Here is a 43780-nt window from a genome sequence, read left to right as displayed (position 1 = left end):
GTCGGCACGACGCCCGACCGCCCCACCCCTGCGCCGCGCCGCCGCCGCGGGTCCAAGCACCGGCCCGTCTGGGAGGAGAGGCCGTCGCCCGTCGGGCTCGCGCTCAAGGGGCTCGTGCTCACGCTCGACGAGAAGGTGGCGTTCCTGCACCAGCGCGTCCCCGCCGTCCCGCGGCTCGGGCTCGCCGCGTTCCGCACCGGCACCGAGGCGCTGCACGGCGTCGCCTGGCTCGGCACCGCGACCACGTTCCCGCAGCCCGTCGGGCTCGCCGCGACGTGGGACCTCGACCTGGTCACGCAGGTGGGCGAGGTCGTCGGCACCGAGGTCCGCGCCAAGCACGCCGCCGACCCGACCGTGTCGCTCAACGTGTGGGCGCCCGTCGTCAACCCCCTGCGGCACCCGCGCTGGGGCCGCAACGAGGAGGGGTTCTCCGAGGACCCGCACCTCACCGCGACGCTCGCGACCGCCTACGCACGAGGCCTGCGCGGCGACCACCCCGTCTACTGGCGGACCGTCCCGACCCTCAAGCACCTGCTCGCGTACGGCGTCGAGACCGACCGCGCCGTGCTGAGCGCCCAGCTGCCGCCGCGCGCGCTGCACGAGTACGAGCTGCCCGCGTTCCTCGGCCCCGTCCGGGCGGGCGTCGTCGGCGCCGTCATGCCGTCGTACAACCTCGTCAACGGCCGGCCCGCGCACGTCTCGAAGGACCTGATCGACGCGCTGCGCGACGAGCGCGACGGGTTCCTGCTCGTCGTGTCCGACGCCGGCGCGCCGACCAACCTCGTGACCGGTGAGCGGTACCACGCGGACCACACGGTCGCCGCGGCCGCCGCGCTGCGCGCCGGTGTCGACTCGTTCACCGACCACGACGCGGACGCGTCGGTCACCGTCGGGCGGGTCCGGGACGCGCTGCACGCCGGGCTGATCGACGAGACCGACGTCGACCGTGCCGTCCTGCGTCAGCTCGAGCTGCGGCTCGCGACCGGCGAGCTCGACCCGGACCTCGACCCGTGGGCCGGCGTCGGCGCCGACGCGATCGACCTGCCCGCGCACCGCGCGCTCGCGCGCCGGGCCGCCGCCGCCGGTGTCGTCGTCCTCGAGAACGACGGCGTCCTGCCGCTGCGGGACGGTGTGCGCGTCGCCGTCGTCGGGCCGCACGCCGACCAGGTCTGCACCGACTGGTACTCCGGTACGCCGCCGTACACCGTCACGCTCGCGCAGGCCCTCGTCGAGCGGCTCGGCGCCGAGCGGGTGACCGTCGTCGACGGTGCCGACCGCGTCGCGCTGCGCTCGGTGTCGACCGGACGGTACGTGCGGCCGGGCGACGACGGCGTGCTCGTCGCCGACGCACCGCGCGCCGACGAGGACACGCACGTCGACGTCACGTCGTGGGGCGAGGGCCTGCACACCCTGCGATCCGCGCGCACCGGGCGCCTGTGGACCGGCGGGCAGTGGATCCTGCGCGCGGACGCCGAGCGGGTCGGCGGGTGGGTGGTCCAGGAGTCGTTCCGCGTGCACGACAACGGCGACGACACCGTCTCCGTCCAGCACGTCGGGTCCGGGCGCTGGGTGGTCGTCCAGCGCGACGGCGGCGTCCTCGTGGCCGACGCCGCCGACGCGGCGCACGCCGAGCGGTTCACCCTCCGCACCGTGCACTCCGGGCACGCGCGCGCGGCCGCCGCCGCCCGGGACGCCGACGTCGTCCTCGTCGCCGTCGGCAACGACCCGCACCTGCTGGGCCGCGAGACCGAGGACCGGCCCCACCTGCGGCTCCCCCACCCGCAGGCGGAGCTCGTCCGCACGGTGCTCGACGCCAACCCGACGACCGTGCTCACCGTCGTCGCGTCGTACCCCTACGTGCTCGGCGACCTCGGCGACGCCGCCTCGGCCGTCGTCTGGACCGCGCACGCCGGGCAGGAGCTCGGGCACGGGCTCGTCGACGTGCTCACCGGCGACGTCGAGCCGACCGGGCGCCTCGCGCAGCAGTGGCCCGCCGACGAGGCGCACGTCGGCGACCTCTTCGACCACGACCCGATCGGCGGCGGGCACACGTACTGGTACGCCCGGCACCCCGCGCGCTGGGCCTTCGGGCACGGGCTCACCTACAGCACCGTCGAGTACCTCGGCGTGACCGCCGACGCCGACGACGACCTTGACGAGCTCTCCGTCGCGACCGCACGCGTCATCGTGCAGAACACCGGCGACCGCGTCGCCGAGGAGCTCGTGCAGGTCTACGCGGCCGCCCCCGGCCACCGGCTGCCGTACCCGCGCCGCTGCCTCGTGAGCTTCGAGCGGGTGCGGCTCGAGCCCGGGGAGACCCGCGAGGTGACCCTGCCCGTCGCCGTCGCCGGGCTCGCCGTCTGGGACGTCACGACCGGGCGCCTCGTGGTCGAGCCCGGCGGGTACGAGCTGCACGCCGGGCCGTCCTCGGACGAACTGCCCCTGGTCGCCGACCTCAAGGTCACCGGGACCCCCGTGCCCCCGCGTCGGCTCCTCGACGGCTGGGTCCGGGCGGTCGACCACGACGACCGGCACGACGCCCGCCTCGTCCCGCGCGACCTGGACACGGGGACCGCCGTCGAGGTCGCGCCCGGCGCGCGCACCGGGTGGGTGCTCCTGCGGGACACCGACCTGAACGGCGTCGGCGGTCTCGAGCTGACGCTCGCGCGCACGGGTCCCGGCGTCGCGGCCGTCCACGCCGAAGTGCTCGAGGGACGGCGGTGGGCGCGCGTCGCGACCGCCCCCGTCCCGGCGGGCGGCGACCGCTGGACGTGGCACACCGTGCCGGTCACGCCGCACGTCCCGCCGTCGACCTGGGGCACGACCGACGTCCGGCTCGTCCTCGAGGGGGCGGTCCGCGTGGGCGAGCTCCGCGGGACGCCCGCGGGTTGAGCGCGGCGTGCGCTCACTCCACGCAGAACTCGTTCCCCTCCGGGTCGCGCATGACCGTCAGCCCGTCCTCCCGGACCACCACGACCGTCGCACCGAGCGTGCGCAGGCGCTCGACCTCGGCGGGCACGTCACCGTCGGGCGCCCGCAGGTCGAAGTGCATCCGGTTCTTCGCGGTCTTCGGCTCGGGCACGCGCTGGAACCACAGCGTCGGACCGCCCCAGCCCGCGGGCTCGACGAACGCCTTGTCACGCGTCGAGTCCTCGTCCACGTCGCTGCCGAGGGCCGCCGCCCAGAAGCCCGCCAGCGCGAGCGCGTCGGCCGCGTCGAACGTCACGCTCTTGATGTAGGTCGGCACGCGACCGACGCTACCGCCGGGCCGCTCAGGCCACCCAGGCGCCTGAACGCATGACCCGCAGCGGGGTCAGCGCGTCGTCGACGACGACGACGTCGGCGCGCCGCCCGGCCACGAGCGCGCCCAGGTCCCGCCGCCCGAGCACGTCCGCGGGCGTCGTCGCCGCCGCGAGCACCGCGTCCTCGAGCGGCACACCCGCCGTGACGACGTTCCGCACGACGTCGAGCAGGTGCGCGACACCGCCCGCGATCGCACCGCCCCCGGGCGGCGTCGAGCCGTCCTCCTCGACGATCCGCGCGACGCCGTCGGCCACGCGCACCGCCATCGGCCCGAGGCGGTAGTCGCCGTCCGGCATGCCCGCCGCCGCCATCGCGTCCGTCACGAACGCCACCGAACCGGGCCCGACGAGGTCGAGCACCGCGCGCACGGTGTCGTCGGCGAGGTGCGTGCCGTCCGCGACGAGCTCGACGACGAGCTCGCCCCGGGCCGCCGCCGCGAGGCACGCCGCGATCGGGCCCGGGTCGCGGTGGTGCAGCGGGCGCATGCCGTTGAACAGGTGCGTCGCGGTCAGACGACCCGACCGCGCGGCCGGGGCCGACGCGAGCAGGTCGAACGCCCGGTCCACCGCGACGTCGACCTGCGCGGCGGACGCGTCCGTGTGGCCGACCGAGGGCAGCGCACCCGCGTCGACGAGCGCCGCGAGCACGTCCGCGCGTGCGTCCGCCGTCCCCGTCCCGTCGGCGACACCGCGCACCTCCGGCGCGACCGTCATCGTCACGAGGTGACCGCGGGCGGCCGCGGCGACGTCCGCGACGAGCCCCGCGTCGCCCGGTTGCATGTCGTCGGGGTTCTGCGCGCCGCAGCGGTCCGCCGACAGGAACGGCCCCTCGAGGTGGATGCCCACGACGTCGCCCGCGTCGGCGAGGTCCGCGAGGACGGCGGTCCGTGCGAGCAGGACGTCGCGCGGCGCCGTGACGAGCGACGCGACCAGGCTCGTGGTGCCGTGACGCAGGTGCTCACGGGCCGCGACGCGGGCCGTCCCGGAGTCCGCCGCATCGGGGAAGCTCGCGCCGCCCCCGCCGTGGCAGTGCACGTCCACCAGGCCCGGCAGCAGGGTCCCGACGCTCTCGTCGGGCACCGGCCACGCCACGGGGACGCGGTCCGCGGGTCCCACCCAGGCGAGCGTGGCGCCGTCGACGACGACGACGCCGTCGTCCAGCACCCGCGCCGGTGTGACGACCCGTCCGCGCAGGACGAGCGGTGCGGAGCCGGTCGTGCCGGCCGGGTCGGGAGAGGGGTCGACGCTCACGCGAGCATCCTGCCGCACTCGTGGCGGCCGCCGCGTCGCTCGCGCATCCGTCACGACCACGCAGGCGGCGGGACGATGCCCGGGCGGTCGGCGAGCGTCCCGCGGGCGGCCCGACGGCGCAGGACGGCGCCCGCCCACCAGCGCCCGCCACCGGCCCCGCCCGCACCCGCGAGCGCCACCAGGACGCCGGCGCCGAGGGCGTCCGGCCACGGGCCGCTCGTCCACGGCCGGAGCAGCACGAGGGCCAGGACCGCGCCGACCGCGGCGAAGACGGCGACGTGCTCGACCTCGCGCGGGCGCCGCCGGAGCAGCCACGCCGTCAGGAGCCCGGCGGGCCACCCCACGAGCGCGACCGGCACGATCACCGTCAGCCAGAGGTACGGCAGGAAGACGAGAGCCGTCGACACGCTCGCGACCTCGAGACCCGTCGCTCCCGCGGCGGCTCGGAACCCGGTCGCCGCGACCGACACGAGGACGGCGACGAGGGTCAGCCCCACCACCACGACCCAGCAGAGCGCGCACAGCAGCGCGACCCGCGCAGGCCCGCGCACGAGCCCGGCGTGCCAGCCCGGGAGGCGAGCGGGCACCGTCCGCGGTCCGGCCCACGTCGGCCCGGACGCGTCCCGCGGGTGGGCACTGTGCGCCGGCACCCCGCTCGGCACCGCCCATGCGCGTGCGCCGGCGTCCGTCGGGGAGGCCCATCGCACGTCCGGTCCTGGACCCCGCTGCGGCCCCGTCGCCGTCATCGGTCCCCTCCGCCCCGCGACGGTGCGCCGGAGCGGGAGGCGGTCCGCTCGCGGTGCAGACGTCGTGCGGCTGCCGCGAGCATCCGGGCGTACGCGTGCTGCCCGACGCCGACGAGCGGCCACGCCGCCCGGGCCCACCACACGGCCGGCAGCGAGAAGGCCTCGACGACGAACCACACCGCCCCGTCCGTGTCCCGCTCGACGGCGAACAGCTCCTCGCCGCGGAACGGGTGACCCGGCAGCGTGCCGTACGCGAACGCGGTGTGGCACCCGGCCTCGTCGACGGCCACCACGACGCAGGGCGCGGCCAGACGCAGCGGCCCCACACCCGGTCGGCTCACGACGCGCACGCCCGGTCGTGCCGGGCCGTCGACCTCGACGCGGACGCCCGCCGCGGCCTGGATCCGCCACGCGAGCAGGTCGTCACCCAGCGCCGCCGCGTCCTCGGCCGTGGCGTACGCGGCGACGCGCCACCGCCTCGCCGTGCAGCGGTAACCAGCGGGCCGAACGCCCCGCAGCGTGGCGCCGACCTCGTCGTACGTGAAGCCGGCGCCGTCGCGAGCGGCGGCCGCGCGCTCAGCAGGTTGGACTCCGGCTCGCACGACGGCACCCGTCGTCGCGGCGGACCGGCGGTCGAGCACGGCGAGCCCGACGAGCGTGCAGACGACGAACCCCAGAGCGTTGGCCACGCCGTGCGTCGCGACCATCACGTCGAGCCCCGGGTGCGGCAGCCCCAGCGACTCGCCGGCGGCCCACCACAGCGCGGGCAGCATCGCGACCACGACGACCACCGCGCCCGTCCGCAGCAGCACCCGCGCCCGCCGCGCGTCGCCGCCGGCCGCACCCTCGGCGTCCGTCACGGCCGCCGGAGCGCGGAGCACCGCCGCGGCGGCGCACCAGAGCGCGGCCGTGAGCACGACGGCACCGAGCAGCTCGGCCGCGTCCGACACGAAGTAGCCGGCCAGCACCAGCAGCACCCCGACGGGGACCGCGACCGCGGCCACGTCGGCCGGTCGGCCCGGCGCGACACCGGCGACGAGACCGGCCACCAGGCACGCGCCGAACCCGGCGAACAGCATGTGCGGGACGGTCAGCGTCAGGTACGTCCCGCCGAAGCCCAGCAGCCCCCAGCCGGCGCGCTCCGCGACGAGCGCCGCCGCGCCGATCGCCGGCGTGACGAGCGCGGTGGCGACGGCTCCCCGTTGGACCCGCGCATGCGGCGTCGCCGAGGGCTGCACGGCGACGCGCACCCCGAGGACGGCGAGAACCGCGCTCGCCACCGCGAAGGGCAGCGAGAGGGCCGACGCGACGGGTCCCACCGGGAGCCACACGCTCACGGCGGCGGCCAGCCCGGCGAGCGGCCACGCGAGCGATCCCGGGCGCGCGACCACGAGGGGCCCGAGCAGGCGCAGCCCCAGCGGCAGGACGACCGTCGCGCCGAGCCCGACGAGCACGTGGACCGCAGCCTCCGCGGGCGCTCCGAGCGCGTCGCCGCTCACGCGTCCTCCCCCGCCCGGCGGCCCGACCCGTCGCCCGCCGGCCCGTCGTCGACGCGGTCACCGTCGACCCCAGGAGCCACGCCCTCTCCGCGCGCCGCACGTCCGGCGGTGCCACCGTCCCCGCCCGCGGCGGCTGCCCCCTCCCCCTCGTCGTCCGGACGCATCGCCTCGCGCACGAGGCGCAGGAGGTCGTCCGTGACGCGCCGGGCGACGGGCAGCCGCGCGAGGCTCACGAGCCGCCCGACGAGCGGCGCCGCGCCGTCGACGAGCGCCCGTGTGCGTCGCTGGCCGGGTGACCCGTCGTGCACCCAGAACAACGTGACCCCGAGCTGCGCGAGCCACAGGAGCTCGGGCAGGTCGGCGCGCAGGTGGCGCGGCACCGCGGGCGCAGCCCCCTCGACGACCTCCCGGAACACCTGCTCGCTCGTCGCGCGCGCACCGCCGGACGCCGCCGAGAACGGGCTCGCCGCCGACGTGGGTCGGATCGCGACCGTGACGAACTCCGTGCCGAAGGCGTGGTACCCGTCGAACGCGTCGAGCCCGGCGTGCAGCACGCCGCGCAGCCGCGTCGCGAGGTCGCCGCCTGCCGCGAGGACCGACGCGGACCGCCGCGCGTGGTCCTGCGTCACGTCGAGGTAGAGCTCCTGGACCAGGTGGTCCTTCGAGGCGAAGTGGTAGTACGCGTTCCCTGTCGCGACGCCGGCCTCCTGCGCCACGAGCCGCATGGTCGTCGCCGCATAGCCCCGCTCGCGGAACAGCCGCAGCGCGGTGGCCCGTACGAGCGCGCGCGTGTCGCGCACCTCGCGTCCGTCGTCACGACGCGTGTCCCTGTCCTCCACCGACCGCTCCCCGTCTTGAACATGTTCAACTGAACGTGTTCAAGAACCTAGCGCAGGATCCGCGGAGCATGGGCGGGAGCGAGTGCGACGCGCGACGCACGCCGGCCGGCGAGGGCGGGACGGGACGGCGCGGTCGACTCAGAAGAGGCGCGAGTCGACGTCGTCGACACCGCGCATGGCGTCGTAGTCGAGCACCAGGCACGCGATGCCGCGGTCGGTCGCCAGCACGCGCGCCTGCGGCTTGATCTCCTGCGCCGCGAACACGCCGCGCACGGGGGCGAGCAGAGGGTCGCGGTTCAGCAGCTCGAGGTAGCGCGTGAGCTGCTCGACGCCGTCGATGTCGCCACGGCGCTTGATCTCGACGGCCACGGTGCCGCCCAGGGGGTCCTTCGCGAGGATGTCGACCGGGCCGATCGCGGTCGGGTACTCGCGGCGCACGAGCGTGTGCCCGTCGCCGAGCAGCAGGATCTGCGCCGCGAGCAGCTCCTGCAGGTGCGCCTCGACGCCGTCCTTCACGAGCCCGGGATCGACCCCCAGGTCGTGCGCCGAGTCGTGCAGCACCTCGTACAGGTCGATCTCGAGGCGGTCGTCGGACTTCGTGTGCTGCACCGTCCACACGGCGGTGACGCCCGCGGCGCGCGACTCGTCGTCGGGCTCCCCCACGACCATGGTGCAGGGCGGGCTCATCCAGTTGAGCGGCTTGTAGGAGCCGCCGTCGGAGTGCAGCAGCACGCTGCCGTCCGCCTTGACGACGAGCAGGCGGGTCGCCCGGGGCAGGTGGGCGTTGAGCCGACCGCTGTACCGGGCGGCGCACGAGGCCACGACGAGACGCATGGACGACCTTCGGGAGAGGACGGACGGGACGGTCGCGAGGCGCGGGACCGTCAGATCACGGAACCCACATGGGACGGGGTCGCCTCGATCCAGGACGTGAGCCCCGCGTACGCGTCGGGCGCCATCATCAGGTGCACGGTGCGACCGCTCACCCGGCAGGTGACGACGACGACGTCGGCGCCGCTCGGGTGCGTGCCCGGCACGCGCTCCACGACCGCGAGACCGGACCGGTCCCAGCGCATCGACGGCCGCGGCGCGAGCGACCAGCGTCGCCACCAGTAGAGGCGCTGCGACCCGTACTGGGCGATGCCCAGCGACCAGGGCCCCGACGCCGAGCGGCCGACGGCGCACCGGAACGAGCCCACGCGCCGCTCGAGCGTGTGCACGCGCGAGACCCACAGGAGCACGACGGCCAGGAGCAGCGCGGCAGCGCCGATCAGCAGGCCGACGACCACGGGGCTCACCGTCGCAGCGACCTCAGTGCGAGTCGCCGGCGGAGGCCGGTCGGGTGCCGGACGCGGCCGTGTCGACGACGACGGTCACGGTGTCGGAGTCGACGGAGAGGAAGCCGCCGTCCACGTGCCAGCGCAGCGGCTCACCGCCACCGACCGGCTGGACCCGGACCTCGCCGGGACGGAGCACCGACAGGATCGGGGTGTGGCCGGCGAGGATGCCGATCTCACCGTCGGCGGCCGGCGCCGACACCTGACGAGCGGTGCCCGACCAGACCTTGCCGTCGGTCGCGACGAGGTCGACCTCGAGGTCAGCCACGGACCTCCTCCTTCACGTTCGATGCGGTGCGGTGCGCCCTGCGACGCACCGTCGGCGGAGAACCGCCTGCCGCCGCGCCCGGCGATGCCGGGCGCGGCGACGGGGGGTCTCAGACGCCGTACTCCTTCTGGATGCGGGCCCAGTTGCGCTCGAGGTCCTCGAGCCCGCCGATGTTGAAGAACGCCTGCTCGGCGATGTGGTCGAACTCGCCGTCCGCGATCTTCTTGAACGCCTCGACCGTCTCGGACACCGGGACCGTCGAGCCCTCGACACCGGTGAACTTCTCGGCCATGTAGGTGTTCTGCGAGAGGAACTGCTGGATGCGGCGCGCCCGCGCGACGACGGTCTTGTCCTCCTCGGACAGCTCGTCGACACCGAGGATCGCGATGATGTCCTGCAGCTCCTTGTTGCGCTGGAGGATCGACTTCACGCGCGTCGCCACGTCGTAGTGGTCCTGGCCCACGTAGCGCGGGTCGAGGATGCGCGACGTCGACGCCAGCGGGTCCACGGCCGGGTACAGACCGCGCGACGCGATCTCACGCGAGAGCTCGGTCGTCGCGTCGAGGTGCGCGAACGTCGTCGCCGGGGCCGGGTCGGTGTAGTCGTCGGCGGGGACGTAGATCGCCTGGAGCGACGTGATGGAGTGACCACGCGTCGAGGTGATGCGCTCCTGCAGCAGACCCATCTCGTCGGCGAGGTTCGGCTGGTAGCCCACCGCGGACGGCATGCGGCCGAGCAGCGTGGACACCTCGGAACCGGCCTGCGTGAACCGGAAGATGTTGTCGATGAACAGCAGCACGTCCTGCTTGGCGACGTCGCGGAAGTACTCCGCCATCGTCAGCGCCGACAGGGCGACGCGCAGACGCGTGCCCGGCGGCTCGTCCATCTGGCCGAAGACGAGGGCCGTCTTGTCGAAGACGCCCGCCTCCTCCATCTCGACGATGAGGTCGTTGCCCTCACGCGTGCGCTCGCCGACACCGGCGAACACCGACACACCACCGTGGTTCTGGGCGACGCGCTGGATCATCTCCTGGATGAGGACCGTCTTGCCGACGCCCGCACCACCGAAGAGGCCGATCTTCCCGCCCTGGACGTAGGGGGTCAGCAGGTCGATGACCTTGATGCCCGTCTCGAACATCGTGGTCTTCGACTCGAGCTGGTCGAACGCCGGCGCCTTGCGGTGGATCGGCCAGCGCTCGGTGATCTCGATCTTCTCGCCCGGCTCGGCGTTGAGCACCTCGCCGATGACGTTGAAGACCTTGCCCTTGGTGACGTCACCGACGGGCACCGAGATCGGCGCGCCGGTGTCGCGCACCTGAGCGCCACGGACGAGGCCGTCGGTCGGCTTGAGCGCGATGGCGCGGACGAGCGAGTCGCCGAGGTGCTGGGCGACCTCGAGGGTCATCGTGAACGAGCCCTCGCCCTCGCCCTGGGCGGACAGGTCGATGTCGACCTGCAGCGCGTTGTAGAGCTCGGGGATCTGGTCCGCGGGGAACTCGATGTCCACGATCGGACCGATGACGCGGGCGACCCGACCCACGCCGGGCGTGCCGGCGGTGGCGGCCGTCTCGTCGACGGTGGTGGCGGTCATGTCTGGCCTCGCTTCGCTCGTCCGGAGCGGCGCTCCGGCATGGTCTGGGGTCGTGCGGTCGGGGTCAGGAGGCCGACGCGAGCGCGTCGGCGCCCGACACGATCTCGCTGATCTCCTGGGTGATCTCGCCCTGGCGGGCCTGGTTCGCCAGGCGGGTGTACGTGCGGATGAGGTCCTCGGCGTTGTCCGTCGCGGTGTGCATCGCGCGCTGACGGGCCGCGAGCTCCGAGGCCGCCGCCTGCAGCAGGGCCGCGAAGATCCGCGACCGCACGTAGCGCGGCAGCAGCGCGTCCAGCACGACCTCGGGGTTCGGCTCGAAGTCGTACAGCGGCAGCGCGCCCTTGTCGTCGGCGGGCGCGACGCCCTCGACGACCTCGAGCGGCAGCATCCGCACGACGCGCGGACGCTGCGTCACCATGTTGACGAACTGCGTGTAGACGACGTGCACCTCGCCGATGCCACCCTCGTCGGCCGGGGCGCGGAACGCGTCGAGCAGCGTGTCCGCGATCTCCCGGGCGACCTCGGTGGACGGCGCGTCCGAGTGGCCCGACCACTGCCCCACGAGCTCGCGCCCGCGAAACGTGTAGTAGGTCACCGCACGACGACCCGAGACGTAGAGGGCGACCTGCTTGCCCTCCCCCTCGAGCCGCGCGATGAGCCGCTCCGTCTCACGGATGACGCTCGCCGAGTAGGCGCCCGCCATGCCGCGGTCCGACGCGATGAGCAGGACCGCGACGCGCTTCGTGTCCGACCGCTCCACGAGGAACGGGTGGGACACGTTCGAGTGCGTCGCGACCGCCGACACCGCGCGCGTGATCGCCCGCGAGTACGGCGACGCCATGCTCACGCGGTCCCGCGCCTTGCCGATGCGGGACGCAGCGATCAGCTCCTGCGCCCGGAACATCTTCTTGAGCGACTGGGTGGACTTGATCCGCTGCTTGTAGATGCGCTGCGAACCGGCCACGTCAGGCCCTCTTCTGCCGGACGATCTGCTCCTGCTCGACCTCGACGTCCGCCGCCTCGTCCGCCCCGCCGACGAGCGGCGTCCCGTCTCCCTTGAGGAAGCCGTTGCGGAACTCGTCGACGGCGCTCGACAGGGCCGACTCGGTCTCGTCGTCGAGCTTGCCCGTCGACGCGATGGTGGTCAGCACCTCGGTGTTGCGGCGCAGGTGGTCGAGCAGCTCGGACTCGAAGCGGCGCACGTCCTCGACCGGGACGTCGTCGAGCTTGCCCTTGGTGCCGGCCCAGATCGACGCCACCTGGTCCTCGACCGCGAACGGGGAGTACTGGCCCTGCTTGAGCAGCTCCGTCAGGCGCGCACCACGCGCGAGCTGGGCACGCGACGTCGCGTCGAGGTCGGACGCGAACATCGCGAACGCCTCGAGCGAGCGGAACTGCGCCAGGTCGAGCTTGAGCGTGCCGGAGACCGACTTCATCGCCTTGACCTGCGCGGCACCGCCGACGCGGGACACCGAGATGCCGACGTCGACCGCGGGACGCTGGTCGGCGTTGAACAGGTCGGACTGGAGGAAGATCTGGCCGTCCGTGATGGAGATGACGTTCGTCGGGATGTACGCCGAGACGTCGTTCGCCTTGGTCTCGATGATCGGCAGGCCGGTCATCGAGCCGGCGCCCAGCTCGTCCGAGAGCTTCGCGCAACGCTCGAGCAGACGGGAGTGCAGGTAGAAGACGTCACCGGGGTACGCCTCGCGGCCCGGCGGGCGGCGCAGCAGCAGCGACACGGCGCGGTACGCCTCGGCCTGCTTCGACAGGTCGTCGAACACGATGAGGACGTGCTTGCCGCCGTACATCCAGTGCTGGCCGATGGCCGAGCCGGTGTAGGGCGCGAGGTACTTGAAGCCGGCCGGGTCCGACGCGGGGGCCGCGACGATCGTCGTGTACTCCAGGGCGCCGGCCTCCTCGAGGGCGGCGCGGACCGACGCGATGGTCGAGCCCTTCTGGCCGATCGCGACGTAGATGCAGCGGACCTGCTTGGTCTCGTCGCCCGAGTCCCAGTTGGCCTTCTGGTTGATGATCGTGTCGATCGCGATCGCCGTCTTGCCCGTCTGGCGGTCGCCGATGATGAGCTGACGCTGGCCGCGCCCGATCGGGATCATCGAGTCGATGGCCTTGATGCCGGTCTGCAGCGGCTCGTGGACCGACTTGCGGGCCATGACGCCGGGAGCCTGGAGCTCGAGCGCACGGCGACCCTCGGTCGCGATCTCGCCGAGGCCGTCGATCGGCTGGCCGAGCGGGTCGACGACGCGGCCCAGGTAGCCGTCGCCGACGGGCACCGACAGCACCTCGCCGGTCCGGCGGACCTCCTGGCCCTCCTCGATGCCGGTGAACTCGCCGAGCACGACGACACCGATCTCGCGGACGTCGAGGTTGAGCGCGAGGCCCAGCGTGCCGTCCTCGAAGCGCAGCAGCTCGTTCGCCATCGCGCCCGGCAGGCCCTCGACCTGCGCGATGCCGTCGCCGGCGAGCGTGACGCGGCCGACCTCTTCGGACACCGCACCGCTCGGCTCGTACGTCTTCACGAAGCTGTCCAGCGCGGCCCGGATCTCCTCCGGCCGGATCGTCAGCTCAGCCATGGTTCCTTCTCCTCATCGGACGCACGCGGTGCGTGCGGTCTCACAGGTCTGGGGTGCACTCGCGGGGGCGGGCACCGGTCAGCTGGCAAGTCGTCGTCGGGCGTCGGCGAGACGCGCCAGCACGGTCGCGTCCACCACCTGGGGGCCGACCTGCACGCGCAGGCCACCGAGCACGTGGGGGTCGAGCACCACGTTGAGCTGCACCGTCCCCCCGTAGGCACGCTCGAGGATCTGCGCGAGCCGGTCGCGCTGCGCGGGGGTCAGCGGCGTGGCCGTCGAGACCGTCGCGACCTGCCGCTGCCGGCGAGCCGCGATGAGGTCGGACAGGTGACCGAGCGCCGGGACGTACCGACGGCCGCGCGGTGCGGCGGCGAGCCGCTTGGCGAGCGCCGTCGTCACCGGCGACGTCCGCCCGGCCAGGATGTCCTCGACGAGCTTCGCCCGGGCCGCGGCCGGCACGGTCGTGTCGAACAGCGTCCGGCGGACCTCCCGCTGCCCGGCCAGCGCGCGCGAGAAGCGGAACAGCTCCTCCTCGACGCGGGCGAGGGAGCCGTCGACCTCCGCGGTCGCGAGCACCGCGTGGAACGCGAGGTGCTCGGCCGCGTCGGTCAGGTCCTCGTCGGCCGACCAGCGCGAGCGGACGAGCCCCTGGGCCGCCTCGACGACGCGCGGGTCGGCGGACGCGAGCAGCCGCCCGACGAGCCCGGCCTTGGCGTCACCGTCGATCGACGGGTCGGCCAGCGTCCGGCGCAGCGAGCCGGAGGAGTCCAGCGCGTCGACCAGGGCGAACAGCTGCTCGCCGAGCTCCGACGACTGCGCACCGGCGGCACCGAGGACCGGCTCCCACCGCTCCTCCGCCGCCGCCAGCGACGCCCGACTCGTCCCGCGCATCAGTTCCCCTTACCTGCGTCCGCCGTGGTGGCGGTGTTGGCGGCGAGCTCGTCGAGGAACCGGTCGACGACGCGCGACTGGCGCACCTCGTCCTCCAGGGCCTCGCCGACGATCTTCGACGCGAGCTCGGTCGCGAGGGTCCCGACGTCCTGCTTGAGCTGGACGGCGGCCTGCTGACGCTCGGCCTCGATCTGGCGGTGCGCGGTCTCCGTGATGCGCGCGGCCTCCTCGGAGGCCTTGGTGCGCGCCTCGGCGACGATCTGGCTGCCCTCGCCGCGCGCCTCCTCGCGGATGCGGGCGGCCTCGGTGCGGGCCTCCTGGAGCTGCGCCTGGTACTCGTCACGAGCCGCGGCGGCCTCGGCCTGCGCGAGCTCGGCCTTCTCCAGACCGCCCTCGATCTTGGCGGTGCGCTCGTCGAGGATCCGCGTGAACGTCGGGAGCGCGTACTTGTAGAACGCGATCGCGATGATCAGCAGGACGACGGCGGACCAGAAGATGTCGTACGGAGCGGGGATGATCAGGTCGATGCCCTGAACTTCCTCGGTCCCTTCCGCGGCCGTCACGAAGGCCGCGGGGAGCGCGGCGAGGCTCACGGGAAGAGGAAGCCCGTGATGAGGCCGAGGAGGCCGAGGACCTCGACGAAGCCGATACCGATGAACATCGTCGTGCGCAGCTGGCCGGCGACCTCGGGCTGGCGGGCGATGCCCTCGATCGTCTTGCCGATGAGGATGCCCAGACCGATACCGGGGCCGATGACGGCGAGGCCGTAGCCGACGGTCGCGATGTTGCCCGAGACGGCGTCCGCCGCCGCGAGGATGGTGCTGGTGTCCGCAAGAGCCACGGTTGCTCGTTCCTTCCGTTGGGTACCCGGCCGGTCGGCCGGCTACTCGATCGTGGGGTGAGGACCGCGGGGGCCCTCGGGGGTGGGGACGACGGTCAGTGTTCCTCTTCGACCGACAGGCTGATGTAGACGGCCGTCAGGACGACGAAGATGTACGCCTGCAGGGCCGCGACGAACGCCTCGAACAGCGTCATCGCCAGGCCCGCGGTGAAGGTCAGCGCGCCGAACGCCTTCATGGCGGGCGCGGCCTCGAAGATGAAGTACTGCGTGGCCGAGAAGCAGAGCACGAGCATGAGGTGCCCGGCGACCATGTTGGCCATGAGTCGGATCGCCAGCGTGGCGGGCCGGATCACGAAGACCGTGAGGAACTCGATCGGCGTCAGCAGCACGTACATGAACGCCGGGACGCCCGGGGGGAAGAGGCTCGCCTTGAGGAACCCGCCCACGCCGTGCGCCTTGACGCCGGCGCCGAGGTACATGACGTAGACCCACAGCGCCAGCACGACGGGCAGGCCGATGAGCGCCGTCCCGGCGATGTTGATGCCGGGGATGATGCCCGTGATGTTGAACGCGAGGATCGCGAAGAACAGCGTCGTGAGCAGCGGCACGTACTTGCGCGCCCGGTCCTTGCCGAGGATCTCCTCCGCGACGTTGACCCGCACGAAGTCGAGCAGGAGCTCGATCACGTTCTGGAAGCGGCCCGGGACCAGCGTGGCGCGGCGCGCGGCGACGACCATGACGACCACCAGCGCGATCGCCACGAGGAACCGGACGAGCTCGATCCGGTTGATCTCGAAGAGCGTGCCCTCGAACAGGACCGGCGGCGGGAAGAAGTCGGTGATCGACGGCGCATGGAATCCACCGCTCTCGCCCTCGTGCGTGGCGAACGGCGCGATCATCGCGAGGCTGGACAGAGCGAGCTCCTGGTGGTCGTGATGCACCGCGGCCCGCGTCGTCGTGGGCATGCGAGCGGCACCTGGCCGTCATGGATGGCAGGAAGCCTAACCTATGAATCCGCCGCTCCTGCACCGCCGTCCGCCCTCCCGACGGGACCTTCGACCCATCCGGCGGAGCGCGCTCGGGTGGCGCCTCCGGACGGACCGGGACGGCGGGCGACGGCCGCCGTGCGCGGGGCGCGCGGGGAGGCGTGCGGGAGGTGTCAGGCGGACGGCTCGACGTACGGCACGCGGCCGCGCGAGACCGCGCGGTAGTCGAGGTACGCCGACCCGAGGACGCCCGCCGCGAGCACCGCGGCGAGGACCGGCTTGGAGTAGAAGTCCAGGTCGCGGATGAGCGCCAGGACGACGATCACGACGATCACCTTTCCGAGCCACGCGCCCATGACGACGGCCGCCATCTTCTGGGGCGACGAGTGCGACGTGGCGAGCATCGACACGACGGTCGTCCCTGAGAACACGAGCGCGAGCCCGACGCCGATGAGCGCGCCCCAGACCCCGGGCAGACCCGCGACGAGCCAGCCGATGCCGACGCCGAGCACGGTGAGCGCGCCGAGGAGCAGGAGCGTGTCGCGCAGGGCGGTGCGGAACACGGCGTCCGCAGCGGCGCTCGTCGCGCTCGGCTGCGGCGCCGGGGTGGTCGGGGCGGGCTCGGGGACGTCGGGGCGGTCGGCCGGGTCGGTCGTCACGGTGTCTCCAGGGGTGGGGCGGTGGTCCGGTCCCGCAGGGGACCGAGGGTCAGCAGGGTCGCGGCGAGCACACCGACGCCGAACGCGACGAGGACGGCGGTCGTCGACCACACGACGAGCGCCGCGACGCCGAACGCGAAGACGCCCGTCCAGACGTACATGATCGCGACGGAACGCCGGTGCGAGTGGCCGAGCGCGAGCAGGCGGTGGTGCAGGTGCATGCGGTCGGGGTGGAAGGGCGACTTCCCCTGGCCGACGCGCCGCAGCACGGCGAGCGCCATGTCGAGCAGCGGCAGCAGCAGCACCGCGAACGGCAGCAGCATCGGCAGGAACGCGGGGAACTTCTGCCGGTCCAGGACGCTCTCGAGCTCGATCTGGCCGGTGATGACGATCGCGGCGGCGGACATGACGAAGCCGAGCAGCATGGACCCCGAGTCGCCCATGAAGATGCGCGCGGGGTACAGGTTGTGCGGAAGGAAGCCCAGGCAGGCGCCGACGAGCACGGCGAGCACGAGCGTCGCGAGGCTCGCGTAGTCGTCGCGGCGGACGTCCACGACGAGCTGGTACGAGTAGAGGAAGAACGCGGCGCCGCCGATCGCGAGCACGCCCGCGGCGAGGCCGTCGAGCCCGTCGACGAAGTTCACGGCGTTCATCGCGACGACCACGGTGAGGATCGTGAGGACGACCCACGTGCGGTTCGACAGCAGCGTCGTGCCGGCGATGGGCAGCTGGTAGAGGATGACGCCCTGCCAGGTGAGGAACCCGGCGGCGAGCACCTGCCCGATCAGCTTGGTCAGCCAGTCGAGGTCCCAGATGTCGTCGGCGACGCCCAGCGCGACGACGAGCCCCGCTCCCCCGACGATGCCGACGATCGGGTGCAGGTTGTCGTACACCCCCGCGAGGAACGGCATCTGGCTCGCCACGAGCAGGGCGACGAGGATGCCCGCGAACATCGCCATGCCCCCGAGCCGGGGCGTCGGGATCGCGTGGACGTCGCGCGTGCGCACCGCGGTGATCGCCCCCCACCGCAGCGCGCACCAGCGCGCGAGCGGCGTCATGAGGAAGGTGACCGAGGCCGCGACGAAGAGCGCCAGGAGGTAGACCCTCACGGGCCGGGCTCCGCGGGGGGTGCGGGCGGCTCGGCCGCGGCCTTCTCGGCGGGCGGCGCGGGCGGCTCGACGGGTGCGACCTCGCGGAGCTGCTCGAGCGTGAGCGCACCCGCGCGCACGAGGCGCAGGGTCGGGCCGGTCGCGTCGACGATCGTCGAGGCCACCCCACCAGGCGCGTCGCCGCCGTCGAGGTAGACGGCGACCGCGTCGCCGAGCTGGTCGAACGCGTCCTGCGCGGTGACGGCGGCCGGCGAGCCGGTCCGGTTCGCGCTCGACACCGCCATCGGGCCGGTCCTGCGCAGCAGCGCGAGCGCGCTCGGGTGGTCCGGTACGCGCAGCGCGACCGTGCCGTGCGTCTCGCCCAGGTCCCACGCGAGCGACGGCTGCGCGCGGACGATGAGCGTGAGGCCGCCGGGCCAGAACGCCTCGGCGAGGGCGCGCGCCTCCGCGGGGACGCCGGCCGCGAGACCGTCGAGCGTGCGGACGTCGGGCATGAGCACGGGCGGCGGCATCTGCCGGCCGCGGCCCTTCGCGTCGAGCAGGGCCTGCACCGCGGGCGGGGTGAAGGCGTCGGCGCCGATGCCGTAGACGGTGTCCGTCGGCAGCACGACGAGGGCGCCGCGGGAGACCGCGGCGACCGCCTCGTCGATCGCGGGACCCCAGGTGGACGGATCGGACGCCGGCAGGATGCGCTCGCTCACGAGGGGGAGTCTCCCACGTCCGGCTGTCCGTCCAGGACGGGTCCGGCGGAGGTCGCGGGGACGTCCGACGCGCCCGCGTCCGGGCGCCGTCGCGCGACGAGCATGCGGGGCCGGCCGGTGAGGTCCGGACGGCTCGACACGTCGACGAACCCGCCGGTCGCGTGCGCGACGTCGCGCGCCGCGGCGTCCTGCACCTCGGCGTGCTCCATGACGAGCAGCCCGCCCGGCCGCAGCAGGCGCAGCGCCGCCGTGACGACCGCGCGAGGCACGTCGAGGCCGTCGACGCCGCCGCCGTACAGGGCGAGGTCGGGGTCGTGGTCGCGCACCTCGGGGTCGACCGGCTCGGCGTCGGGCGGGATGTAGGGCGGGTTCGAGACGAGGACGTCGACCGTCCCGGCGAGGTCGCCGAGCAGCGCGGGGTCGCGCACGTCGCCGAGCTCGACGCGCACGTCGGCGCCGGCCGCGGTCGCGTTCCGGCGGGTCAGCGCGACGGCCGCGGGCGACGCGTCGACGGCCGCGACGCGGCTGCCGGGCACCTCGGTGGCCACGGCCAGGCCCAGCCCGCCCGCGCCGCAGCACAGGTCGACGACCACGGGCGCCACGCCGGTCGCGACGAGGCGCGCGGCCTCGTCCACCGCGACCTGCGCGACGACCTCCGTCTCGGGCCGCGGCACGAACACGCCGGGCTCGACGTGCAGCGTGAGCCAGCGGAACGTCGTGCTGCCGACGATGTGCTGGAGCGGCTCGCGGCGCCGGCGCCGGTCGACGAGCTCCGCGTACCGCTCGGCGAAGCCGTCGGGCACGGGCGGCGCGAGCACCAGGTCGAGGCGGTCGAGACCGAGCGCGTGCGCGGCGAGCGCGGTCGCGTCGACGCGCGGGGACGCCACCCCGGCCTCCGCGAGCACGCGCGTTGCACCGTCGACGAGCGCGCGCAGCCCCGGAGCGGGCGGTGCGGTCGTCACGACTCCCCCGCGTCGCCGGCCGACGCGAGCCGCGCGGCCTCGTCGGCGTCGATCGCGGACTGCACGACGGCTCCGAGGTCGCCGCCGAGCACGGCGTCGAGGTTGTACGCCTTGTAGCCGGTGCGGTGGTCCGCGACCCGGTTCTCCGGGAAGTTGTAGGTGCGGATCCGCTCGGACCGGTCGACGGTCCGGACCTGCGAGCGGCGGGCCTGCGACGCAGCGGCCGCGGCCTCCTCCTGCCGGGCGGCCAGCAGCCGGGCGCGCAGCACGCGCATCGCCTGCTCGCGGTTCTGCAGCTGCGACTTCTCGTTCTGCATCGACACGACGATGCCGGTCGGCAGGTGCGTGATCCGCACCGCGGAGTCCGTCGTGTTGACCGACTGCCCGCCCGGGCCGGACGAGCGGTAGACGTCGATGCGCAGGTCGTTCGGGTCGATCTCGACCTCGCCCTCGTCCTCCGCCTCCGGCAGCACGAGCACGCCCGCCGCCGAGGTGTGGATGCGGCCCTGCGACTCGGTGACCGGCACGCGCTGTACGCGGTGCACGCCGCCCTCGTACTTCAGGTGCGCCCAGACGCCGTCCTCGGGCGCCACCGCGCCGCGCGCCTTGACGGACAGGTGCACATCCTTGAACCCGCCGAGGTCGGACTCGGTGGACTCGAGCACCTGCGTCTGCCAGCCCATGCGCTCGGCGTACCGCGTGTACATGCGCAGCAGGTCGCCGGCGAACAGCGCGGACTCCTCGCCGCCCTCGCCGGCCTTGATCTCGAGGATGACGTCGCGCGCGTCGTCGGGGTCGCGCGGCACCAGCACGTCGCGCAGGCGGGCCTCGGCGGCGCGGGCGGTCTCCTGCAGCCCGGGCAGCTCGGCGGCGAACGCGTCGTCGACCTCGGCGAGCTCGGCGGCGGCCTCGGCGTCGTCGGCCGCGGACCGCCACGCCCGGTAGGCCTGCGCGACGCGACCGAGCTCGGCGTACCGGCGGCCCAGGCGACGCGCGAGCGCGGCGTCCGCGTGCACGGCCGGGTCGGCGAGCTGCGCCTCGATGTGCGCGTGCTCGTCGAGCAGCGGCTGCGCGGCGGCGTACGCCTCGCTCATGGGTGGCTCCTCCAGCCTCGACCGGTCAGCGGGACCCGGCGGGGGACGTCGGGCGCGCAACGCAGCAGCGCCGGTACCCGGGCGGACACTGCCATGGAGGGCAGTCGTCCGCGGCCGGGCACCGGCGCTGCGGAGGTGCTAGTTGGCCGACTTCTTGCCGTAGCGCGCCTCGAACCGGGCCACGCGGCCACCGGTGTCGAGGATCTTCTGCTTGCCCGTGTAGAACGGGTGGCAGGCGCTGCAGACGTCGGCGTGGATCTTGCCGCTCGTCACGGTCGAGCGCGTGGTGAACGTGTTGCCGCAGGTGCAGGTGACCTCGGTGACCACGTACTCCGGGTGGATGTCAGACTTCACAGGGCTTCTCCTTGTTGGGGTGTCCCCGGGTCCCGGCGCGCTGCGCGCACGGGTGAACCGCAGACCAACAGACGATTGTGCCAGAACGCGGGCGGGCGTCGAAATCTTCCCGTCCGGCCCGCGTGGCCGGACGGGGCGTCGCGGCGGCCGTCAGGTCGCGCGCGCGAGCGTGCCGATCTGCTCGCCGGACTCGTCGTAGACCACCAGCTCGTCCCCCTCGACCTCGCCGGTGGACGCGCCCTTGAGCCAGTCGTCGACGCCCTCGCAGGCCATCTGCGTGACGGCCATGTCGTTGAACGTCACGTCCTGATCCTCCCCCTCGGACCAGGTGCCCGTCATGCGGTTGCACCCGTCGGTCCCCGAGACGGTGCCGTCCTCCTCGATGACGAGCTGCGGCTCGCCCTCGGCGTCCTCACCCCACGTGCCGACCGCGTCGGCGGGCTCCTCACCCGCCGCGCACGCGACGAGTGCCCCCGCCGCCACCACCAGCCCGATCACGCCCGCTGCCGGACGTCCCCACGCGTACCGGTTCATACCGGGCACGCTAGCAGCGGCATCGGCCACGTGCCCGACGGCCCGCCGGGGGCCGATGACCCGATCGGAGCAGCCGCGTCGCCGCAGGTCAACAGGGTTCCACCGGCGCGATCTCACATCGTGGATTTGACCCGGTCGGCGTTCGTGGGACGCGTGCGAAGGGCGGCGGGGCCCGAGGACGATGGGCGGCACGAGCACTCTCACGAGGAGCTGAGCACCAATGACGGTGTGCCTGCACGTCTTCCGCGGCGACCCCGACGGCAAGACCCCTGTCCCCGGTACCTCCACCGTGCGCACGGCGACCTGCGTCCGCTGCGGTCGACGCCGCACCTACCAGCAGCGCTGGCCGGGTCGCGACCGCGTCCCGAACGCCGCGCCCGACGCCTTCACACCGCGGACCTGACCCTCGGACGCCGCGGCCGACCCGTCGCCGCCGTCGCAGTGCCGGCCGGGCGCACGCAGCCTCGTCAGCCCTCCGCGCCCGGCTTGGGCGGGAGCGAGCGCGCGTGGTCGACGCCCGCGTCGACCCACGGGGCGAGGTCGTCGTCGTCCTCGACGGCGGACGGCTCGACGAGCAGCCATCCGGCGGCGTGCCGGCCGTTCATGACGAACGGCTTGGTCCCGGGCTCGGTGAGCAGGCGCGCGGTCTCCTCGGCCGGGACGCGGACCATGACCGCACCCTGGCGTCCGCTCACGCCGACGGCCATGTGGCCGCCGACGAGGAACGCGACCCCGCCGAACATCCGTCGCTCCACGACCGGCACGCGCGCTCCGACGAGCGCGCGCACGCGTCCGGCCAGCACCTCGTCGACCATCGCGCTCCCCTTCCGGCGAGGCGTCCCGTGGACGGGCGGACCGACGACCGGCGCCCTGCTGCCCCGACGGCTCAGTCTGCCGCGCCGAGCACCTCGACGTCCCGTGCCCGGAACACGTCGTGCGGGTCGCGCGGCGGCGGGGTGTCGGGGGCAGCCCCACGCGCCCGACGGTCGTCCGCGCGCTCGCGGCGAGCCCGCGGACGACGACGGCCCCGCCTCCCTCGTCGGGAGTGCGGGGCCGTCGTCAGCGGTGCGGGCGTCAGACCGTGCGGCCGACCTCGCCGTCACCGATCGGACCGCCGGGCGTCGTCTTCTGCACCTGGAGCAGGAACTCGACGTTCGACTTGGTCTCACGCAGCTTGCCGATGAGCAGCTCGATCGCCTGCTGCTGGTCGAGCGCGCCCATCACGCGGCGGAGCTTGTAGATGATCTTCAGCTCGTCCTGCGACATGAGGATCTCCTCGCGGCGCGTGCCCGACGCGTTGACGTCGACCGCCGGGAAGATGCGCTTGTCCGCGAGCGAACGCGAGAGCCGAAGCTCCATGTTCCCGGTGCCCTTGAACTCCTCGAAGATGACCTCGTCCATCTTGGAGCCGGTCTCGACGAGCGCGGACGCGAGGATGGTGAGCGAACCGCCGTTCTCGATGTTGCGGGCGGCGCCGAAGAAGCGCTTCGGCGGGTAGAGCGCGGAGGCGTCCACACCACCGGACAGGATGCGGCCCGACGCCGGCGCGGCCAGGTTGTACGCGCGCGACAGACGGGTCAGCGAGTCGAGCAGCACCACGACGTCCTGGCCGAGCTCGACCAGACGCTTGGCGCGCTCGATCGCGAGCTCCGCGACGATCGTGTGGTCCGAGGCGGGGCGGTCGAAGGTCGAGGCGATGACCTCGCCCTTGACCGTCCGCTCCATGTCCGTGACCTCCTCGGGGCGCTCGTCGACGAGCACGACCATGAGGTGGACCTCGGGGTTGTTCGCGGTGATCGCGTTCGCGATCTGCTGCATGACGATCGTCTTGCCCGCCTTGGGCGGCGCGACGATGAGGCCGCGCTGACCCTTGCCGATGGGCGCGACGATGTCGATCACGCGGGGCGTCAGGCGCGTCGGCTCCGTCTCGAGCCGCAGGCGCTCCTGCGGGTAGAGCGGCGTGAGCTTGGTGAACTCGGCCCGGTTGCGCGCCTCCTCGGGCGCCATGCCGTTGACCGTGTCGAGCCGCACGAGCGCGTTGAACTTGCTCGGCCGGTTGCCCTGCGGCGGCTGCTCGCCCTCGCGGGGCTGGCGGACGGCACCCGTGATGGCGTCACCGCGGCGCAGGCCGGACTTCTTCACCTGGTTGAGCGACACGTACACGTCGTTCGCGCCGGGGAGGTAGCCCGACGTGCGGACGAACGCGTACGAGTCGAGCACGTCGAGGATGCCCGCGACGGGCAGCAGGACGTCGTCCTCGGTGACCTCGATGTCGTCGAGGCCCGACACGTCCGGCTGGCCGCCACGACCGCGGCGGCCCTTGCGGTCCCGGTCGCGGTACCGGTCGCGCGAGCGACGGCGGCGACCGCCGCGCTCGTCGTCGTCCGGCCCGAACTGGTCCCGGTTCTGGTTCTGGTTGCCCTGGCGGTTGCCGCCCTGCTGGCCCTGACCCTGCTGGCCCTGGCCCTGCGGCGCCTGCTGCTGGCCGCCCTGCTGACGGTTCTCGTCCTCGCGGCGCTGGTCCTCCGGCGCACCCTGGCCCCGGCCGGAGCGGCGCGAGCGGCGCTCGCCCTGCACGGCGTCCGACGCACGCGCGGCGCGGTCGTCCCGGGACTCGGCGGGCGCGAGCCGTGCGTCGAGCGCGGCCTCGAGCCCGGCGAGCGCGTCCTGGCGCGGGCGCTCCTGCTGCTCGCGGTCGCCGCGCGGCTCGCGCTCGGTGCGGGGCTCCCGCTCGGCGCGCGGTGCACGCTCGGTGCGCGGCTGCTCGCCGCCCTGCTCGCGGGGCTGCTCACGCTCGGCAGCGGGTGCCGCGGCGGACTCGTCCTGCGCGGCGGCCTGCGGCGCGCGGCGGCGGCGCTCGCGGGCGGGCGGGGCGTCGGCCACGGCGACCGACTCGCTGCGACGCGGCTCGTCGAGCGCGCGGGACCGGTTGCCCCCGCGGGCGGCGTTGATCGCGTCGACCAGGTCGCCCTTGCGCATCTTCGAGGTGCCCTTGACGCCCAGCTCGGACGCGAGCGCCTGCAGCTCGGGCAGGCGCATCGCGGTGATCGAGCCGGCGCGGGCGGACCCGCCGGAAGTCGTCACGGCGGGATCGATGGTGTCTGTCACGAAGGACCCTTCCCCTCGTCGGTGGTCCACCCCACGGGGACGGGGTGCGACCGGGCCCCGGTCAGACGACCGGGACGGTGATGGAGCGGCACGGCGCGTACGACGACGTCTGCGACATCTGCGCGCGTGGGCTGGAGCGCTCCCGGGGGGTCGACTCGAGGGAATCGCCCGGGCGATGAACGGCGCGGGCGGCCCGGAGGACGAGGTCCGGGGAACGCGTCGATGTTATCACTGTCGGTCCGGCCCGGAGTGCGCCTCAGCGCTGGTGTCGCGGTTCACCCGATCGGGCGGCTCGACGGCACACGCTCGGCGCGGGCGCCCTCGGTGTCGACCGCGAGCGGGAGGATCCGCCACCCGCCCATGACACCGCCGAACGCGGCGGCAAGGGCGTCGTCGGCGTCCGTGCTCACCCTCTCAACACCGTCGGGGCCCGTCGTCTTCCCCGTGCGGCGCGCGAGTGCCAGGACCGTGGGCCCGGCACCGGAGACGACCGCGGCGACGCCGGCGGCCCGCAGGACGTCGACCAGCGCGAGCGAGTCGCGCATGACGGCACGCCGCTGCTGCTGGTGCAGACGGTCCTCGGTCGCCGGGAGCAGCAGGTCGGGTCGGCGTCCGAGCGCCTCGACCAGCAGCGCCGCGCGGCCGGCCTGGAACGCGGCGTCGGCGTGCGGCACCGTCGCGGGCAGGACGCCGCGGGCGGCCTTGGTCGACAGGTGGGTGCCGGGGACGACGGCCACCGGCACGACGTCGTCGTGCACCGCGATCCGCGCCGCCTGCACGGCCCCCGTCCCGGTGTCGCTCCACGCGACGGTCGCGCCGCCGAGCAGCGCGGGCGCCGCGTTGTCCGGGTGGCCCTCCATCGCCGAGGCGAGCGCGAGCGCCGTGCCGTCGTCGAGTGCGTCGGGGTCCGCGACGAGCGCGCGCGCCGCGACGATCCCGGCGACGACGGCCGCGGCGGACGACCCGAGACCCCGTCCGTGCGGGATCGCGTTCCGGCACGTCAGGTGGAGGCCGGTCTGCGGGGCGCCGACGTGGTCGAGCGCGGTGCGCAGCGCCTGCACGACGAGGTGCCGCTCGTCGTCGGGGACCTGCCCCGCCCCCTCGCCGGTCACCTCCACCGTGACGCCGGACGTGCCGAGCGCCCGGACCTCGAGCTCGTCGTGCAGCGTGAGCGCGACGCCCAGGGCGTCGAAACCCGGGCCGAGGTTGGCGCTCGTCGCGGGCACGCGGACGCGGACGTGGTCCGCCCCCAGGCGCATCGCGGCCTCAGTCCAGGCCGAGCGCGGCGGCGATCGACACCACGTCCGCGGAGACGCGCACGGGCTCGACGTCGTGGCCCTCGGGGGTCTTGAGCGCCCACTGCGGGTCCTTGAGCCCGTGGCCCGTCACCGTGATCGCGATGCGGGCGCCCGCGGGGACGCGGCCCTGCTCGGCGAGCATGAGCAGCCCCGCGACGCCGGCGGCCGACGCGGGCTCGACGAACACGCCGACCTCGGCCGACAGGACGCGGTGCGCCGCGAGGATCTGCTGGTCCGTGACGGACTCGATGAGCCCGCCCGACACGTCGCGCGCCTCCTCCGCATGCTGCCACGACGCGGGGTTGCCGATCCGGATCGCGGTCGCGATGGTCTCGGGCTGGTCGATCGGGAAGCCCTTGACGATCGGCGCGGCGCCGGCGGCCTGGAAGCCCCACATGACGGGCGTGCGCGTCGCGACCGCGCCGTGCTTCTCCCCCGCGTCGAGGCCCGCGTACTCGCGGTAGCCCTTCCAGTACGCGGTGATGTTGCCCGCGTTGCCGACGGGCAGCACGTGGATGTCGGGGGCGTCGCCGAGCGCGTCGACGATCTCGAACGCGCCCGTCTTCTGGCCCTCGATGCGGTCCGGGTTGACGGAGTTCACCAGGTCGACCGGGTACGCCTCGGCGAGCTTGCGGGCCGCGACGAGGCAGTCGTCGAAGTTGCCGTCGACCTGCAGCAGCCGCGCGCCGTGCGCGATCGCCTGCGACAGCTTGCCCATCGCGATCTTGCCGTCCGGCACGAGCACCGCGCAGACCATGCCCGCGCGCGTCGCGTACGCCGCGGCCGACGCGGACGTGTTGCCCGTCGACGCGCACACGACCGCCTTGGCCCCGCGGGCCGCCGACGCCGAGATCGCGGTCGTCATACCGCGGTCCTTGAACGAGCCCGTCGGGTTCATGCCCTCGAACTTCACGTACACGTCCGCGCCCGAGCGCTCCGACAGCGCCGGCGCCGGGATCAGCGGCGTGCCGCCCTCCCCCAGCGTGACGACCTTCTCCTGGACGTGCGCGGGCAGGCGGTCGGCGTACTCGGCGATCACGCCGCGCCACTGGTGGGCCATCAGGCTCCTTCGACTCGCAGGACGGACACGATGCTGCGGACCACGTCGAGGCCGGCGACGGCGTCGACGGTGGCCTGCAGGGCAGCGTCGGGGGCGGTGTGCGTCGTGATGACGAGGTGCGCGACCGCGCTGGTCGGGTCGCCGTCGCGCGCGGGCGTCTGGCGGACCGCCTCGATCGACACGTCGTGGGCCGCGAGCACCGCGGCGACCGTCGCCAGCACGCCGGGCCGGTCGGCGACCTCGAGCCGCACCTGGTAGCGCGTGCGCGCCACGGCCGCGGGCAGCACCGGGAACGCCGCGTACGACGACTCCACCGGGCCCTTGCCGCCGAGCACGCGGTGCCGCGCGACCGAGACGACGTCGCCCAGGACCGCCGACGCGGTGGGCACACCGCCCGCGCCGCGGCCGTAGAACATGAGCTCGCCCGCGGCCTCGGCCTCGACGAACACCGCGTTGAACGCGCCCCGCACGCCCGCGAGCGGGTGGTCCGCCGGGAGCAGCGCCGGGTGGACGCGGACCTGGACGCCCGCCGTGCCGTCGGCGGTCTCGCCGCGCTCGGCGATCGCGAGCAGCTTGATGACGTGGCCGGTGCGCGTCGCCCACTCGACGTCCTGCGCCGTGACCGCGGTGATGCCCTCGCGGTGCACGTCGTCGAGCGCGACCCGCGTGTGGAACGCGAGCGACGCGAGGATCGCGGCCTTGGCGGCGGCGTCGTAGCCCTCGACGTCGGCCGTCGGGTCGGCCTCCGCGTAGCCGAGCGCCTGCGCCTCCTTGACCGCCTGGTCGAGGTCGAGACCCTCGGTCGTCATGCGGTCGAGCACGTAGTTGGTCGTGCCGTTGACGATGCCGAGCACGCGGCGCACGTGGTCGCCCGCGAGCGACTCGCGCACCGGGCGCACGATCGGGATCGCGCCAGCGACGGCGGCCTCGAAGTACAGGTCGGTGCCCGCGGCGTCGACGGCCGCGTAGAGCGTCGGGCCGTCCTGCGCGAGCAGCGCCTTGTTGGCGGTGACCACGGACGCGCCGTGCTCGATCGCGTGCAGCAGCAGGCTCCGCGCGGGCTCGATGCCGCCCATGACCTCGACGACGACGTCGGCCTTCTCGACGAGCGACGTGCCGTCCGCGGTGAGCAGCGTGCGGTCGACCACCGGGTCGCGCTCCGCGTCGACGTCCCGCACCGCGACGCCGACGAGCTCGAGCCGGGCGCCGACGCGCGCGGCCAGGTCGTCGGCCTGCGTCGTGAGGAGCCGGACGACCTCCGTGCCGACGACGCCGCAGCCGAGGACGGCGACGCGCAGGGACGGGCGGGGGTCGGGCGGCAGGACCACGGGGACGGCCTCTCGGTCGGTGGGTGTCACCCCGCGCCGCGTCCGCGGGCCGTGACCGGCACCGGGGTCGGGCGGTGACGCGGCCCAGGATAGAGCCGGGCGCGCACCCGACGGGACGCCGTCCAGCGGCCGACCTGCGGGCTGTCGGCGGAGCGCGGGTCAGGCGTCGGTGTCGAGGGCCAGGAGGTCGGCGACCGTCTCGCGGCGGACGAGGACGCGCGACGCGCCGTCCGACACCGCGACCACCGGCGGGCGGGTCAGCAGGTTGTAGTTCGACGCCATCGAGCGCCCGTAGGCCCCCGTCGCCGCGACCGCGAGCAGGTCGCCTGCGCGCACGTCGCCCGGCAGCAGCACCTCGTGCACGACGATGTCGCCGCTCTCGCAGTGCTTCCCGACGACCCGCGCCAGCACGCGGTCCGCCGTCGAGAGCCGCCCGACGACCTCCGCGTGGTACCGCGCGCCGTAGAGCGCGGGCCGGATGTTGTCGCTCATGCCGCCGTCGACGGACACGTACAGCCGGTTCAGCGCGTCGTCGACACGGACGGGCTTGACCGTCCCGACCGTGTAGAGCGTCAGGCCGGCCGGCCCGACGATCGCGCGGCCCGGCTCGATCGAGAAGCGCGGCACGTCCGTGCCGACCTCGGCCGCGCTGTCGGCGACCGACGCGGCGATCTCCTTGGCGATGCGGTCGGGGTCGAGCGCGACCTCGCCCGGCAGGTACGCGATGCCGTACCCGCCCCCGAGGTCGACCTCCTCGACGAGCACGCCCGTGCGCCGTGCGAGCCGCGCGCGCAGCGCGAGGACCGACCGCGCGGCGACCGCGAACCCCGACGGGTCGAGGATCTGCGAGCCGATGTGCGAGTGGATGCCGAGCAGCCGCAGCTCCGGGCGGGCCAGCACCGCGAGCAGCGCGGACATCGCCGGGCTGTCGTCGTCCTCGTCGGCGACGGTGTCCGCGGTCCCCTGCGTCGGGGCGAGCGACAGGCCGAACTTCTGGTCCTCGTGCGCGGTCGAGATGTACTCGTGGCCGCCCGCGTGCACGCCCGTCGTGACGCGCACCATCACCGGCGCCGGTGCACCACCACGGGACGCGACCAGGTCCGCGAGCCGCTCGATCTCGACGAGCGAGTCGACGATGATCCGGCCCACGCCCGCGTCGAGCGCCATCGCGAGCTCGCCGTCCGACTTGTTGTTGCCGTGCAGCCCGATGTCCGCGCCCGGGACGCCCGCGCGCAGCGCGACCGCGATCTCGCCGCCCGACGCGGTGTCGACCCGCAGCCCCTCCTCGTGCACCCACCGGGCCACCGCGACGGACAGGAACGCCTTGCCGGCGTAGTACACGTCGACCTCGGCGCCGACCTGCGCGAACGCCTCGGCGAACGCCCGCCGGTACGTCCGAGCACGCGTGCGCAGGTCCTGCTCGTCGACGACGTAGGCCGGGGTCCCGTGCTGCACCGCGAGATCCCGCACGTCGACGCCCGCCACGCGCACCGCACCGTCGTCGCCGCGCGCGACACCCGTCGACCAGGGCTCTCCCGGGACGACCGTCGCGGCGTCGTGCAGGTGCGCGGACGGCTGCGGTGCCTCGCCGGTCACATGCGCTCCGGCGCGCTCACGCCGAGGAGGCCCAGCCCGTTGGCGAGGACCTGACGCGTCGCGTCGTTGAGCCACAGGCGCGTGCGGTGGACGTCCGAGACCTCCTCGTCGCCCCAGGGCGTGACCCGGCGCTGGTCGTACCACTTGTGGTACGCCCCGGCGAGCTCCTCGAGGTACCGCGCGACGCGGTGCGGCTCACGCAGGTCCGCAGCCTGGTTGACCACGCGCGGCAGCTCCGCGAGCTGGCCCAGCAGCACGGCCTCCGACTCGTGGTCGAGCAGCGACGCGTCGAAGCCGTCCTCCTTGCGCACGCCCGCGTCGGCGGCGTTGCGGCCGACGTTCACCGTGCGCGCGTGCGCGTACTGCACGTAGTAGACGGGGTTCTCGTTCTTCGCCGACGCGAGCAGGTCGAGGTCGAGATCGATCGTCGAGTCCGCCGACGAGCGCGCGAGCGAGTACCGCGCCGCGTCCACGCCGACCACGTCGACGAGGTCCTCGATCGTCAGGACGGTGCCCGCGCGCTTCGCCATGCGGACCGGCTTGCCGTCCTTCACCAGGTTGACGAGCTGCCCGATGAGGATCTCGAGGTTGACGTGCGGCGTGTCGCCGAACGCCGCGCACACCGCCATCATGCGGCCGATGTACCCGTGGTGGTCGGCGCCGAGCATGATGATGACGCGGTCGAACCCGCGCTCGCGCTTGTCGAGGTAGTACGCGATGTCGCCCGAGATGTAGGCGCCCTCGCCGTCGGACTTGATGACGACGCGGTCCTTGTCGTCGCCGAAGTCGGTCGTGCGCAGCCAGACGGCGCCGTCCTGCTCGAAGACGTGCCCGCCCTGGCGGAGCCGCTCGACGGCCCGCTCGACGGCACCCGACTCGTGCAGCGTGTCCTCGTGGAAGTACACGTCGAAGTCGACGCCGAAGTCGTGCAGCGACTGCTTGATCTCGGCGAACATCAGGTCGACGCCCCGTGCCCGGAACGCCTCGGTCGCGTCCTCGCGCGGCAGCGTGCGGGGGTCGGGCTCGCCCGCGGCGAGCGCGTCCGCGACGACCTGCTCGGCGATGTCGGTGATGTACGAGCCGCCGTAGCCGTCCTCGGGGGCAGGCTCACCCAGGGCGCGGGCGACGAGCGAGCGCGCGAACCGGTCGATCTGCGCGCCGTGGTCGTTGAAGTAGTACTCGCGGGTCACGTCCGCACCCGCGGCCTCGAGCACGCGCGCGAGGCTGTCGCCGACGGCCGCCCACCGCACGCCGCCGATGTGGAGCGGACCCGTCGGGTTCGCCGACACGAACTCGAGGTTGAGGCGAACGCCCGCGAGCGCCTCGCCGCGCCCGTACTCGACGCCCTGCTCGACGATCGACCGTGCGAGCTCGCCCGCGGCGGCCGCGTCGAGACGGATGTTGAGGAAGCCCGGACCGGCGACCTCGACCGACGCGACGCCGGGCGTCTCGCCGAGGCGGCGCGCCAGCTCCTCGGCGAACGCGCGCGGGTTCGTGCCGGCCTTCTTCGCGAGCTGCATCGCGACGTTCGTCGCCCAGTCGCCGTGCTCGCGCTGCCGCGGTCGCTCCAGGTGCACGGTCGCGGGGATCGCGGCCGGGTCGAGGGCGAACGTGCCGTCGTCGACGGCGTGCACGAGAGCGGCCCGGAGGGCCTCGGAGAGCTGGGCGGGAGTCACCCGTCAAGGGTAGGGGAACGCCGCCCGGAGCCGGACGCGCGTCCGCCGCTCGCACCGGCCCGGAGGCTGCTCCGCGCGGGCCGGACGACGCGGCGCGCCGACCAGCCGAAACGGTGGCGTGGGGGCATCCGGCGGTGTTGACTTCGCCCATGCACGGACAGGCGACCTGACGCATGGCGCGACGTCCCGGACTCATCGACACCGCCGTCGACGCGCTCCGCAGCCGCATCACCTCGGGCGAGTGGCCCGTCGGCTCGCGCATCCCCCCCGAACCCGCCCTCGTCGACCTGCTGGGCGTCGGCCGCAACACCGTCCGCGAGGCCGTGCAGTCGCTCGTGCACGCCGGGCTGCTCGAGCGTCGGCAGGGGTCGGGCACGTACGTGCTGTCCAGCTCGGAGCTCGCGGTCACGATGGGCCGGCACATCGCCGACGCCCGGCAGCGCGACGTCGTCGAGGTGCGCCGTGCGCTCGAGGTCGAGGCCGCCCGGCTCGCCGCCCGTCGCCGGACCGCGACCGACGCGTCCGCGCTGCTGGACGCGCGCGACGCCCGGGCAGCCGCCTACCAGGCCGGCGACCTCGACAAGATGGTCGTGACCGACCTGGACCTGCACCGCACGATCGTGCGCACCGCCGCGAACCCCGTCCTCGTGTCGCTGTACGAGAACCTGCTCGACGCGATCGGCGAGAACATCCGGTTCAACTTCGTGAGCGACACCCACGGGGGCGACGCGCACGACGGCCTGGTCGAGGCGATCGTCGCCGGGGACGACGGTCGCGCCGTCGCGGAGACGTCGGGGTACCTGTCCGCGTTTCTCGGCGAGGCCTGACGGGCTGATACGCTGACGCTCGCTTCCGGCCCGCACACCCGTGTGCGCGCCATGCGCCCGTAGCTCAGTGGATAGAGCGTCTGCCTCCGGAGCAGAAGGTCGTAGGTTCGAATCCTATCGGGCGCACCCCTGAAGGCCGTGTCTCCGCGCAGCGGGACACGGCCTTCGTCGTCTCTCCGCCCGTCAGCTCCGCCAGCGCGTCCAGCTCGGGTCGTCGACGACGCTCCTCCACGTCTCGTCGACCTCGGCCCACGTCCACGGGGTGTCCCCGAGCACGGGTCCGGATGCGCCGACGACGACGGTCTCCCGGTTGTCGTCGTACCGCGCGCTCGGCCCGTGGTGACCGATGAGTCGTCGCCCCTGCGTCGGCCGGCCCGCGATGTGCAGGATCCACAGCCACATGACCCAGCCACCGCCGGCGTGCTCGTCGTCGTGCTGGGAGAACTCGATCGTGAGGCACGGCGCCGTCGTGCCGAGGCCGGAGAGCCGGACGGGCGGACCGACGTACGTCCCGGGCTCGCCGATGAGCATGCGGGTCCAGTCACCCAGGTAGGTGGCCACGACCGGGTGCAGCGTCGCCAGGTCGTCCCGGGCGGGCGGCCGGTCGCATGCCACGGCGTCGAGCACGCGGAGGGTCGCGGGCTCCAGGTCAGGGCGCAGCGGCACGCGGAAGGACCAGGTGGGGTACGAGCTCACGCCGGGCACCCCAGGCGCTCGGCGGGACGGCGCCGACCGCCGCCGGACGCCGTCCCGTCAGGGGCCTCGTCAGATCATGCGCGGCGCCTTGGCGAGGTTCTCGACCAGCTCGGCCCGGTTCTGGCGGACGACGTAGGCCGGGCGGTCGCGCTCGACGCGCCACGACTCGCTCAGCGGCGAGACGTCGACCGTGTCGAACCCGAGAGCGTCGTACAGGGCCGTGACGTGCTCGACGGCCTCGGGGTGGTCGCTCGACGTGGCGAGGGCGCGGCGCTCGGCGCTGCCCGCGGGGTGCCCGTCCGTCGTGATGTCGGGGGCGCCGATGTGGTTGAACGCCTTGACGACCTTGGACGTCGGCAGGTGCTCCTGCAGCAGCCCGGACGTGGTCTTCTCACCACGGTCCAGGGCCTCGATGTGGCCGTCGCGCTCCCAGTAGTAGTTGTTGGTGTCGAGCACGACCTTGCCGGCCAGCGGCTCGACGGGGATGTCGGCGATCGCGCGCAGCGGCACGGTCACGACGGCGATCTCCGCGGCGGCGGCCGCCTCCGCGGCGGTGGCGGCGCGCGCCTGCGGGCCGAGGTCCGCGACGAGCGCGTCGAGCGTCTGGGGTCCGCGGGAGTTGGCGATGACGACGTCGTGGCCCAGCCCGATGACGGCGCGGGCGACCTGGCTGCCGATGTGACCGGCGCCGATGATTCCGTAGGTGGTCATGTCCGGTGCAATAGGACCGCGCGGGTCGCCATTCCCCTGGACGGGAGGCGTCCACCTGTCGGTCACCGGTCGGCGCAGTGCCCGGACTCACAGTCGTCCGGGCGGTCGCGTCGTTGACGCGGTCCCGCCCCGACCGCACGATGGAGCCGGCGACCGTCCCGGTCGCTCGGCGAGCCGTGACCGGCGCTCGCACCCCCGACGTCCCCACGCACGCGGCCTTCGACGCGTCCGTCCGGACGCCCCCGATCCTCGAGCCCGCCGCGGCCACCCTGGAGCACGCATGCCTTCGACCACCCTCCGCCGTCGGCGCCGCGCGCGCCTCGGGACGCTCGTCGCCGCCGCCCTGGTCGGCCTCGCGGCCACCCCTGCCCTCGCGACGCCCGCCGCAGCCGCCATCGGCGACTCGTTCGACGACGACCTCAGCTGGTACGACACCGGGCGCTGGCACAAGGCCGACGGGTGGACGAACGGCGGGATGTTCGACGTCGGCTGGCGAGCCGACCACGCGTGGCACAGCGGCGGCGTGCTCGGGCTGAACCTCGACACGACGCCGTGCCCGTCGGGCTGCTCGGGTCGTCCGTACGCGGGCGCGGAGGTCCGGTCGAACGACCTCTACTCCTACGGGCGGTTCGAGGTGCGCATGAAGGCCGCGGCCGGCTCGGGCACGGTGACGTCGTTCTTCACGTACACCGGACCGAGCGACGGGCAGCCCTGGGACGAGATCGACGTCGAGATCCTCGGCAGGAACACGCGGCAGCTGCAGACGAACTACTTCACCGACGGCGTCGGCGGCCACGAGACCGTGATCGACCTGGGCTTCGACGCCGCCGCGGCCTACCACCAGTACGCGATCGAGTGGTGGGACGGCGGGACGATCAACTGGTTCGTCGACGGGCGCCTCGTGCACCAGGAGGACGGGTCCCGCGGCCCGCTCCCGACGCGTCCGCAGCGCATCATGATGAACTTCTGGCCCGGCGTCGGGGTCGACGACTGGCTCGGCCCGTTCCGGTACGAGGGTCAGCGCACGGCGACGTACGACTGGGTGCGGTACACGCGCTACTGACGAGCGTCGCGGGCGAGGGGTCGGGCGACGGGTGCCCCCGTCACCCGACCCCTGCTCCCCTCGGGCGCCGGCACGCGCCCGTCGGACTCCGCACCGGTCCGCGTCCACGACGGACGAGGCCGAGGAGCAGCACGGAGGGCTCGGTGCAGGACCGGTCGTGCCAGCCCGGCTGGAAGCGGTTCCAGTCCCGCGGCCCTCATCGTGGTGCGAGCACGTCGGACCCGTCAAGCCCTCAGGACGCAGGAGCGGATCCCCGCACGACGAGCGTCGTCGGGAGCAGGACGGGCTCCACCGGGCGCCCCTCGATCGCCTGCACGAGCGCCGCCGCGAGCTCGGCCCCGAAGCGTCGGATCGGCTGGCGGACCGTCGTCAGGGGCGGGTCGGTCTGCTGCGCGACGGGCAGGTCGTCGTACCCGACGACGGCCACGTCGTCCGGCACCGACCGGCCGTGCGCCCGCAGCGTCCGCAGCGCGCCCGCCGCCATGTTGTCCGAGCCCGCGACCACGCCGTCGAGGTCGGGGTGCCGCTCGAGGAGCCGCTCCGTCGCCCGCTCGCCGGAGTCGGCGCTGAAGTCGCCGTCCTCGACCCAGACGTCGGCGCCCGCCGCCCGGAGCGCGGCCTCCGCACCGCGGCGGCGGTCGACGGGCGCACGCAGCTGCTCGCCGCCCGTGATGATGCCGACCCGCCGGCGACCCGTCGCCAGCAGGTGCTCGGCCGCGCGGCGGCCGCCGTCCTCGTTGTCGACGTCGACCCACAGGCCCGGGTCCCCGTGCAGCGGCCGACCACCGAGCACCACGGGGCTGTCGCTGGCCCGCGCGACCGCGAGCAGCGGGTCGTCGCCGCGCGTCGCCATGAGCATGAGGCCGTCGGTGCGCCGCGACTGCAGCGCACGCTCGAGACGGGCCCGCCCCCGGTCGGACGCCGCGAGCAGGAGCGTGAGGTCGAGGTCGGCCTCCTCCAGCACACCCGCGACGCCCACGATGACCTCGACGTAGAACGGGTCGGCGACGAGCGCCGGGTCGTCCCCCGACACCGCGAGGACGACGGCGCCGGCGCGGTTCGTCGCGAGCGCGCGAGCCGTCGCGTTCGGCACGAACCCGAGCTCCTCGACCGCGCGCGCCACGGCGGCGCGCTTGGCGGGCGAGACGTTCGGCTCGCCGTTGACCGCCCGCGAGGCGACCGTGCGCGAGACACCGGCGTGCCGCGCCAGGTCGTCGAGCGTCGGACGGCGGCCCACGACCCCTCCTCGTCGACGGCGCCCGGCACGCCCGGGCGGGATACGTCCACGCTAGCGGGCGGCACGGTGCCGTCGGGCGACACGGGCGCCGCGCGTCGCGCCGTCGGTCCCTGGGTCCGAGGTCCCGGTGGTCGGCGTCGGCCCGGTCCGCGCGTGCGGCCTTCATGGGATCTTGACCGGCCCTGAACGGGACGTGCGGAGGCCGCCGGGACGGTGGTGCCGACGCCGGAGGGACCGGCGCCCGCACGGGAGGAGACCCCGATGGTCGCCACTGCACCCACCTCCGCCGGCACACGCCCGGCGCCCGACGTCGCGCGCGGCCGCGCCCTCCGCATCGGCGTCGTCGCGGCCGTCAGCGTGGCCGTCGCCGCGCTCGCGCTCGCGCTGCCGGTGTGGCCGGCGGGCGAGGACATGGGGTCGACGCACTACATGGGGCTGCTCGCGGCGAACCAGCCGTGGAACCTGCTGCTGTTCATGGCGGTCCCGGTGATCCTCGCCGAGACCATCGCGGTCTCGGAGCTCGCCATCCTCTTCCGGCGTCCGGTCCCGCCCGTCGTCGCGGCGCTCAACCGGTACGCCGGCCTGGTCGCCGGGTTCTTCTTCCTCGGCGTCGTCGTCTACCTGACCAAGCACGCCGTCGTCCCGCTCACGACGTCCGGTGGCTGGCGGGGACCCGCCGACGTGATCGCCGTCGGCTTCTACCTGCTCGGGATCGTGCCGCTGTACGGCATGACGCTGCTCGAGACACGGGTCGTCGGCGCCGGCTGGGACGCCGAGCACCGCCTCAAGGTCCACGCGACGCTGGTCGGGCTGTTCCTCGTCGTCGCCCACGTCGCGATGATCGCCGGGATGCTCGACCCCGCCGTGCTCGGCTGGCAGCCCACCCACGTCATGGACGACGGGTCGAGCATGGCCGGGATGACGCACTGAGCCCCCGGGCGCAACCGACGTCAGGCCGGCGGCAGGGTCACCGTGAACGTGGCGCCCGCACCGGGCCCGTCGCTCGCCGCCGTCAACGTCCCGCCGTGCGCCTGGACCAGCGCCCTGCTGATCGCCAGGCCGATCCCGGACCCGCCGTGGCCGCGGTCGCGTGCGGTGTCGACGCGGTAGAAGCGCTCGAGCACGTGCGGCAGGTGCTCGGGCGCGATGCCCTCGCCCGTGTCGGCGACGCGCAGCGACACCAGCCCGTCGGGTTCGCGCGCGGCGGCGAGCACGACCCGGCCGCCCGCCGGGGTGTGCCGGACGGCGTTCGCGAGCAGGTTGTCGAGGACCTGCGCCACGCGCGTCCGGTCGACGGCGACCGGCGGCAGGCCGTCGGGCACGTCGAGTGCGAGGGCGACGTCCGCCGCGGCCGCGCGCTCGCGCACCGCTCCGGCCGCCGCGTGCAGCAGGTCGGCGGGGGCGACGGGCTCGCGGTGCAGCGGGAGGTCGCCCGACTCCGCACGCGTCACGGCCGCGAGGTCGTCGGCGAGGCGCGTCAGCCGGATGCTCTGCTCGCGCAGGACTGCGAGCGTGTCCTCGTCGAGCGGCTGCATGCCGTCCTCGATCGCCTCCAGGTAGCCCGCGATCGTCGCGACGGGCGTGCGGACCTCGTGCGCGACGTCCGCGAGCAGCCGGGCACGCAGCCGGTCGGACTCGTGCAGGCGGGCCGCCATCGCGTTGAACGACCGGGCGAGGTCGTCGAACTCCGTACCGAGCCCCGGTTCGGGGACCCGCGAGTCGTAGGCGCCCGCCCCGACCCGCGCAGCCGCGGTCGACACGGTGGCGAGCGACCGGCCGATGCGGCGGTTGAGGACCACGCCGACGACCGCGGAGACCAGCGCAGCAGCGCCGAGCGCGAGCGCGAGCGAGACGGTGCCCGCGTCCTGGAAGGCCTGCTCGGCGTGCAGGACGGCGGCGTCGTGGTCCGCCATGCCCGCGCGCACCATGTGCTGGTGGAACAGGCCCGGCCCGACGGCCGCCGCCACGAGCCACGCCGTCACGGCGGCTGTCGCGAGCACGACGACGAGCGCGCCCACGAGCAGCGCGCCGAGCCCCCAGGCCGCCGCTCCGTGCCGCGCCTCGCCTCTCACGCGCCCGTCCCGATCCGGTACCCCACACCGCGGACCGTCCGGACGTAGCGCTGCGCCTCCGCGGTGTCGCCGAGCTTCTGGCGCACGTGCAGGACGTGGACGTCCACCAGGTGCTCGTCGCCGACCCAGCCCGGACCCCACACGAGGTCGATGAGCGCCCGGCGGCTGAGGACCCGTCCCGGGCGGTCCGCGAGCGCCGCGAGCACGTCGAACTCGGTGCGGGTCAGCGGCACCGCCTCACCGTCGCGGTCGACCTCGCGCGCGTCCACGTCGATCCGCAGGTCTCCGACCACGAGCACGCGCCCGGCAGCCCCGGCCGCGGCCGCCGGTGCCGCACGTCGCGGGCGGCGCATGAGCGCGGCGACGCGCGCCATGAGCTCGCGCGGGCTGAACGGCTTCGTCACGTAGTCGTCGGCGCCGACGGACAGGCCCACGACCGTGTCGAGCTCGTCGGCACGGGCGGTCAGCATGACGACGTAGCAGTCGGAGAACGTGCGCAGCCGACGGCACACCTCGACGCCGTCGAGGCCGGGCAGGCCGAGGTCCAGCACGACGAGGTCGGGGTCCACCTCCCGCAGGACGTCGACCGCCAGGGCACCGTCGTGGCAGAGGGTGGTCGCGTAGCCGTCGCGCTCGAGGTACCCCGCGACCAGGCGCGCGAGCGGTTCCTCGTCGTCGACGACGACGGCCCGGCGCGCGGGGGCGGACGGCGTTGTGCTCACGTCACCATCTTGTCCGGCACGACACGTCGGACCCGGGACCTTCATCGAACCTTGATCGGACGACGAGCCGCCGTGCGGTGCCGGCGAGCGACAGTGGCCGTCTCCGAGCGGCCCACCGCGGCCACCGGGGAGCACGCACCGCACCTGGAAGGACCCGTCCCGTGAGCACCACCCTCCGTCGCGCCGTCGGCGCGACCGCCGCCCTGACCCTCGTCACCACCCTCGTCGCGTGCGCCGGCGACCCCGCGGGGACCGCCGCGGGAGCTGACCGCCCGACGACGAGCACCGCGCAGCCCGTCGACGCCCGTCACGACGAGACCGACACCTGGTTCGCGCAGATGATGGTCGTCCACCACGAGGGGGCGGTCGAGATGGCCGAGCTGGCCGTCGACCGCGCCGCCACGCCGGAGGTGCGCGACCTCGCGCAGCGCATCGCCGACGCGCAGGGACCCGAGATCGCGCTGATGAGCGGCTGGCTCGCGGCGTGGGGCGAGGACGCACCGGGCGCGATGGACCACGGCGGGATGGACCACGGCGGGATGGACATGCACGGCATGGGCCAGGACGAGGCGATGGGGTCGCTCGACGGGCTCGACGGCGTCGCGTTCGACCGCGCGTTCCTCGACCTCATGATCGCGCACCACCGCGGTGCCGTGGAGATGGCGGAGACCGAGCTCGCCGACGGCACGCATCCCGACGCGCTGCGGCTCGCACGCACGATCGTCGACGACCAGACGGCGGAGATCACCGAGATGCAGAACCTGCTGAACGCGCTGTGAGCAGCGGTCACGAGGGGGCGACCCGCGCGATCACGTACCGTCGTCCGGTGCCGCACGACGACTCCCCCGCCGACCTCTCCCGCGCGGACGGCAGCCTGCCCGGGCTGACCGCGTGCGCGCTGTGCGCGGGCGAGACGCTCGAGGGCGTCGACGTCCTGCCCGGCGGCCAGGCGGAGCGGCTGCGACGGCTCGCGGAGACGGGCGTCGCACGGCTGACGTTCGTGGACTGCCTCGACGAGTGCGAGCGCGGCGACGTGGTCGTCGCCCGGCCGACCGCGCACTGCCGCCGCGCCGGCGTGGCACCCGTGTGGTTCGAGCGTCTCGCGGGTGACGAGCCGACCGAGGCGCTCGCCGCCTGGCTGCGGCGGGGCGGACCCGGTGGCGGCCCGCCGCCCGCGGTGCTGCGCGACCTGGTGATCGACCGGGGACTGGCGGACGGCGAGGCACCGACGCTCGACGGTGACGCCCCGACGCACGTGCACATCGCCTAGCCCGGCAGTCAGGCGCGCGTCGCGCCGCTTCGTTAGCGTCGGGCGCAACGGTCGGTCCGTCGTCAGGGAGGGCAGCGGATGCACCACGTCGAGGTGTTCCTGCTGGTCGCGGGGGCGGTCCTCGTCGCGGCGGCGTGCCGGCGGCGCGGCCTGCCGTCGCCGCTCGTCATCGTCGCGATCTCGCTCGTCGTGTCGCTGATCCCCGGGGTCCCGCGGTACGAGCTCAACTCGGAGATCCTGCTCGAGTTCGTGCTGCCGCCGCTGCTCTACTCCGCCGCCCTCGCGAGCTCGTACCGCGACTTCCGCGCGCAGCTCAACTCGATCACCCGCCTCGGCGTCGGTCTCGTGCTCGTCAGCGCGCTCGCCGTGGCGCTCGTCTTCTGGGCGCTCGAACCCGCGGTCTCGTTCGCGGTCGCGCTCGTCCTCGGCGCGGTCGTCGCACCGCCCGACGCGGTCGCCGCCGCCGCGGTCGGTCGCCGGCTCGGCCTCCCGCGGCGCGTCATGACGGTGCTGTCCGGCGAGAGCCTCATCAACGACGCCACGTCGCTCACGCTCTACAAGGTCGCGCTCATCGGCGCGACGACGGGCGCGTGGGCGTTCGGCGGGGCGCTCGGGACCTTCGTGGTGGCCGTCGTGGCGGGTGTGGCCGTCGGGCTCGCGATCGGGTGGGTCGTGCACGCGATCCGCGTGCGGCTCGACGACCCCGTCGTCGCGTCGGCCATCGGGCTGCTCACCCCGTTCGGGGCGTACTGGGCGGCCGAGGCGGTGCACGGGTCGGGCGTGCTGGCCGTCGTCGCCGCGGGTCTGTACCTCGGGCACACCTCGCCCCGGGCCGGCTACGCGACGCGGCTGTTCGAGGAGCCGATCTGGTCGACGCTGGACATCCTGCTCGAGTCGTTCACGTTCGCCCTCATCGGCATCCAGCTCCCGTGGATCATCCGTGACCTCGTCGCCTCCGACCAGGGCCTGGGGCACGCGGTCACCGTCTCGCTGGCCGTGCTCGTCGTCGCGGTCCTCGTCCGGCCGCTCTACGTCTTCGGCACGGCGTGGTTCGACAACCTGCGCCTGCGCGGCAGCCATCGACCGGAACGGGACGCGCTCACCGTCCGCGAGTCCGCCGTCGTGTCCTGGGCCGGGATGCGGGGCGTCGTCACGCTCGCCGCCGCCGCCGGCATCCCCGCGACGATCGACGGCGGGCCGTTCCCCGACCGCGCGACCATCCAGCTCGCCGCCTACACGGTCGCGATCGGCACGCTGCTCGGGCAGAGCCTCACGCTGCCCTGGGTCATCCGCCGGCTGGGCGTCGGGTCGGACGACGAGGCGGCGTCCGACGCGTCGCAGGAGGCCGCGACGCGCATCGCGACCGCCGACGCCGTGCAGCAGGTGCTGGAGTCGAAGCGCGGCGAGCTCGCGAAGGCCGTCGGGCAGCCGGCGGCGGACGAGGCGATCGACGCGCTGTCCGCGCGCTGGCGGGGGCGGGCTGCGGCCGCGGCCGTCATGCTCGACCCCGAGAACGCGCCCGACCTGCTGCCCGACGACGTCGACGCGCGCGAGAGCGCCCGCGGGCTCGGACCCGTCGGGAACGCGCGCGACGGCCGGCTCCCCGGCGCCGCCGAGGGCCGCCGCACCCAGCGGTTCCGCCGCGAGATCATCGCCGCGCAGCGCGAGGTGCTCATGCAGCGCCGCGACGCCGGCGAGCTCGACGAGGCCGTCATGCGGCGGATGATGCGCGAGCTCGACCTGGAGGACGAGAGCCTCGCCTCGTCGTGGCTCGAGCGCGTGCGCGACTGACGGCGACTCGCCGCGCCGGCCCGGTCACTCGGGCGCGTGCCGGTCGAGGAACTCGTACACCTCGGTCGTGTCGACCCCCGGGTACGCCCCCACGGGCAGGGCGGCGAGCAGCGACGCGTGCGGGCGCGCCGACGGACGCGCCTGGTCGCCCCAGCGCTCGGCGAGCGTCGACGGCGGCGTCCGGCAGCACGTCGGGTCCGGGCACCGGCTCGTCGCGCGCTCGGTCGTCTCGCGGCCCTGGAACCAGCGGACGTGCGCGAACGGCACGCCGACGCTCACGGAGAACGCGCCCTGCGACGACGGCTGCACGCGCGAGGTGCACCAGTACGTGCCCGACGACGTGTCGGTGTACTGGTAGTACGGCGTGAACCGGTCGGCGAGCGTGAACACGACGCGCGCGGTCCAGTGGCGGCAGACGGGCTGCCCCTCGATCGCGCCGAGCGGGTCGGACGGGAAGACGACGCCGTCGTTCTCGTACGCCTTGTGCAGCGTGCCGCCCTCGTGGACCTTCATGAAGTGCACCGGGATGCCGAGGTGCCGGGTCGCGAGGTTGGTGAACCTGTGCGCGGCCGTCTCGTACGGCACGGCGAACTGGTCGCGCAGGTCCTCGACCGACAGCCGCCGCTCGGCCTTCGCCGCCTGCAGGTAGGCCACGGCGCCGTCCTCGGGGAGCATGAGCGCGGCCGCCATGTAGTTGGCCTCGACGCGCTGGCGCAGGAAGTCCCCGTAGCTCGTCGGCTCGGCGTGGCCGAGGACGTGCGACGCGAGCGCCTGGAGCAGCGGCGAGCGGCTGTCGCTCACGCCGGCGCCGCCCTGCGGCAGGTAGATGCGGCCGTGCGCGAGGTCGGTCACGGTGCGCGTCGAGTGCGGCAGGTCGGGCACGTGGTGCAGGGAGAAGCCCAGGTGGGCCGCGATGTCGGCGGTCGCGCGCTGCGACAGCGGGCCGCCCGCGTGCCCGACGGCCGTGAGCAGGGCGCGCGCGTGCGCCTCGAGCTCGGCGAAGTAGTTGTCCTGCGCGCGCATCCGGGCGCGCAGCTCGGCGTTCGCGCGGCGCGCCTCCTCCGGCGTCGCGGCGTTCTCAGTGAGCAGGCGCTGCACCTCGCCGGCCAGCCGGACCAGCGCGTCGAGCGCGTCGGTCGGGAGCGACTTCCCGACCTTGACCTCGGGGATCTGCAGCGAGGCGAACAGCGGTCCGCGCTGCGTGCGCTCGAGCTCGACCTCGAGCGCGGCGCGCCGGGTCGGCGGCTCGGGCCGCAGCAGCTCCGCGACGGGCACGCCGAGCGCGTCGGCGACGGCGGACAGGACCCCGACGCGGGGCTCACGGTGGCCGTTCTCGAGCATCGACACCTGCGACGGTGCGCGGCCGATCGCGCGGCCGAGGTCGTCGAGGGTCATGCCGCGCGCGGTGCGCAGGTGCCGGATCCGGCGGCCGAGGACGAGGGTGTCGAGCGCGCCGGACGACGGGGGCGGGGGTGCCGCAGGGCGGGGCGACGTCGTCGTCATGCCCCCACGGTGACAGCAGCGCCCACGTTCCGTCCAGGAGAAGGAACCCGATCCTTCCGGTCTGGAAGCGGTCTCATCGGGCAACGTTCGCGGCTCAGCCGCAGGTAGGCCGCGCTTCTTCCGTCGAACCGGCGCACGACCCGCACGGACGGCGTCCGACGACGCTCCTTCCGTGGCGAAGAAGAACGCCGGAACTTCACTGTCGCCGCATCGGTGCGTGGGCGCTCGCAGGGACCACGGTGGAGGTGCGGGCGGAACCGGACC

General features: G+C 74.4%; 43 protein-coding genes and 1 tRNA gene. 9 read left to right on the top strand and 35 right to left on the bottom strand.

Annotated elements, in window-relative coordinates:
- Nucleotides 1-2892 (top strand): glycoside hydrolase family 3 C-terminal domain-containing protein (locus tag OMK64_RS14015; RefSeq protein ID WP_272728991.1); only part of this gene is annotated, 2892 nt, incomplete at its 5' end.
- 13 nt (nt 2893-2905) lie between these two features.
- On the opposite strand, the gene OMK64_RS14010 is transcribed toward OMK64_RS14015, so the two are convergent.
- From OMK64_RS14010 to OMK64_RS13905, 22 genes are all read right to left on the bottom strand, one after another.
- Nucleotides 2906-3247: a VOC family protein gene (locus OMK64_RS14010; RefSeq protein ID WP_272728990.1), complete on the bottom strand. Its 342-nt coding sequence runs from the start codon at nt 3245-3247 to the stop codon at nt 2906-2908.
- Nucleotides 3248-3272: 25 nt separating this feature from the next.
- A complete protein-coding gene (locus tag OMK64_RS14005; protein ID WP_272728989.1) occupies nt 3273-4553 on the bottom strand; it encodes an N-acetylglucosamine-6-phosphate deacetylase in 1281 nt (426 codons plus the stop codon).
- A 50-nt stretch (nt 4554-4603) separates the two neighbouring features.
- A complete protein-coding gene (locus OMK64_RS14000; protein WP_272728988.1) occupies nt 4604-5140 on the bottom strand; it encodes a hypothetical protein in 537 nt (178 codons plus the stop codon).
- Between the two features lie 155 nt (nt 5141-5295).
- A complete protein-coding gene (locus OMK64_RS21110) occupies nt 5296-6798 on the bottom strand; it encodes a YndJ family transporter (protein WP_272728987.1) in 1503 nt (500 codons plus the stop codon).
- Complete coding sequence (locus OMK64_RS13990; RefSeq protein WP_308201789.1) at nt 6795-7637, bottom strand: TetR/AcrR family transcriptional regulator; 843 nt, start codon at nt 7635-7637, stop codon at nt 6795-6797. The genes OMK64_RS21110 and OMK64_RS13990 overlap by 4 nt, the downstream gene beginning before the upstream one ends.
- Nucleotides 7638-7775: 138 nt before the next feature.
- On the bottom strand, nt 7776-8471 hold the full coding sequence (gene nucS, locus OMK64_RS13985) for an endonuclease NucS (protein WP_272728986.1): 696 nt from the start codon (nt 8469-8471) through the stop codon (nt 7776-7778).
- 50 nt (nt 8472-8521) lie between these two features.
- Nucleotides 8522-8935: a DUF2550 domain-containing protein gene (locus OMK64_RS13980; protein WP_272728985.1), complete on the bottom strand. Its 414-nt coding sequence runs from the start codon at nt 8933-8935 to the stop codon at nt 8522-8524.
- A 13-nt stretch (nt 8936-8948) separates the two neighbouring features.
- Nucleotides 8949-9242, bottom strand: a complete 294-nt coding sequence (locus tag OMK64_RS13975; protein ID WP_272728984.1) for a F0F1 ATP synthase subunit epsilon — start codon at nt 9240-9242, stop codon at nt 8949-8951.
- 109 nt (nt 9243-9351) lie between these two features.
- Complete coding sequence (atpD, locus tag OMK64_RS13970) at nt 9352-10833, bottom strand: F0F1 ATP synthase subunit beta (protein ID WP_272728983.1); 1482 nt, start codon at nt 10831-10833, stop codon at nt 9352-9354.
- A gap of 64 nt (nt 10834-10897) precedes the next feature.
- Nucleotides 10898-11797, bottom strand: a complete 900-nt coding sequence (locus OMK64_RS13965; protein ID WP_272728982.1) for a F0F1 ATP synthase subunit gamma — start codon at nt 11795-11797, stop codon at nt 10898-10900.
- A gap of 1 nt (nt 11798) precedes the next feature.
- The gene (gene atpA, locus OMK64_RS13960) at nt 11799-13427 is read right to left on the bottom strand and encodes a F0F1 ATP synthase subunit alpha (RefSeq protein ID WP_272728981.1); all 1629 of its coding nucleotides are present in this window, start codon (nt 13425-13427) and stop codon (nt 11799-11801) included.
- 78 nt (nt 13428-13505) lie between these two features.
- Entirely contained in the window at nt 13506-14318 is an 813-nt protein-coding gene (locus OMK64_RS13955) for a F0F1 ATP synthase subunit delta (protein WP_272728980.1), read from the bottom strand.
- The gene (locus OMK64_RS13950; protein WP_272728979.1) at nt 14318-14911 is read right to left on the bottom strand and encodes a F0F1 ATP synthase subunit B; all 594 of its coding nucleotides are present in this window, start codon (nt 14909-14911) and stop codon (nt 14318-14320) included. The genes OMK64_RS13955 and OMK64_RS13950 overlap by 1 nt, the downstream gene beginning before the upstream one ends.
- Nucleotides 14908-15159 (bottom strand): ATP synthase F0 subunit C, encoded by a 252-nt coding sequence (gene atpE, locus OMK64_RS13945; protein ID WP_013771954.1) that lies wholly within the window; start codon nt 15157-15159, stop codon nt 14908-14910. The genes OMK64_RS13950 and atpE overlap by 4 nt, the downstream gene beginning before the upstream one ends.
- Nucleotides 15160-15254: 95 nt before the next feature.
- Entirely contained in the window at nt 15255-16058 is an 804-nt protein-coding gene (gene atpB, locus OMK64_RS13940; protein WP_272728992.1) for a F0F1 ATP synthase subunit A, read from the bottom strand.
- 260 nt (nt 16059-16318) lie between these two features.
- Complete coding sequence (locus OMK64_RS13935) at nt 16319-16804, bottom strand: Cg1360 family ATP-synthase-associated protein (RefSeq protein ID WP_272728978.1); 486 nt, start codon at nt 16802-16804, stop codon at nt 16319-16321.
- Nucleotides 16801-17913, bottom strand: a complete 1113-nt coding sequence (locus tag OMK64_RS13930; RefSeq protein WP_272728977.1) for an MraY family glycosyltransferase — start codon at nt 17911-17913, stop codon at nt 16801-16803. The genes OMK64_RS13935 and OMK64_RS13930 overlap by 4 nt, the downstream gene beginning before the upstream one ends.
- On the bottom strand, nt 17910-18614 hold the full coding sequence (locus OMK64_RS13925; protein ID WP_272728976.1) for an L-threonylcarbamoyladenylate synthase: 705 nt from the start codon (nt 18612-18614) through the stop codon (nt 17910-17912). Before OMK64_RS13925 ends, OMK64_RS13930 begins: the two co-directional genes overlap by 4 nt.
- Nucleotides 18611-19576 carry a peptide chain release factor N(5)-glutamine methyltransferase gene (gene prmC / locus OMK64_RS13920; protein ID WP_272728975.1) on the bottom strand — a complete coding sequence of 322 codons (966 nt, stop codon included), beginning with the start codon at nt 19574-19576 and terminating at the stop codon, nt 18611-18613. The genes OMK64_RS13925 and prmC overlap by 4 nt, the downstream gene beginning before the upstream one ends.
- Nucleotides 19573-20670 (bottom strand): peptide chain release factor 1, encoded by a 1098-nt coding sequence (gene prfA, locus OMK64_RS13915; RefSeq protein ID WP_272728974.1) that lies wholly within the window; start codon nt 20668-20670, stop codon nt 19573-19575. Before prfA ends, prmC begins: the two co-directional genes overlap by 4 nt.
- A 138-nt stretch (nt 20671-20808) precedes the next feature.
- Complete coding sequence (gene rpmE / locus OMK64_RS13910) at nt 20809-21024, bottom strand: 50S ribosomal protein L31 (protein WP_124342288.1); 216 nt, start codon at nt 21022-21024, stop codon at nt 20809-20811.
- 150 nt (nt 21025-21174) lie between these two features.
- Nucleotides 21175-21558, bottom strand: coding sequence for an META domain-containing protein (locus OMK64_RS13905; RefSeq protein WP_272728973.1), 384 nt, complete (start codon nt 21556-21558; stop codon nt 21175-21177).
- Nucleotides 21559-21778: 220 nt separating this feature from the next.
- Here OMK64_RS13905 and OMK64_RS13900 point away from each other — a divergent pair, with 220 nt between their 5' ends.
- Nucleotides 21779-21961, top strand: a complete 183-nt coding sequence (locus OMK64_RS13900; RefSeq protein ID WP_272728972.1) for a hypothetical protein — start codon at nt 21779-21781, stop codon at nt 21959-21961.
- 64 nt (nt 21962-22025) lie between these two features.
- Here OMK64_RS13900 and OMK64_RS13895 read toward each other — a convergent pair whose 3' ends face one another.
- The 7 genes from OMK64_RS13895 to argS form a co-directional block, all read right to left on the bottom strand.
- Nucleotides 22026-22373 carry a TfoX/Sxy family protein gene (locus OMK64_RS13895; RefSeq protein ID WP_272728971.1) on the bottom strand — a complete coding sequence of 116 codons (348 nt, stop codon included), beginning with the start codon at nt 22371-22373 and terminating at the stop codon, nt 22026-22028.
- 259 nt (nt 22374-22632) lie between these two features.
- Nucleotides 22633-24666, bottom strand: coding sequence for a transcription termination factor Rho (gene rho / locus OMK64_RS13890; protein WP_272728970.1), 2034 nt, complete (start codon nt 24664-24666; stop codon nt 22633-22635).
- A gap of 275 nt (nt 24667-24941) precedes the next feature.
- Nucleotides 24942-25925, bottom strand: a complete 984-nt coding sequence (thrB, locus tag OMK64_RS13885; protein ID WP_272728969.1) for a homoserine kinase — start codon at nt 25923-25925, stop codon at nt 24942-24944.
- Between the two features lie 7 nt (nt 25926-25932).
- Nucleotides 25933-27024: a threonine synthase gene (thrC, locus tag OMK64_RS13880; protein ID WP_272728968.1), complete on the bottom strand. Its 1092-nt coding sequence runs from the start codon at nt 27022-27024 to the stop codon at nt 25933-25935.
- Nucleotides 27024-28382: a homoserine dehydrogenase gene (locus tag OMK64_RS13875; protein WP_272728967.1), complete on the bottom strand. Its 1359-nt coding sequence runs from the start codon at nt 28380-28382 to the stop codon at nt 27024-27026. Before OMK64_RS13875 ends, thrC begins: the two co-directional genes overlap by 1 nt.
- Before the next feature lie 129 nt (nt 28383-28511).
- Nucleotides 28512-29948 carry a diaminopimelate decarboxylase gene (lysA, locus tag OMK64_RS13870; RefSeq protein ID WP_272728966.1) on the bottom strand — a complete coding sequence of 479 codons (1437 nt, stop codon included), beginning with the start codon at nt 29946-29948 and terminating at the stop codon, nt 28512-28514.
- Entirely contained in the window at nt 29945-31624 is a 1680-nt protein-coding gene (gene argS / locus OMK64_RS13865) for an arginine--tRNA ligase (RefSeq protein WP_272728965.1), read from the bottom strand. Before argS ends, lysA begins: the two co-directional genes overlap by 4 nt.
- A 173-nt stretch (nt 31625-31797) precedes the next feature.
- On the opposite strand from argS, the gene OMK64_RS13860 reads away from it, so the two are divergent.
- Both OMK64_RS13860 and OMK64_RS13855 read left to right on the top strand, forming a co-directional pair.
- Nucleotides 31798-32451: a FadR/GntR family transcriptional regulator gene (locus OMK64_RS13860; RefSeq protein WP_168678375.1), complete on the top strand. Its 654-nt coding sequence runs from the start codon at nt 31798-31800 to the stop codon at nt 32449-32451.
- Nucleotides 32452-32504: 53 nt separating this feature from the next.
- Nucleotides 32505-32577 (top strand) — tRNA-Arg (locus OMK64_RS13855).
- Nucleotides 32578-32634: 57 nt separating this feature from the next.
- Here OMK64_RS13855 and OMK64_RS13850 read toward each other — a convergent pair.
- Entirely contained in the window at nt 32635-33147 is a 513-nt protein-coding gene (locus OMK64_RS13850) for a hypothetical protein (protein ID WP_272728964.1), read from the bottom strand.
- A 69-nt stretch (nt 33148-33216) separates the two neighbouring features.
- A complete protein-coding gene (locus tag OMK64_RS13845) occupies nt 33217-33858 on the bottom strand; it encodes an NADPH-dependent F420 reductase (protein WP_272728963.1) in 642 nt (213 codons plus the stop codon).
- A gap of 280 nt (nt 33859-34138) precedes the next feature.
- Between OMK64_RS13845 and bglS the strand changes: the two genes are divergently transcribed.
- Nucleotides 34139-34921 (top strand): beta-glucanase, encoded by a 783-nt coding sequence (gene bglS, locus OMK64_RS13840; RefSeq protein WP_272728962.1) that lies wholly within the window; start codon nt 34139-34141, stop codon nt 34919-34921.
- Between the two features lie 232 nt (nt 34922-35153).
- Here the strand turns inward: bglS and OMK64_RS13835 are convergent, their stop codons facing one another.
- Nucleotides 35154-36158: a LacI family DNA-binding transcriptional regulator gene (locus OMK64_RS13835; RefSeq protein ID WP_272728961.1), complete on the bottom strand. Its 1005-nt coding sequence runs from the start codon at nt 36156-36158 to the stop codon at nt 35154-35156.
- Between the two features lie 261 nt (nt 36159-36419).
- Between OMK64_RS13835 and OMK64_RS13830 the strand changes: the two genes are divergently transcribed.
- Nucleotides 36420-37088, top strand: coding sequence for a DUF6803 family protein (locus OMK64_RS13830; RefSeq protein WP_272728960.1), 669 nt, complete (start codon nt 36420-36422; stop codon nt 37086-37088).
- Between the two features lie 20 nt (nt 37089-37108).
- Here the strand turns inward: OMK64_RS13830 and OMK64_RS13825 are convergent, their stop codons facing one another.
- Together OMK64_RS13825 and OMK64_RS13820 are read right to left on the bottom strand one after the other, a co-directional pair.
- Nucleotides 37109-38230: a HAMP domain-containing sensor histidine kinase gene (locus OMK64_RS13825; RefSeq protein WP_272728959.1), complete on the bottom strand. Its 1122-nt coding sequence runs from the start codon at nt 38228-38230 to the stop codon at nt 37109-37111.
- On the bottom strand, nt 38227-38997 hold the full coding sequence (locus tag OMK64_RS13820; RefSeq protein WP_272728958.1) for a response regulator: 771 nt from the start codon (nt 38995-38997) through the stop codon (nt 38227-38229). Before OMK64_RS13820 ends, OMK64_RS13825 begins: the two co-directional genes overlap by 4 nt.
- A gap of 116 nt (nt 38998-39113) precedes the next feature.
- Here OMK64_RS13820 and OMK64_RS13815 point away from each other — a divergent pair, with 116 nt between their 5' ends.
- From OMK64_RS13815 to OMK64_RS13805, 3 genes are all read left to right on the top strand, one after another.
- The gene (locus OMK64_RS13815; protein ID WP_272728957.1) at nt 39114-39731 is read left to right on the top strand and encodes a DUF305 domain-containing protein; all 618 of its coding nucleotides are present in this window, start codon (nt 39114-39116) and stop codon (nt 39729-39731) included.
- A gap of 47 nt (nt 39732-39778) precedes the next feature.
- Nucleotides 39779-40222, top strand: coding sequence for a hypothetical protein (locus OMK64_RS13810; RefSeq protein ID WP_272728956.1), 444 nt, complete (start codon nt 39779-39781; stop codon nt 40220-40222).
- Between the two features lie 78 nt (nt 40223-40300).
- Complete coding sequence (locus OMK64_RS13805) at nt 40301-42013, top strand: cation:proton antiporter (protein ID WP_272728955.1); 1713 nt, start codon at nt 40301-40303, stop codon at nt 42011-42013.
- Between the two features lie 24 nt (nt 42014-42037).
- Here the strand turns inward: OMK64_RS13805 and OMK64_RS13800 are convergent, their stop codons facing one another.
- On the bottom strand, nt 42038-43516 hold the full coding sequence (locus OMK64_RS13800; RefSeq protein ID WP_272728954.1) for a helix-turn-helix transcriptional regulator: 1479 nt from the start codon (nt 43514-43516) through the stop codon (nt 42038-42040).
- Between the last annotated feature and the right edge of the window lie 264 nt (nt 43517-43780).

Source organism: Cellulomonas fimi (assembly GCF_028527925.1).
Classification (GTDB): domain Bacteria; phylum Actinomycetota; class Actinomycetes; order Actinomycetales; family Cellulomonadaceae; genus Cellulomonas; species Cellulomonas fimi_C.
This window is presented reverse-complemented; position numbering and strand designations above follow the sequence as displayed.

Excerpts from the sequence above, each read along its gene's own strand:
- nucS (WP_272728986.1), bottom strand. The coding sequence starts at position 8,471 with ATGCGTCTCGTCGTGGCCTCGTGCGCCGCCCGGTACAGCGGTCGGCTC.
- atpD (WP_272728983.1), bottom strand. The coding sequence starts at position 10,833 with ATGACCGCCACCACCGTCGACGAGACGGCCGCCACCGCCGGCACGCCC.
- atpA (WP_272728981.1), bottom strand. The coding sequence starts at position 13,427 with ATGGCTGAGCTGACGATCCGGCCGGAGGAGATCCGGGCCGCGCTGGAC.
- OMK64_RS13955 (WP_272728980.1), bottom strand. The coding sequence starts at position 14,318 with ATGCGCGGGACGAGTCGGGCGTCGCTGGCGGCGGCGGAGGAGCGGTGG.
- atpB (WP_272728992.1), bottom strand. The coding sequence starts at position 16,058 with ATGATCGCGCCGTTCGCCACGCACGAGGGCGAGAGCGGTGGATTCCAT.
- prfA (WP_272728974.1), bottom strand. The coding sequence starts at position 20,670 with ATGAGCGAGGCGTACGCCGCCGCGCAGCCGCTGCTCGACGAGCACGCG.
- OMK64_RS13905 (WP_272728973.1), bottom strand. The coding sequence starts at position 21,558 with ATGAACCGGTACGCGTGGGGACGTCCGGCAGCGGGCGTGATCGGGCTG.
- OMK64_RS13900 (WP_272728972.1), top strand. The coding sequence starts at position 21,779 with ATGACGGTGTGCCTGCACGTCTTCCGCGGCGACCCCGACGGCAAGACC.
- OMK64_RS13895 (WP_272728971.1), bottom strand. The coding sequence starts at position 22,373 with ATGGTCGACGAGGTGCTGGCCGGACGCGTGCGCGCGCTCGTCGGAGCG.
- thrB (WP_272728969.1), bottom strand. The coding sequence starts at position 25,925 with ATGCGCCTGGGGGCGGACCACGTCCGCGTCCGCGTGCCCGCGACGAGC.
- thrC (WP_272728968.1), bottom strand. The coding sequence starts at position 27,024 with ATGGCCCACCAGTGGCGCGGCGTGATCGCCGAGTACGCCGACCGCCTG.
- OMK64_RS13860 (WP_168678375.1), top strand. The coding sequence starts at position 31,798 with ATGGCGCGACGTCCCGGACTCATCGACACCGCCGTCGACGCGCTCCGC.
- OMK64_RS13845 (WP_272728963.1), bottom strand. The coding sequence starts at position 33,858 with ATGACCACCTACGGAATCATCGGCGCCGGTCACATCGGCAGCCAGGTC.
- bglS (WP_272728962.1), top strand. The coding sequence starts at position 34,139 with ATGCCTTCGACCACCCTCCGCCGTCGGCGCCGCGCGCGCCTCGGGACG.
- OMK64_RS13830 (WP_272728960.1), top strand. The coding sequence starts at position 36,420 with ATGGTCGCCACTGCACCCACCTCCGCCGGCACACGCCCGGCGCCCGAC.
- OMK64_RS13820 (WP_272728958.1), bottom strand. The coding sequence starts at position 38,997 with ATGAAGGTCCCGGGTCCGACGTGTCGTGCCGGACAAGATGGTGACGTG.
- OMK64_RS13805 (WP_272728955.1), top strand. The coding sequence starts at position 40,301 with ATGCACCACGTCGAGGTGTTCCTGCTGGTCGCGGGGGCGGTCCTCGTC.
- OMK64_RS13800 (WP_272728954.1), bottom strand. The coding sequence starts at position 43,516 with ATGACGACGACGTCGCCCCGCCCTGCGGCACCCCCGCCCCCGTCGTCC.